Here is a 56,468-nt window from a genome sequence, read left to right as displayed (position 1 = left end):
TGCTGCTCATGGGGTATCGGTTTCCGACCGCCGGAACCGGCGGCCTGTGCGTCCGAGGTGCTGTGGGTGGGTGGACGTGTTACTGCGGATGCGGCTGCGGCGGGGTGCGCAGGGCGCCGCCGAGGAAGAGCTCGGCGAGCGAGAACGCCGCGTCGCGCGGGGCGAGCCGGCCGTCCTGGATGGCCCAGCCGATTCCGGCGACCAGGTCGAAGAAGGCCTCGCTGAGCCAGGCGGCGGAGAGCTCGACGCGGAAGACGCCCTGCTGCTGGCCGCGCAGGAACAGCGCGTGCATCCGGACGATCTGCGACTCCCAGAGCTCGTCGATGGCCTCGTCGTCGTAGAGCTGGTTCTCGCCGGCCAGGAAGGCGCAGAGCGCGGCGTCCGGGACGACCGCCTCGACGAGGCGGCGCAGCGCGGCGTGCGCGTCGCCCTCCTCGATGGCCGCGGTGTCCAGGGCGGCGCGGAACCGCTGGAGGCCGAGCAGGCCGACCTCGCGGATCAGGGCCTCCCGGCCGGGGAAGAGCCGGTGGAGGGTGGCGCGGCTGATGCCCGCCGCGCGGGCGATCTCGTCGAGGTGCGCGGTGGGGCGGCGGGAGAGCACGCCCACGGCGGCTTCGAGGACGGCATCGCGATCGGTGGCCATGATGCAAGCATACATCGATTGAGACATCAGTGTCTCAATCTGAGCCGAGGTGATGCAGATGAGTCGACAGTGAAGCGTTGTGGGCGGGTGGGCGACTCCGGGCGGACAGCAAAGAGACCGGGGACGGCGGTGGCCGTCCCCGGTCTCTCTCGTCGCGCGCCGGCTGCGCGCGGACGCTCAGCTCTGGTTGTAGAACCCGGTCTCGTCCAGCGGTCGGTCGATCACCATCACCTCGACGTCCGCCGGGGTGAGCAGGAACACCCGGCGGGCGATCCGCTCGATGCCGCCGCAGGTGCCGAAGACCAGCCCGGAGGCGAAGTCGACCATGCGCTTGGCCTCGGCCTCCTCCATCTCGGTGAGGTCCATGACCACCGGGGTGCTCGCCCGGATGTGCTCACCGACCGTCCGGGCGGCCTCGAAGCCGGTCGGCCGCAGGGAGACGATCTTCGTGGGCGCGGGGGAGGACGGTACCGTCTCCTGCTCGATCCACTCGTCGTCGTACACCGCGGCCGGGTAGTTCCCGGAGGGCATCAGCCACCCGTTGTGGTGCTCGTCGCGAAGTGCTCCCATGCCGCGCCTCCCTGCCTCGTTCCGTACAGGTCCCCCGGTGCGCGTGTCCTTTTGACACGTCATCCACTCGTCGGAACTGTCCGAGTATCGCACTGATCACCGGTCCCGTGCCCGCTCGCGACCCCCGTACGAGTCGTGCCGCGCCGGAAACCCGGGCGAACCCGGGCAACTGTTGCGACGCAACGGAACCGCGGACGGTTGCGCGCGTAGACCATATCGGTCGCGGTCACCGCTTATTTGACCCTTTGTCAACAATGCGGAAACGATTTCACTCGCCGGTGACGCCGTCCACCAGCTCCCGGAGCAGATCGGCGTGCCCGTTGTGCCGTGCGTACTCCTCGACCATGTGGACGAGGATCCAGCGGAGCGTCACCTGCTCGCCCCGGCGGTCGCGTTTGGCGACCGTCTCCAGCGGCAGGCCCTCGGACGCGGCCCGGGCGGCGGCCACCTCGGCCCGCCAGGCGGCGAAGTCCGCCGCGGCGTCGGCGCCGTCGACGTTGTCGAAGTCGCCGTCCGGGTCCTCGCGGGTCCAGTACAGGCCGTTGGGGCCGGTATCCTCGCCGGCCAGGACGGTCCGGAACCAGTACCGCTCGACCTCGGCCATGTGCCGGACCAGCCCGAGCAGCGAGAGCGTGGACGGCGGGACGGACCGCAGCTTCAGCTGCTCGTCGGTCAGCCCCTCGCACTTCAGCGCGAGGGTGGCGCGGTGGTAGTCGAGCCAGGCGGTCAGCATCGCGGGCTCGTCCGCCGTCATCGGGGGATCGATCCGGGTGGTGGTCGTCGTCATGGCGGCCATCGTGGCGCACCCGGCGGCGCGGACGCGAGCGAATAGTCGGCGGGGGCGGGGCGTGCCGCCGCCCGGGGGCGCTCAGGCCGCGCTCGAACGCCGCCGCGCGGCCGCCCGCCAGAGCCCCACCAGGCTCCCCACGACCAGCACGCCGATCGTGCCGGCCGAGAGCAGGAACGCGGCCGAGCCGGGCTGGTCCGCGCTGGCGGCCGCCGTCACGTAGACGGCCGTCGCCGGGGTCACGCCGATCGCGGTGGCGGTCAGGAACGGCACGAACCGCACGCCGGAGAAGGCCGCCCCGTAGTTGCCGGCCTGGAACGGCAGCCCGGGCAGCAGCCGCAGCAGCAGCACGCTGCGGAAGCCCTGCTCGGTGAACCGCTTGTCCAGGGCGAGCAGCAGCCGCCCCCGCAGGTAGGGGCGGAGCGCCTCGCGTCCGAGCAGCCGCCCGAGGGCGAAGGCCATCGCCGCGCCGAGCGTCGTGCCGAGCACGGCCATCGCCACGCCCTGCTGGATGCCGAGGAGCAGCCCGGCCGCCGCGTTGAGCGCCGGCCGGGGGACGAAGGCGAGCGTGCCCACCGCGTACACCGCGACGAAGACCGGTGTCAGCCAGTACCCGGGCACCCCGGCGGGCAGGCCGCCGGAGAGCAGCGCCGTCGGGCTCCAGAGCAGCAGCGAACCGGCCGCCGCGCCGAGGACCAGCACCAGCAGCGCGAACCGCAGCCGCGCCGAGCGTGCGGCCGGACCGGCCGGAGCTGCGGCCGGCCCGGTGGTCGGCGGTTCGCCGGCGGGCGGCTCGGCGGCGGGCGGCGCGGGCGGTGCGGGTGGTGCGAGCGGCATGGTGTCGGGCACCGAGCGAGCCTAACCGCTGCGCCCGCCCGCCCGGGCGCGCAGGCCCGGGCGGGCGCCCACGGCTACCGGCCCGAGGGCGCGGCCGCCGCTCCGGCCGCCGGCCGGGCACCGGCGTCCGGGCCGTCCGGGCCGTCCGGCTCGGCGCGGCGCAGTGCGCCCGCGCTCGGCAGCAGGGCGAACGCCAGGACGGTGACCACCCCGAAGGAGACGGTCAGCGAGGTGGCCTGGGCGAGCCCGCCGACGATGGCGGGGGCGACCAGCCCGGAGGTGTACGTCACGGTCGCGACGCCGGCGATGGCCTGGCTCGGGTTGCTGCCGATCCGGCCGGCCGCCGCGAAGGCCAGCGGGACGACCACCGCTATCCCGATCCCGATCAGGGCGAACCCGGGGATGGCCAGCAGCGGGCTGTCCGCACAGACCACCAGCACGCCGCCCGCGGCGGCGACCGCGCCGCTCAGCCTGGTCGCCCGGACGGCGCCGAGCCGGCGGATCACCGCGTCGCCGGCCAGTCGGCTGACCGCCATGGTCAGCGAGAACGCCGTGTACGAGGCCGCCGCGAGGGTGGCGGAGGCGCCGGTGACGTCCTTGAGGTAGACGCCGCTCCAGTCCATCGAGGCGCCCTCGGCGAACACCGCGCAGAAGCCGACCAGGCCGATCACCAGCGAGCTGCGCGGGGGCAGGGCGAACCGCGGCGGCGCCTCGGCCTCCTCGGGCGCCCGGAAGTCGGGCAGGCCGCGGCAGACCGGCTGGGCCAGGGCGCAGAGCACCAGGGCGGTGACGGCCAGCTGGAGGCGGGCGTCGAGGTCCTGGTGGGCGGCGAGGATGCCGAAGGCCGAGGCCAGCAGCCCGCCCGCGGACCACATCCCGTGCAGCCCGGACATGATCGAGCGCCCGAGCCGCCGCTCGATCTCCACGCCCTGCGCGTTCATCGCGACGTCCGCCATGCCGGCGGTCGCGCCGTACACCAGGAGGGCCGCGCAGAGGGTCGGCAGCGAGGGGGCGAGCGCGGGCAGGATGAGCGCCAGGCACCAGACCGAGAGCAGTCCGCGCACCGCCGCCCGTCCGCCGTGGCGGTGGACCACCCGGCCGGCCAGCGGCATCGCGACGAACGAGCCGATCGCCGGCATCACCAGGGCGAGGCCGAGCTGGCCGGGCGAGAGGTCCATCCGGTCCTGGATCCACGGGATGCGGGTGACGAAGGTGCCGCCCACCGCGCCGTGCACGGCGAACACCAGGGCGATGGCGGTCCGCGCCCGGCGCGGCCGCTCCAGCACCTCGTCGGCCGGCCCGGTCCCGGCGGGCGCCGCCCCTCTCGGCGCCGCCCCGTTCGGCGCCGTTCCCGCCGGCCCGGCGGCGAGCGGCCCCGCGGGGGGTCCTGCGGTCGGTGCGTCTGTCATCGGGTCTTCCCTCCCGGCCGCGCGGCGCGCGGCGATGCCCTGTGGGTGGTGGTTGCCGTAGGCGCTCCCACCGGGTGTGGGGGTTCCTACTGGCATCTGCCCCGGCGGACGGCCGTCCGTGCCCGGTGCGGTTCGATAAATTATCAGGAAGGGACCCTGATAGAAACACTCTGGAAGGATGCACTTCCATGACCACCGCGCGTACGGCCACGCCGAGCACCGCCCGGGCGATCAACGACCGGCTGGCGCTCAACCTGCTGCTCGAACAGGGACCACTGACCGCAACCGAGCTGCGCGACCTCACCGGCCTCTCCCGCCCCACCGTCGCCGACCTGCTGGAGCGCCTGCAGCGCACCGGCCTGGTCGCCGTGGTCGGCGAACGCGGCGAGCAGCGGCGCGGCCCCAACGCCCGGCTGTACGCGCTCGTCGCCTCGCGGGCCCACCTCGCCGCCGTCGACGTCCGCTCCGGGGGCGTCAGCCTGGTCGTCGCCGACCTCGCCGGACAGGCCCTGGCCACCGCCGAGCTGGCCGTCGAGGGCGACGGCGACGACGGGACCGCCGAGCGGATCGTCCGCACCCTGCACGACACCGCTCGGCGGGCCGGCGTGGAGCGCCTGCACACCGTCGCCGTCGGCGCCCCCGGCCTGGTCGACCCCGCCACCGGGCGCCTCCACAGCACCGGCGCGCTCCCCGGCTGGCACACCGAGCTCCTCGCCGCACTGCGCGAACTGCCCGGCACCGACGTGATCCTGGAGAACGAGGTCAACCTGGCCGGCCGCGCCGAGTACCGGATCGGCGCCGCCCAGGGCCGGGACACCTTCGTCCTGATCTGGCTCGGCCACAGCGTCGGCGCCGCCGTGGTCCTCGACGGCCGGCTGCGGCGCGGAGCCTCCGGCGGCACCGGCGAGATCTGCTTCCTGCCCGTGCCCGGCACCTCCGGCCTGCCCAGCGCGGTCGGCTGCGAGGAGGGCTTCCACGGCCTGGTCGGCAGCGCCGCCGTCTGCGCCCTCGCCCGCGCCCACGGCCTGCCCGCCGACGCCGCCGACGACGCGGCCGCCGCCGAGGCCGCCGTGCGCGGCGCAGTCGACGCGCTCGGCGGGGGCGAGCCGGGCGGCGCCTTCCTGGACGAACTCGCCGCACGGATCGCCGTCGGCGCGGCGGCCGTCTGCGTCGTGCTCGACCCGGGCTGCGTCGTGCTCGGCGGCGAGATCGGCCGGGCCGGCGGCGCCGAGCTGGCCGGCCGGGTCGAGCGCCGGCTGGCCGGCCTCTCGCCCCTGCGCACCGAGGTCCGGGCCGGGACGGCGGGCGGCGGTGCGGTGCTCGCCGGCGCCGTCCTCACCGCCGGCGACGCCGTCCGGCGGGACCTCTTCGGCGAGCCGTAGGCCCCGTCCGGCACGATCGGCCGGACCGGACCCGGGGCGCGCGGACGCGGCCGTCGGGCGCCGTCTGCCCTGCTCGCCGCCCGTTCGACCGGTGGCGGCCCGGTCCGCTTGGCCCCGGGGGCGCCCGGTACGGCAGGATGGCGGCGACGGTCGCGACCGCGGCCGCCGCGACCCCGCGGACGGCCCCGGCCCCTCCGGGGTCCCCGATCCGAACCACCGTCAGGAGTCACCCATGGGCCAGTCCGAGGCGCCGGTCAACCCGTACCGGATCGGCGAGGCGGCGGCGATGCTCGGCGTGAGCGCCGACACCATGCGGCGCTGGGTGGACGCGGGGCGGGTCGCCGCCGAGCGCGACGAGCACGGCCACCGGATCATCCCCGGAGCCCAGCTGGCCGCCTTCGCCCGGGAGCTCGCCCGCCCCGAGAACGCCGAGGCCGAGGGACGGCCCTCCTCGGCGCGCAACCGGTTCCCCGGCATCGTCACCGACGTGGTGCTCGGGGACGTCGCCGCGCAGGTGGAGATCCAGGCCGGACCGTTCCGGGTGGTCTCGCTGATCAGCCGGGAGTCGGCCGAGGAGCTCAAGCTGGTGCCCGGCACTCCGGCGACCGCGGTCATCAAGTCGACCAATGTGATGATCGAACGACGCTGACGCTCCGCTCCCGCCGACGAGAGGACCACCGCCCGATGCCCCACCCGCCGCTGCCGTCCACCCAGAGCGCCGTGTTCGCCGTCGAGGCGATGGCCGCCCGGCACGGCCGCGAGGTCCGCGCGAGCCACGACATCGGCCACGACCGGACCTTCGCCGGGCTGGTCGGCGCCGACGCGGCCGCCGGCGGCTCCGAACTCGACGCGATACCCCACGAGGCGCTGCTGGAGATCGCCGGACGGCCCGCGATCACCGTCCGCCTCTTCGTCCACGACGAGGCCGTGGTCACCGTCGACGACATCGCCTTCGACGTGCCGCGCGACAGCGTGCCCGCCTTCCTGCACTCGGTCTGGACCGGCCTGGTCCACGTCAAGCAGCGCGCCTTCCCGCCGTCCTGCACGCTGATCGTCACCGTCCCCGGCGAACCGAGCTACCGCGAGGCCGTCACCCACCTCCAGCTGTCCCCGTGGCTCGCCGGACTGATCCGCTGAGCGCCCACCGCCCGACCCGGCGCCGGCCGGCCCTTGTGACCCTAAGCGCGACCGACCCGAGGAACCCCACCGCCGCGATGAACGCCCGCCCGACCGCCGCCCGCCCGACCGCCGCCCGCGCCGCCGCCGACCTCCGACCGGTGCTCGCCGTCGCCCACCGCGGCGACCCCTACCGGTACCGCGAGAACACCCTGCCCTCCGTCGAGTCCGCGCTCGCCGCCGGCGCCGACGCCGTCGAGGTCGACGTCCGCCTCACCCGCGACGGCGTGCCCGTGCTGCTCCACGACGAGACCCTGGAACGCCTCTGGGGCGACCTGCGCCCGCTGCGCCGCGTCCCGCTCGACCAGTTGGACGAGCTGCGCGACGGCGACCTCACCGTCCCCACCCTCGCCGAGGCGCTCAAGACCGTGGCCGCGACCCCCGCCGCCCGGCTGCTGATCGACCTGGACGACCCGCACCCCGTCGCGGCCACCTGGGAGGTCGTCACCGGCCTCGGCCTCGAACACCGGGTGGCCTTCTGCGGCCCCGCCACCGCGATGCTCGCCGTCCGCGCCGCCGCCCCGCACGCCGAGATCGCGCTGACCTGGAAGCAGCCCCGGCTGCCCGTCCGCGCCCTGCTCGACGACCTGCGGCCGACCTACCTGAACCCGCCGTTCGGCCTGGCCACCGCCGAGTTCACCGCCGCCGCCCACGACGCCGGGCTCGCCGTCTCCACCTGGACCGCCGACCTGCGCCGCACCATGCGCCGGCTGTGCGCCGCCGGCGTCGACTCGATCACCACCAACCGGATCGACCTGCTGCGCTCCGTCCTGGACGGCCGGCGGTGAGCCGGACGCCCGCGGCCGGCCCGCCCGTCCTGGGCGCCCGGGCGCTCGGCCGCGCGCTGCTGGCCCGTCAGCACCTGCTCGCCCGCTCGACCATGACGGCCGGGGCGATGGTCCGCCACCTCGGCGGCCTCCAGGCCCAGGCGGCGCCGCAGCCGCCCTACCTCGGCCTGCTCAGCCGGCTTGATGGCTTCGCCCACGAGCAGCTGACCGCGTTGATCGAGGGCCGCGAGGTGGTCCGGATCGCCCTCCAGCGCGGCACCATCCACCTGGTCACCGCCGACGACTGCCTCACCCTGCGCCCGCTCGTCCAGCCCGTGCTCGACCAGGGCCTGCGCAGCGCCTACGGCAAGCGGCTGACCGGCCTGGACCTCGACGCGCTGGCCGCCGAGGCGCGGGTGCTGGTCGAGGAGGAGCCGCTCACCTTCCAGCGCCTCGGCGCGCTCCTCGCCGAAAGCCGCCCCGACCGCGACCCGGCCGCCCTCGCCCAGGCCGCGCGCTGCCGGCTCCCGCTCGTCCAGGTGCCGCCGCGCGGCATCTGGGGCCGGAGCGGCGGCGCCGCGCACACCACCGCCGAGCACTGGCTCGGCCGCCCGCTCGACCCGGCGCCCTCGCCGGACGACCTGGCGCTGCGCTACCTCGCCGCCTTCGGCCCCGCCACCACCGCGGACCTGCAGAAGTGGTGCGGCCTCAGCCGGCTCGGCCCGGTCCTGAAGCGGCTCGAACCGCAGCTGGTGACGTTCCGCGACGAGCAGGGCCGACTCCTGTACGACCTGCCCGACGCGCCCCGGCCGGACCCGTCCGTTCCGGCGCCGGTCCGGCTCGTCGCGCCCTTCGACAACCTGGTCCTCTCGCACGCGGACCGGACCAGGGTGCTGCCCGAGGAGTACCGGCCGCGGGTGATGACGCAGAACGGCATCGTGCTCGGGATCCTGCTGGTCGACGGCCTGGTCGCCGGCAACTGGGAGCTGACGGAGGACAGGGCCGGCGAGCGTGCCGTGGTGATCCGCCCGTTCGCGGCGCTGGGGCGGGCCGACCGGCAGGCGGCCGAGGCGGAGGCCGATCGGGTCCTCGCGTTCGCCGCCGGCGGCGGGGCGGTCCGCTTCGAGGAGGCGGAGTAGGCCGCAGACACCCCGTGCCGCTCCGGCCGGTCGTGCTCCTCCCGGCCTCCCGCCGCCGGAGCCCATGGAGTTCCGCATAACGGGCGATTCGTCACATCATCTGCTGAGATGGGGCGAGCAGGGTGCGATCGACCCAGGCGGAGGTGGAGATGTCGGGGGAGCCCCGGGGGCGCCCGTTCGGCGAGCCGTCCGGCGGCGTTCCCGCGGAACGCCGGGACGACCACCGGCGGCCGTACCTGATGCTCCCGCCCGCGATCCGGGCGGCCGCGGCCTGGTCGGCCGCGGTCGTCCTGCTCATCGCCGTCGCCTCCCTGGTGGGCTTCGCCCTGGTCGAGCTGCGCGCCGCCACCATTCCGGTGGCCCTCGCCCTGCTCGGCACCGCGCTGCTCTACCCCGTGATGCCGTGGATGGTCCGGCACGGGGTCGGCCGCGGCACGGCCGCCGGGCTCACCTGCGCCCTGCTGGTGGCCGCGGTCGGCGGCGTGGTCGCCCTGCTGGTCAACTCCCTGGTGCACAGCGCCCCGCAGATCGCCTCCGCACTCCAGGAGGCCGGTGACCGGATCGCCGAGTGGCTCGGACCGTTCGGCGAGAAGATCCGTCACGCGCTGGACAACGCCCAGGGCGAGAGCAGCGCGCTGGTCTCCACCGTCACCAACGGCGTGCTATCCGGCCTCGGCCTCGCCACCCAGGTCCTGACCGGCGCCGTGCTCGCCCTGGCGCTGGTCTTCTTCTTCCTCCGTGACGGCCACCGCACCGGCGACTCCATCCGCTCCAACCTCCCGCCCCGCACCGCCGAGGCCGTCGTCGCCTGCGCGGACCGGGCCTTCGAGGCGATGGCCGGCTTCATGCGCGGCACGACGCTGATCGCGCTGATCGACGCGTTCTTCATCACCGTCGGCCTGCTGCTGCTCGGCGTCCCCGGCGCGGCCGGACTCGGTGCCCTGGTCTTCATGGGCGCCTACATCCCGTTCGTCGGCGCCTTCCTCTCCGGGACGGTGGCGGTGCTGGTCGCGCTCGCCGAGGGCGGTATCGGCACGGCGCTCTGGACGCTCGGGATCGTCCTCGCGGTGCAGGCGGTGGAGGGCAACATCCTGCAGCCGCTGATCCAGAGCCGGACCGTCGAACTGCACCCGGCCACCATCATGATCGCGGTGGTGGCCGGCGCCGGCCTCGCCGGGATCCTGGGCGCCCTGCTCGCCGTGCCGCTCTGCGCCGCCGGGGTCGGCGTGATCTCGGTCCTGCGCGGCGACGCCGACCGCCCCCGACGCGGCGGCCGCTAGGTGTTCTGTCCCGTGAGGTCGGGGCCGCGACCGGAACGTGGTTGCCGTACGGACGGGGCGCGTGGCAGGATCGCTAATGCGACGTGGGTCGCGATAGTGAAGGGGCGGGTTGCGGGATGACGGTCGAGCGGTTCCAGGTGTCGGACGGTCAGGCCGGGCCGTACGGGGTGGCGGTGGGGCCGGACGGTGGCGTCTGGTTCACCCTGGTGCACTCCGGGGAGGTCGGGCGGCTGGCGGCCGACGGGTCGGTGCGGCGGTTCGGCCCGGCCGCGGCGGAGAGCGGGCCGGCGGTGATCACGGCGGGCCCGGACGGCGCGCTCTGGTTCACCCGGATGCGGGACCACCGGATCGGGCGGATCGGCACCGACGGCCGGGAACACTCGTTCGCGCTGCCGACCGAGGGCGCCGGGCCGTACGGGATCACCGCGGGCCCCGACGGAGCCCTCTGGTTCACCGAGCTGAACGCCGGCCGGATCGGGCGGATCACCGTGGACGGCGAGGTGACGGAGCATCCGCTGCCGGTCGACGGCGGCTTCCCGTCGATGATCACCGCCGGGCCCGACGGGGCGCTCTGGTTCACCCTCAACCAGGCCCACGCCGTCGGCCGGATCACCGTCGCCGGGGAGGTCACCGTGCACCCGCTGCCCACCGCGGGGGCGGCCCCGGTCGGGATCGCCCGCGGCGGCGACGGTGCGCTCTGGTGCGTCGAGATCGGCGCCGGGCAGGTCGCCCGGATCGCGGTGGACGGCACGGTCGTCGAGCACCCGCTGCCCGACCGGGCCGCCCGGCCGCACGCGATCGCGGCCGACCCGCAGGGCCGGCTCTGGTTCACCGAGTGGGCCGGCAACCGGATCGGCAGCCTCACCCCGGACGGTGCCTACCGCGGCTACGACCTGCCCGTCCCGGGCGCCGAGCCGCACGGCATCGCCGTCGGCCCGGACGGCGCGGTCCACGTGGCGCTGGAGATCGGCGAGATCGTCCGCCTGGTGCCCTGAGCCGCGGTCGGGCCGACGCCCGCGGCACTCCGGTCGGTGCCCGCGGGCCTAGGGTCTCTCGTTCGGATCTTGTCGGATGAGCGCGCGGCGTTGGAGTGCGTGCATCGGCGGTGCGGAGGAGGGAGTCCATGCGGAGCATCGGCGACCAACGACAAGCCGTCGAGGTGCGTGCTCCGGCGTCGCGCGCCCGGCAAGATCCGAACGAGAGACCCTACGTCAGCGGGCCGGCGGCGAGTTCGGCGGCGAGGTCGCAGAGCGCGGCGCGGTCCGGGCGGCCGGTCTTGGCGAGCAGGCCGGCGATGTGCTTCTCCACCGTGCGCGGGGAGATGGAGAGCCGACGGGCCAACTGCTGGTTGCCCGGGCGCTCCGCGAGCAGGACGAACACCTCGTACTCGCGCAGCGTCACGCCGCAGCCGCGCAGCTCCGCCGGGACGGCGTCGCGGCCGCCGCGGTGCTGCGCGACGCTGGCGCCGGCGCGGCGCAGCAGGGCGCGGCAGGCGGCCGCGACCGGCTGGATGCCGGTGGCGTGGAAGTACTCCTCGGCCGTGCGCAGCCAGGCCACCGGCTCGCCCCAGCCGTCGGCGAGCGCGCCCTCGGCGGCGAGCCGCAGCGCGAGGTGGTGGGCGAGCGGGAACGGCGCGGCGGTCGCGCGGGCCTCGGCGACGGCGCGGGCGGCCTCGTCCGGGCGGCCCTCGCGGCCGAGCAGGACGGCGTCGGCGAAGCCCAGGAACTGGCGGTTCCAGGCGAGTTCGGCGGCCGGGGCGGTGGCCGCCCGGGCCAGGTCGGCGCGGTGCCAGGTGCCGGACAGCACTTCCAGCAGCGGGTGCAGGCCGTGCCGGCCGGCCAGGTAGAAGACGCTGGGGTGCTCCTCCTCCCAGGCGATCCCGGCGGCCAGCTCGGCCCGGGCCCGGCCGGGGTCCTCGGCGAGCAGGGCGCCGACGGCCCGGCAGAGGCCGTGGCGCAGCGGCATCAGGAACGACTCCTCGCCGCCGGCCTGCCGGAACCGGGCCAGCTCGCGCTCCATCTCGCGGTCGCGGCCCAGGTGGGCGGCGAGCGTGGCGGAGCCGAGCAGCAGGTAGCGGTGGGTGCCGAGGTTGCGCAGCCGGGCGGTGGCGTCGAGGCGGCTGTCGATGACGGCGCGGGCGGTGTCCCACTCGCCGCGCAGCACGGCGTTCATGGCGAGCAGGCCGTCCAGGGTCTGGGTGAGCACGATCGCGCCGAGTGCGGCGGCGGCCTCCCGGGCGGCTTCGAGGCGGGTGCCGTCGCCGGTGCGCATGAAGGCGTTGGCGCCGAGCCGGAGCAGCGCCTCGACCCGCCAGACCGGGAGGGCGTGCGCCTCGGCGACGGCCAGCATCCGCTCCAGGCAGGCGTCGGCGTCGTCGAAGCCGCGCTCGCGGGCGAGCAGGGCGAGCAGCTGCCACGCCTGGCAGGCGACCACCGGCAGGCCGGCGGCCTCGGCCACCTCGGCGGCCCGGCGGGCGAGGCGCTCGGTCTCGGCGAGGCGGGCGCGGGCCGGCTGCGGGTCGGCCGCGCCGGTGTCCCCGGTGTCCCCGGCCTCTTTGGCCGCGCCGGTTCCGCCGGTCCCGTCGGCGTCCGCGGCCGGTTCCGACGGCTCGGCGCCGTCGGCGGTGGGGCCGTGGCCGGGCAGCAGCGCGAGGTGGCCCTCCACGACCACCAGGGCGGCGTCCTGTTCGGGGCGCGGCTCGCTGCCGGCCAGCGCCCGGGCGGCGGTGAGTTGGGCGGCGGCCTCGCCGGCGCGCTCGGCCATCACCGCGGCGAAGGCCAGCCGGGTGTGCAGGTCGATCCGGCGGTCGGCGGCGGGGCGGCCGTGGGTGGGCGGGCGCTCCGCGGGCGGGTGTCCGGCGGGCAATGGCGGCAGCGCGGTCGCCGGTGCGGCGGAGGGTATCGCGGGCAGTGCGCGGGCCAGTTCGAAGGCCCGGTCGAGTTGGCCGGCCTCGGCCAGCGCCAGCAACAACTGCTCGGCGACGGCGGCGCGGTCCGCCTCCCCGGCGTGCTCGTGGGCGCGCTCCAGCAGCACCACGGCCGAGCCGGAGGCGCCGGCCGCCAGGGTCCGCCGGCCGGCCTCGGCGAGGTGCGCGGCGGCGCCCGCCGCGTCGCCCCCGGCCAGCAGCAGCGAGGCCACCAGCTGGCGCCGCTCGTCGCCGAGTTCGGGGTCGGCCCGCAGGACCGCCCCGGCCGCGCGGCGGGCCAGGGCGGCGCGCTCGGCGGGGGCCAGGGTCGCGATGACGGCGTCGGCGGTGAGGGCGTGCCGGAAGGCGTAGCGGTCCGGGTCGGCGCCGTCCGGCACGATGACGTTGGCCTCGCAGGCGGAGCGCAGGTGGCTGAAGAGCGTCCGGTCGTCGTGACCGGTGATCAGCTGGACGGTGGCGACGGAGAAGCGGCTGCCCAGCGTGGCGGCGGTGAGCAGCAGGTCGCGCACCGGCGGGTCGAGCTGGTCGATCCGCCCGCCCCAGCTGCGGACGACGGTGGTGGGGACGGCGGTGCAGAGGTCGCCGGCCACCTCCCAGCGGTCCCCGGGCCGGCGCAGCGCGCCCGAGGCGAGCATGTCGGCGAGCAGTTCCTCGACCAGGTAGGGGCAGCCGTCGCCGCGCTCGGCGAGCCGCTCCAGCACCGGCGCGGGCACCTCGGCGGCCTCGCTCTCCAGGATGTCCGCGGCCATCGTCCGGACGTCGGCGGGCGGCAGCGGCCGCAGCTCGGTGACGGTGGCGGCGCGGCGGCGCTCGGCGGCGCGGACGAGGTCCAGGGCCGGTCCGGGCTCCCCCCGCAGCGTCCCGACCAGCAGGACCGGCAGGCCCTCCAGGTTGTCGACCAGGTACTCCAGCACGGCGACCGTCTCGGCGTCGGTGTCGTGCAGGTCCTCCAGCAGCAGGACGCAGCCGGCGTCGCGGCCGAGGACGGCGAGCAGGCGCAACAGCGCCTCGGCGAGTTCGACCACCGTCTCCGGGTAGGCGGGTGCGGTGCCGGCCGTTCCGCGCCACTCGGGCACCAGCCGGGCGAGGGCGGGCCGGTAGGGGTCGAGCTCGGCGTCGGTGGGGGTGCCGGCGGCCCGGAAACGCGAGGCGAGGGCTTCGATCAGCGGCCGGAACGGCGTCACGGTCAGCGTCGAGGAGCCCCGGCCGCGCAGCACCGGCAGGCCGAGCCCGTAGGCCTGGTAGGCGCACTCGCCGGCCAGCCGGGACTTGCCCATGCCGGCGTCGCCGAGCAGGAAGACCGCCCGGCCGGCCCGCTGGCGGGAGGCGGCCAGCGCGCTGCCGAGCAGGCTGATCTCGGCGTCCCGGCCGACGGTGATCGACGAAGTCGTGCGCATGGCCGCAGGCTACCGGGTCCAATTGCCGTGCATCGGGCTTTGGCCCGGTGGTGAAGCGATTCTGAGCCCTGTTCCGACTCTGTCGACCGCACTGTCCCGGACTGTTGAGGTCAGCTACGGCTGACGGTTGGACGGGCCGGTTCTGCTGCTCGATGTACTCGCGGACTATTGACAGCAGTGCAGCGCCTACCGATCCGGCGAAGCGTGCCGCCATAGTAGGTTGGTCGTCGTGCAGCTCAGGTACAGCTTCCGCCTGTATCCGAATGGGCCTCAGCGTGCTGCGCTGGCAAGGGCGTTCGGGTGTGCTCGCGTGGTGTTCAACGACGCCCTGCGCGCCCGGGAGGAGGCCCGCGCGGCCGGGTTGCCGTTCGTGGCGTCGGGGGTGTTGTCGAAGGCGCTGACGGAGGCGAAGAAGAGGCCGGAGCGGGCCTGGCTCGGTGAGGTGTCGGCCGTGGTGCTGCAGCAGTCGCTGCGAGACCTGGACACCGCGTACCGGAACTTCTTCGACGGGCTCAGAGACAAGCGCCCGCGCATGGGTGCGCCCCGGTTCAAGTCGCGCAAGGACAGCCGGCAGGCGATCCGGTTCACCGCGAACGCCCGTTGGTCGATCACGCCCGGTGGTGACCTCGCGCTGCCGAAGATCGGTGACGTGCGGGTGAAGTGGTCGCGCTCGCTGCCGTCGGTGCCGTCCACGGTGACCGTGATCAAGGACGCAGCCGGAAGGTACTTCGCCTCGTTCGTGGTGGCGACCGATCCGGCCGCCGACCTGACACGGATGCCGCAGACGGACACGGTGATCGGGATCGACCTCGGCCTGACCCACTTCGCGGTCCTCTCCGACGGCCGGAAGATCGACAGCCCCCGGTTCCTGCGCCGCGTGGAGAAGCGGTTGAAGAAGGCGCAGCGGGCGCTGAGCCGGAAGGTGAAGGGGTCGAGGAACCGGGAGAAGGCCCGTGTGAAGGTCGCCCGTGCCCATGGCCGGGTGGCGGATGCGCGGCGGGAGTTCCACCACCAGCTCTCCACGAGGGTGATCCGCGAGAATCAAGCGGTCGCCGTGGAGGACCTGGCGGTCAGGGCACTCGCGCGTACCCGCCTTGCGAAGTCGGTTCACGATGCCGGTTGGTCGCAGTTCGTGGCGATGCTGGAGTACAAGGCCGCACGGTACGGGCGTGCCTTCCATCGGATCGGCCGCTTCGAGCCGACGTCGCAGGTCTGCTCGGCCTGTGGCGTCCAGGACGGCCCCAAGCCCCTGGATGTCCGGGAGTGGATGTGTGGGGCGTGCGGGACGGTTCTGGACCGGGACATCAACGCGGCGGTCAACGTCGCCAGGGCCGCCGGACTGGCGGTGTCAGCCTGTCGAGCGCAGGTAGGACCGGTACTCGTACCGGCACAGCGTGAAGAAGCAGGAACCCACCGAGACGGTCAGTCGACCGTGGTAGGAATCCCCGGCCGCTATGCCGGGGAGCGGAAGTCAATTGACGGTTCGTCTGATCTGTAGTGCGGCTCATCGGCCACGAAGCGAACACGCTGCCATCACGGGATCGTTACCGTACGACCGCATGTACGGAAATCCGGTCCGGTTCGGCGGCGCCCGGTCGGCCCTGGCCGCGGGGCGCCGCCACCGGGGGCTGCCCGGGTCCCCGGTGGCGGCGGTGTGGCGGCCGGGCTCCTAGGCCGGGACCGTCATGGTCGGGAAGTCGAAGGCCGGTGCCGTGCCGCCGGAGGCGAGCAACTGCGAGCGCAGGCCCAGGCCGCCGCCGGCCCGCAGGCGGATGTCGCCGGCCGGGTGGTCGAAGGAGTCGTCGGGCCGGGTGTCCGGGTACTGCCGGGTCGGCGCCAGGTCGGTGTCGTTCACGGGTTCTCCCATTCGTCGTAGGGGTGGGTGGCGGTCGGAGCGGGCGGGCGGCTGCCCGCCCGTCGCACCGCCCGCCATCCTGGCGGACGGCGGGCGCGGCGCGTTCAGCGGGCCGGCGGACGGGCCGGCGGGTCGGCCGGTGCACCGGGGCGCAGCAGCAGCGCGGGCGGGACGCGCTCGGGATAGCCCAGCCGCAGCAGGCCGTGGCCGATCCCGGCGAGGCCGGTGAGCAGACCCGGGTGCGGCACGTGGTCGGGGCTGCCGCAGCGCGGGCCGTCCTGGTCGAGGCCGGCCAGCAGCGCGCCCGCCCGCCGTACCCAGGGAGTCCGACCGGGCACGGGGCCGCCGTGGCCGAGCAGTTCGAGGACGCCCAGCTCGCCGTGGCAGAGGCTGTGGTCGGGCAGGCCGGCGGCCCGGGCGGTGTTCCGGGCGGCGCGCTGCAGCCACTCGGCGAGCGGCCGGTCGGCCAGGGCGGTAGGGCTGTCGGCCACGGCGAGGGCGATGCCCGGCCGGCCGCGGCACCAGGAGGACTCCCGGGCCCGGACGGCGGTGGCGGCGCGCAGGGCGGCGAGCCCGGCCGCGCGGTGCGGGCCGTCGGAGGGCTCCCCGGCGGCCTCCGCGTACCGCAGCAGCGCCCAGCCGGTGCCGGCCGCGCCGTGCGCGAAGCCCGTCCCGGCGGGTGCCGGAGCGGCGGCCAGCAGCGCGGCGCAGTCGGCGGCGGCGCGCAGCGGCTCGGGCCGGCCGGTGGCGGCGTGGACGGCGAGCAGCGCGGCCAGGCCGCCGGCGGTGCCGCTGTGCACGCCGGTGTCGGTCTCGCGCGCGGCGGCCGCCGCGGTGAGCGCCACCGCGGGCTCGCACCACTGCCGGATCAGCGGGTCGTCCAGGGTGCGGGCGATCTCGGTGAGCGCGTAGGCGATGCCGCCCAGCCCGGCGAAGCCGCCGGAGCCGACGGCGGCGGGCCGGTCGGGGTGCGCGGCGAGCGTGTCCAGCAGCCCGGGGACGGGAGCGAGCGCCCGACGGGCCACCTCGGCGTAGCGGTCCGAGCCGGTCAGGGCGGCGAGTTGGGCGAGGAAGAGCGCGGTGCCGGTGTAGCCGCCGGCGAGGTCGGCGCCGAGCGGCCGGACCCGCCAGTACCGGTCGGCGAGCAGCTCCAGGCCCAGCCAGTTGGTCCGGGCACGCCCCCCGTACGCGGCCGCGACCAGCTGGTCGCCGACACCGCGGGCGGCGGCCAGCAGCCGCTCCGGTTCCGGGGCGGTGGCCCACAGGTTCTCCTGCGCGGGGCGGCCGGGGCGGTGCGCCGGCACGGCGGCGCCGCAGGCCATCGCGGCCCGGACGATCCACTCCTGGTCCTTGCGGTCCACCCCGCCGAGTGCGGCGAGCTTGGTCTCGGCGCGGGCCAGCCCGGTCTCGGCCAGCTCACCGGGCAACCGGCGGCCGTCGGCGGTCCAGAGGTCGCGGCCGCCGGGGCGGGCGGTGAAGAGCGGGACGTCGCCGGCCCACAGGTCGGCGAGTTCGTGGTCGGCCAGTCCGGGGCGGCCGGGGTCGTCCACGGCGTCGGTGCGCAGCAGGTCCAGCACGGCGCCGCGGTCCGCGGCGTCGCGCAGCAGGTCCGGGTGGGTCGACTCGTCCAGCAGCCGGGCGTAGACCCGGGTGGCCCGCGGCACCACCCGGACCTCGTCCTCGGCGAACGCGTGCAGCAGGCCGCGGGGACCGGTGAGGTCGTCCCGGCCGTCGGCGAGCGCCGTGTAGCCGGCCCGGAAGCCGGCCACCAGGGCCTCGGTGTGGTCGGCGGGGTCGACGGCGGCGCCGTCCAGCCGGGGGCGGTTGCGGGCCTCGCGGAACGGGCGGGCGCGCCGGACCAGCCGCATCTCGTCCGTTCCGGCGCCGGCCCAGTCGACGCCCTCCACGGGGGAGCTGGTGCGCAGGCCGCCGCCGATGCCGGAGACGTCCACCGCGCCGGCGTCGCCCAGCAGCAGCTGCGGCAGCAGGCCGACCCGGTGGACCGACTCCTCCAGCGCGCGGGCCGCCGGGTCCACCGCCGGGCCGGCCTGGGAGGGCGGGTGGAACAGCGTCTCCACGTCCACCAGCACCGGCTGGTCCGCGCAGGCGACCACGTTCTCGACGTGCATGTCGGTGCCGTCCAGCACGTGCAGCAGCGCCAGCAGCGCGCCCTGGCGCCGGTAGAACCGCTCGACCTCGAAACCGGTGCGGCAGGGCCGGAACTCGGCGAACTCCGTCCAGCCGTAGCCGCCCCGGTCGACCAGCCCGAGCGTGCGCAGCCGGGGCACCCCGGGCTGGGCGTTGTACCAGCCCAGCAGGGCGTTGAAGTGGCGGTGGGCCGCGGGCGGGCGCGGCCGGTGGACGACGGAGGCGCCGTCGGCGAAGTGCAGCACGGCGACGGCCCGGCCGTGGCGGTGGCGGTCGCCGGCCTCGGTGTCGACGGCCACCAGCGGCCCCGGGTCGGTGCCGCGCAGCAGGCCGGAGACCAGCAGCGGGCGGTCGGCGAGGAGCCGGTTGAGCAGTTCGGCGTGGGCGTCGGCGGCGTCCAGGCTGGTCCGGGCGAGCAGCCGGGCGAGCACCGGGTACGTACGGAGCAGGGCGGCGAGGCCGTCGCGGCGGGCGGTGAGGGCGACGAAGGAGCGGAACCGCTCCTGCGGGGTGCCGCCCCGGAGCCGGCCGGCGGCCCGGGCGGTGTGCAGTTCCAGCACCAGGGTGCGGGCGGCGATCCGGGCGAGCCGCTCGGTGAGCCCGGCGGTGAAGGCGGCGCGCAGGGCGGGCAGGTCGAGGAGGACGGCGAGGTCCGCCGGCGCGGTCCGGTCGCCGGGGGAGTCGTGGCCACCGGGGCCCCGGTCGGTGGTGCGCTGGTCGGTGGTGCTCCGGTCGGCGTGGGCGGCGGGTCCGGGCGGGGCCGCGGCGGGGCGGAGGGTGGCGGACATCCGGACGAGCGCGCGGTCGGCGAACGGCGCCAGGACCAGGCCGAAGCCGCTCAGGCCCGGGTACGCCGTCTTCGGGACGACCGCCCGGACCGGGGCCGCGGCGACCGCGGCCTCGGTGAAGGCGGCCCAGTCGGGGCGCCCCTCGGGACGGGCCTGGCCCGGCGTCAGGGCCGGCTCCCACCAGACGGACGGGGCCGGCCCGGCCACACACCGGGCCGAGCCCGTCCGCCCGGCGCCCCGCGCCGCGTCGGGGGTCGATACCGCGGCGGGGGCCGGGGCGGAAGCCCTGGTCGGGGCCGGAACGGTGGCCTGGACCTGGGCATCGCCGGGCATCGGAGGGTGCGGGGTCGCGGTGGCCGCGGTGGGAACCTGCGCGACCGGGCCCTGATCCGGTGCGCGGCCCCCGTCGGGGCGCGCGCTGCGCACGGCGCTCACCTCTGCCACCACCGCACCTCCGATGCCGGGAGAGGGCGGCGCTGCCGTCGAAGACGCTGCCCTCCGTGCTGAATCCTTGTCCTGCGGTGGCCGCCGGGGCATGGGGGACTCGCCCCCATCTTTGTGCCCTCCGGCCCGCATGATCCGCTCCCCTCGTTCCCCGCGACCTCCGGCGCGGCCCCCGTCGAGCCGGCTGAGTGCCGCGCTCGGCCTGGTTGTCGAGAGTGGGCATGTCCCGATCATTTCACGGAGTGGTGGACGGGTCGTGGTGGGTCGGCGCACGGGCTGACCGACGGGCCGGTGGGCGGGCGTCGATGGGGCCGAGGGGCAGGTGGGGTGGGGTCGTTCGGCCCTTGTCGGTGGTCGCGCAGCGGAGGGAGGGTGGGCGCCGAACAGGTGTGCGGCGCAGGCCCGGGGCGGGACCGGCGGCGTACGGAGGGACGGGAGAGGGTCCGAAGTGGGCGGGTTGGTCACGGTGCAGATGGACGAGCAGCTGGCACGGGGTGCGGCGGTCGAAGCGCGGGCCCGGGTCGCGGCCGTCGCGGGCGGGGCGGACGCCCTGGTCGAGGCGGTCCGGGTGCGGGTCGGCCGGATCGGCGACGGGACGGTGCTGGCGCAGGTGAACGCCGAGGTGAACGGCCGGCGGATCCGCGTCCAGGAGACCGCCGCGGACCTCGGTGAGGCGCTGGACCGGCTGGCCGACGGGCTGCGCGGCCGGATCGCCGCGGTGACGGCAGGCTGGTCGCCCCGCCCGTGGCCGCGGCGGGTGCGCGGCCGGGGCCTCGCCGCCACCGCCCCCGCGCCGCAGACGCCCCGACCGCTGGCGGAAGTGCCCTGCGACGGTGGGTCGTTGAGCATCGTCCGGCGCAAGCGGGTGGACCTGGTCCGGTGCTCGCCGGACGCGGCCGCCCGCACCATGGACGCGATGGACTTCGACATCCACCTGTTCACCGACCCGGTCACCGGGACCGACGCCGTCGTCTATCGGGTGGGCCCCACCGGGTACCGGCTGGCCCGGACGGCGGCCGCCGGGCCGCCGCTCCGGCCGGCCGTCCCGTTCACCCTCAGTCCCTGCGGCGCACCGGAGTTGACCGAGGAGCGGGCGGTCGGGCGGCTCTCCGCCGCCGAGTTGCCCTTCCTGTTCTTCGCCCACCCGGCGACCGGGCGCGGCCGGGTGCTCTACCGCCGGTTCGACGGCCGGCTCGGGCTGATCGTGGCAGCGTCGTGAGCGACGAGGCCGTGCGCAGCCGGCTCCGGGCGCGGCGCCGGCCGGCGGGGGCGTCGGGGGCGTCAGCGTCGCCGGGGTCTGCCGGGGCGGTCGCGCCGGCGGTGGAGCGCCCGGCCGCATCGTCCGCTTCGCCGGTGCCGGCGTTCGGGGGCGTTCCGGTGCCCGGAGCCGCGCCGCCGGCCGGTGGTGTCCGGCCGGGCGGGGACGTCCCGCCGCGGCACCTCGTACCGCTCGAACGGGCTGAGGCGCTAAGGCTGTTGGCCGGCGTCCCGTTCGGTCGGATCGTCTTCACCTCGCGGGCGCTGCCGGCCGTCCGTCCGGTCAACCACCTGCTGCTGGACGACACCGTGGTGATCCGCACCCATGACGGCGCCGCGCTCACCGCGGCGGCAGCCGGCGCGGAGGAGGGCGTCGTGGTCGCCTACGAGGCCGATGCCATCGATCCGGTGACCAGGCTGGGGTGGAGCGTGGTGGTCACCGGCTACGCCCGGCCGGTCACCGATCCGGAGCAACTGGCCCGCTACCGGGAGGTGTTGCGCCCCTGGGTGGCGGCGTCCATGGACCACACCGTAGCCATCCGGCCGGACCTCGTGACCGGGTTCCGGCTCGCCACGGAGGCCGGCGGGTAGCGCCGTCCGCCGCGGGCCCCGCCCGCGGCATCGCCGTGGCAACTCCCGTCCTTCGAGCGGCCGTTGGGTGGCCGTTGGGCGGGCCCTGGAGCGCGCCGGTACGGGCCGTCGGAGTTCGCCCCGACTCCACGCCCCGTACCGGCGCTTCGGCATGCCCGGAGCGCTTGGCGGAGCCGTCCGGCGGGGCGGTACGGGCAGGCGGTGCGGGCGGTGCGGGCGGTGCGGGCGGTACGGCGGGGCGGTGCGGGCGGTGCGGGCGGTACGGCGGTGCGGCGCGCCCGCGGTGTGCCGTGCGCCGGGCCGGTCGGCAGAGGTCCCGGTCGCGGGCCCGGAACGGAGGCCCACCGGCCCCGGGCCGCTGGGTCCAAGGGCCCTGGGGTGCAAGGCCGTCGAGTTCTGATCATGGATCGCCATCCATCCGCAGTAGTTCCGAAGGAGTGCGTCCTTGAGCGCCATCGAGGCACAGGGCGACAGCGCGCCGCCGCCGTCCGCCGTCCGGTCGGGGGAGGTCCGGGTCCGAAGGCCCGGCTCGGCCCTGGTCAGGCTGCTGACGACCACCGACCACAAGACGATCGGCTCCATGTACCTGGTGTCGGCGTTCGGGTTCTTCCTGATCGGCGGCATCCTCGCGCTGGTCATGCGCGCCGAGCTCGCCCGGCCGGGGACGCAGATCCTCTCCAACGAGCAGTTCAACCAGGCCTTCACCATGCACGGTTCGGTGATGCTCCTGCTGTTCGCCATGCCGCTGTTCACCGGCTTCGCCAACTGGATCATGCCGCTCCAGATCGGTGCCCCCGACGTGGCCTTCCCGCGGTTGAACATGCTGGCCTACTGGCTGTTCATGTTCGGCTCGCTGATCGCCGCCGGCGGATTCGCCACCCCGCAGGGCGCGGCCGACTTCGGCTGGTTCCTCTACGCCCCGCTGTCCGACGCGGTCCACTCGCCCGGCGTCGGCGCCGACATGTGGATCATGGGCGTCACGCTCTCCGGCTTCGGCAGCATCCTCGGCGCGGTCAACTTCATCACCACCATCATCTGCATGCGCGCCCCCGGTCTGACCATGTTCCGGATGTCGATCTTCTGCTGGAACGTGCTGCTCACCTCGGTCCTGGTGCTGATGGTCTTCCCGGTCCTGGCCGCGGCGCTGCTGGCGCTGGAGTGCGACCGCAAGTTCGGCTCGCACGTCTTCGACCCCGCCAACGGCGGTGCGATGCTCTGGCAGCACCTCTTCTGGTTCTTCGGCCATCCCGAGGTCTACATCCTCGCCCTGCCGTTCTTCGGGATCATCTCCGAGGTGATCCCGGTCTTCTCCCGCAAGCCGATGTTCGGCTACGCGGGCCTGATCGCAGCCACCGTCGCCATCGCCGGCCTCTCGGTGACGGTCTGGGCGCACCACATGTACGTCACCGGCCAAGTGCTGCTGCCCTTCTTCTCGTTCATGACCTTCCTGATCGCCGTGCCCACCGGGGTGAAGTTCTTCAACTGGGTCGGCACCATGTGGAAGGGCTCACTGAGCTTCGAGACCCCGATGCTCTGGACCGTCGGGTTCCTGGTGACCTTCCTCTTCGGCGGGCTCACCGGCGTGCTGCTCGCGGCCCCGCCGATCGACTTCCACGTCTCCGACTCGTACTTCGTGGTCGCGCACTTCCACTACACGCTGTTCGGCACCGTGGTCTACGCGATGATGGCGGGCTTCCACTTCTGGTGGCCGAAGATGACCGGCAAGATGCTCGACGAGCGGCTCGGCCGGATCAGCTTCTGGACGCTCACCATCGGCTTCCACGCCACCTTCCTGGTGCAGCACTGGCTCGGCGCGGAGGGCATGCCCCGCCGCTACGCCGACTACCTCGCCTCGGACGGCTTCACCACCCTGAACACCGTCTCGACCATCGGCTCGTTCCTGCTCGGCCTCTCGATCCTGCCGTTCCTCTACAACGTCTGGAAGACCGCCAAGTACGGCGAGAAGGTCACGGTCGACGACCCCTGGGGCTACGGCCGTTCGCTGGAGTGGGCCACCTCGTGCCCGCCGCCCCGGCACAACTTCACCACCCTGCCGAGGATCCGCTCCGAGTCCCCGGCGTTCGACCTGCACCACCCGGAGATCGCCGCCCTCGACCACCTGGAGAACACCGGCGAGCCGGCCAAGCACCTCGCCGGGGTCGTCCCCGCCGCGTACGGCACCCCCGTCCGGCGCGGCCCGGCCCGCTCGGCCGGGGCCGTGCCCGGCGGGCCCGATCGGTCCGGGCAGGCGGCGGCACCGCCGGAGCCGGCGGCGACGGCGAACCCGCCGGGGCCGGCGAACCCGCCTGAGCCGCCGGACTGCTGACCCGGTCGCCGGGGCACCGGCCCCGGCGGCCACCCGGGACGCCGTCCCCGCCCGCCCCTCCCCGCTGCCCCCGGCCGGGCGGGGACGGCCGCACCACCACCCCGGGCACCGACCCGCGTCGGCCCGCACCCGCACCCGCACCCGCACCCGCACCCGCACCCGCACACCACCGCTCGAACCCCATCGGCTGAGGAGCGCACGGCATGTCCCACACCGTTCTGGCCATCGGCACGGCCGCCATCACCGCCTCCGGCTGCGTCTGGTACCTGCCCGCCATCGCCGACCTCCAGGCGGGCGACGACCGCCCCCGGTCGGTCCGGACCGCGGCGGCAGCCTGCGTCCTCTGGTGGGCCGCGCTGGCGCTGGCCGGCGGACTGCTGCTGGCCGTGCCCGCCTGGCAGCCCGCGGCGCAGGTCGCCCTCGCCGGCCTGGTCGCCGGCGTCCTGCTGCGGATCCGGGCGTTCGCACAGAGCCGCGCCGAGCGGCGCGAGGACCGGCTGCGCTGGGCGATGCTCGACGCCGGGCCCGTGCCGCGCGGACCGCGCCCGGCGGCCGTGGCCCTGGTGGGCTGGCTGCTCGTCGGCCTGGCGGTCTCCTCGCTGGGCGCGCTCTCCATCCTGCTGGCCGGCGGCGGCGCGCTCGCCCCGCGCCTGGCCGCCGCGGCCGGCAGCGCGGTGGCGGTGTCGGGCGCGTTCCTCCTCGTCGGCCTGGGCAACGCCCGCCGCCACCGCCCCTGACCGGACGTCCGCGGGCCGGTGCGGGGTGCTCCGGCCCCGGCCCGGCCGGTCCGCCGGCGCGTCCGGCCCCCGCTCCTGCTCCTCGCGGCCGCCCCCCGTCCGGGCCGTGCGCTCCCGCCGCGCTGACAGAGCCGCGCTGACAGAGCCGCGCCAAAATGGGGCCGTTGGGCCCTGGGGAGCCGGCCGCCGACCAGGCATGATGCGAAGGACCCGCGGCAGCGTGCCGGGGCACGGGAAGGTGGAGCCGCGAGATGGCGAGCATGACGGGGGGCGTCGAGACGCCGGCGCCGGTGAGGGTGTTCCTGCTGGACGACCACGAAGTGGTGCGCCGCGGCGTCCATGACCTGCTGGACGGCGAGCCGGACCTGGAGGTGGTCGGCGAGGCCGCCACCGCCGAGCAGGCCCTCGTCCGGGTCCCCGCGCTGCGCCCCGACGTCGCCGTGCTGGACGTCCGCCTCGGTGACGGCGACGGTGTGGCGGTCTGCCGCGAACTCCGCTCCCGCATGCCCGACCTGGCCTGCCTGATGCTCACCTCCTTCGACGACGAGGAGGCGCTGCTGGACGCCGTGATGGCGGGCGCCGCCGGGTACGTCCTCAAGCAGATCAGCGGCACCGACCTGGTGGCCGCCGTGCGCACCGTCGCCTCCGGCCGCTCCATGCTGGACCCGGGTGCCGCCACCCGCCTGCTGAACCGCCTGCGCAGCGACGCCGAGCCGGCCCAGCCGGCCGCCACCGGGCCGGAGCTCACGGCGCGTGAGCAGGAGGTGCTGGACCTGATCGGCGAGGGCCTGACCAACCGCCAGATCGGCGAACGCCTCTACCTCGCCGAGAAGACGGTGAAGAACCACGTCTCCCGGTTGCTCGCCAAGCTGGGGGTCGAGCGCCGCGTCCAGGCCGCGCTGATCGCCACCGAGCGGCGCCAGTCGGCCGCCCCCGCGCACCCCGGCCACCACGCCAGACCGCGCGGCTGAACCCGCGCGGTCGGCCTCAGCCCCGCGGGCCGGCGCGCGTTCGGCGGGCGCGTTCGGCTGCCGCGCGTTCGGCGTCAGCCCCCGGGGTTCGACGGGCCGGAGCCGCCACCGTTCAGGAGCACCTCGCGATGGTGCCACGCGAGCTGCAGCAGTGCGGCGCCCGCCGGCTGCATCGGCTCGCGGTCGGCGAGGCGCTCCACGTGCTCGGCCGTGAAGGGGATGCCCGCGGCGTGCCCGGTGCCGTCATCCAGCCGGACGCGGTGCCCCTCGTCGTTGGTGGTGACCATCCGGGCGAAGAGCTCGTCGAACAGCTCGGCGTCGAACACGGCGACGGTGAGCAGGTCGGTCACGAAGGTGAGCGGGTCCGTGCCCAGGCCGAGCCAGTACATCCGCAGGGTTCCGGCCGCCCGGGCGGAGCTCAGAACCCGCTGGAACGGCCAGGCGTCGTAGTCGATCGGGGCGGTGTCGCTGCCGTAGTCCTCGCTGCTGCCGAGCAGTTCCTCGCTGAGCTCGCGGACGACGGCCCGCCAGAGGTCGAAGTCGTTGGCCTCGTTCCACGGCGCGTCGTGGGAGGGCTGGAACATGCCCACCGGCATCACCTGGAACAGTCCGCCGCCGCTGGCGACCTTGGCCGGGTCGCGCCAGTGCAGCACGAACTCGGCGGCGCCGGTCCGCCGGTCGAGGCGGACGGCCAGCGTGCTGACGGCGGCCAGGACCGGCCGCCGGGCGAGGTCGGTGGGATCGCCGACGGCGGCCCGGAACGGCGTGGCGTCCGCCTCGGGCCCCGGCCCGCCGGCTGCGGACAGGGCCGCGGCCGCGTACTCGTGAGCCGCCGCCTCGCAGATGTCGATGACGTCGAAGTAGCGGCCGCGGCCGAACGTCAGGGTCGGGACGGCAGCGTCCTCCGCCACCTCCAGGAGCCGGTAGCAACCCCGGTTCTCGAAGAGCCGCGGCCGGGCCAGATCGCCGACGGCGTCGGCGTAGGTGTCGTACCGGGTGCCGTCGGCCCGCCGGGGCAGGACGGCGTCCAGCTCGGGGCGGCGGCCGTCGACCGGAGCCGCCGGGGCCTGCTCCTGCCAGCGCAGCCGGACCTGTTCCAGGGGCACCGGTGCCGAGGGAATCCAGTGCCGGCGCGCCAGCACCCTGCCGCCGGGGGCGAACTCGTGCGGGGCGTGCCCGGCCGCGGCCGACCGGGTCAGCCCGAACCGGTTGCGGTTCAGGTGGTCACGCACCTGCCGCCACCGGGCCCGGCCCGCCTCCGGTGCGACGGGCTGCTCCGGCGGGGGAGTGGTGGACACGGTGCTCCTCGGGATCGTGGCGGGCTGCCGCCGAACAGCGTACGAGGCGGCGGCGGCCCGGCGCCGGTCCCCGGCGCAGGCCTGCGCCGGGGGACCGGCGCCCCCGCGGGCCCGCTGACCGGCCCGCTGACCGGCCCGCGCCGGGTACGCCCCACCGGGCGATCCGTACGCCGCCGGTCCGCCGGGGGCGGGGCCTCCCCCCCGGATCCGGCCCCGGCCGCCGGGACGGGACCCTCGGCGGGACCATCGGCCCTCGTCGCCCCGGGGCCCGGCGGGCGACCATCGCCGGCATGGATGCCGATCGTGAAGCGCAGTCGCCGCAGCAGGAGTCGCCCGGTCGGGCGCGGCCGTACGGTGCCCGCCGCCGGGAGCCCGCCGCAGGCCTCGTCGTGGACGTCGTCATGGACCGCACCGCGGACGTCGGTCCGGGCCCCGAGCTGGACGAGGCACGGGCGTTGGAGCTGCTGGCCGCAACGCCGGTCGGGCGGGTCGTCTACACCCTGGGTGCCCTGCCGGCGGTGCTGCCGGTGCCGTTCCGGGTCGACGAAGACGGCGGCGTGCTGTTCGCGGCCGACGCCGGGTCGGAGCTGGTCCGGGCGGTGGACGGCGCGGTGACCGCCTTCGAGGCCGACGACGTGGACGACGGCGCCGGCACCGGCTGGTACGTCACCGTCCTGGGCCGCGCCGAGGTGCGGCCGGCGGAGGGTGTCGAGGCCGCCGACGGCGCCGGGGGCGCCGCGTCGTCGGCCGCGCGGTCCGGCCCGGCCTGCGCCGGCTCGTCCGCGACCCGGCGGGAGGTGCTGATCCGGATCGGCCCCGAGCTGGTCGTCGGCCGGCGGCTGGCGGCCGGGCCCTGAGCGGGGGGCGAATCCGCCGCGCCGCCGCCCCGAGCGCCGCCGCTGCGCCGTCGCTGCCGCCGCTGCGCTCAGACCCCCAGCGGGGCGTCCCAGACCAGCCTCGTGCCGCCGCCCTCCGCCGGCTGCAGCTCGAAGCTGCCGCCGACCCGCTCGGCTCGCTCCGCGAGGTTGCGCAGCCCGCTGCGCCGCCCGCCGTCGGGCACCCCGACCCCGTCGTCCGTGACCGTCAACGTCACCCGCCCACCCAGCGCCCGCAGCCCGACCTCCACCCGGCTCGCCCGGGCGTGCCGGGCGGCGTTGCTGAGCGCCTCGCCGAGGACGGCCATCACGTGCTCGGCCAGCTCCTGCGGCACGTCCGTGTCGAGCAGTCCCTCCATGCTGAGCCGGGGCGGGAAGCCCAGCGTCGCCTGGGCCTCGCCGACCGTGCGGGTGGCGCGGGCGCGCAGGCCGCGGTCGGGCTCGCTGTGGGCGCGCAGGCCGAAGATCGTCGACCGGATGATCTTGATCGTCTCGTCCAGGTCGGCGACCGCCCGGCTGACCCGGTCGGAGGCGCTGCGGCTCTCGATCAGCCGGCCCGCGCTCTGCAGCGTCATCCCGGTGGCGAAGAGCCGCTGGATGGCCAGGTCGTGCAGGTCCCGGGCGATCCGGTCGCGGTCCTCCAGCAGCGTCAACTGCTCGGCGTCGCGCCGCCGTTCGGCCAGCTCCAGGGCGAGCGCGGCCTGGTCGGCGAAGCCCAGCAGCGGGCCCGTCTCCTCCGCGGTGAACGGCTCCCGCCCGCTCGCCCGGGCCAGCAGCAGGACGCCGCGCCCGAACCCCGCCCCGGTGCCCAGCGGCACCGCCACCGCCGGCCCGAGGCCGGCGAAACGGTTCGGCGGACCGGCCGGGAACCGGGCGTCGCCGGCCAGCTCGTCGCTGGTCACCGGCGAGCCCGAGGCGTACGCGGCCCCGGAGAGGGTGCCGTCCACCGGCACCGTCACCCCGATCCGGCCGCTCGGGTCGGCGCCCAGCGCCACCTCCACGGTGAGCTCCGCCGCCCGCTCCTCCGGCCCGGCCAGCGCCACCGAGACGTCCGCCAGCTCGGCGCCCGCGATCTCCCGCGCACGGCGGGCGATCAGCTCCACCACCTCCAGGCGGGGCGCGCCCGAGAGCAGGCTGCGGGTGATCTCGGCGCTGGCCTGCAGCCAGCGCTGGCGCCGCTGCGCCTCCTCGTAGAGCCGGGCGTTGTCGATGGCCACCCCGGCCGCGACCGCGAGGGTGGCGATCACCGCCTCGTCGTCGGCGTCGAAGTCCAGACCACCGCGCTTGTCGGTGAGGTACAGGTTGCCGAACACCTCGCCGCGCACCCGCACCGGCACCCCGAGGAAGGTGTGCATCGGCGGGTGGTTCGGCGGGAAGCCGACGGAGGCCGGGTGTTCGGACAGCACCGGGCAGCGCAGCGGCTGCGGGTGGCGGATCAGCTCGCCGAGGATGCCGCGCCCGGCCGGCAGCGGCCCGATCGCCGCGATCTCCTCCTCGGCCAGACCGACCGTCAGGAACTGCGAGAGGGTGTGCCCGTCCGGCCCGATCACGCCGAGCGCGCCGTAGCGGGCGTCGACCAGGTCGGCGGCGGCCTCGACGATCCGGTGCAGGGCCTGCGAGAGGTCCAGCTCGCGGCCGACCGCGAGCACCGCCTCCAGCAGGCTGTGCACCCGGTCACGGGTGCCGCGGGCCGCGTCGATCCGCCACTGGAGCTCCTCCAGCAGCTCGTCCAGGCGCAGCTGCGGCATCCGGGCCGGGGTGCCGCCACGGGCCCCCGGCGTGCCGGCCCGGGGCACGGGCGCGGCGGCAGGCGTGCCGGAGTCCTGGTTCCCTCCCGGGGTACCTCCACCGCCTGCGTCCGCCCCGCGGCGGGCTGCCGCCGGGCCGCCCGCCCCGGCGCCGGCCGGGCAGGTCGTCGTGTTGCCCGCAGGGTCGCCCGCAGGGCGGACAGGCCAGCCGTCCGCCGAACCGCCGGTGCCCGCCCGCGTACCGTCCGCGCCGCCCACCGGCGTCCTCCTCGTGGGTCTGTTCGTCTCGTCGTTCCGTCCGCCGGATCCGCAGGCACGCGAATCCACCCCCGGGTCTCCCGACCAGGAGGATTGTCGGATTCACGGTAGTGCCCGGGGAGGCCCGTCCGAAACGCCGGGGTCGGGCCGAACCGCTCCCGGGTGGGGGCCGGCGGGTGGGACCAAAGGCCCGGCGGCGCGGGCCCTGCGGCTCTGGGCGCCGGGCGTGCGCGGGGGGAAGGGTGGGGGTATCGGACGGCGCGTCAGGGCGTGCCGCCCGCCCGGCACCGGCCTGCAGACGGAAGGAAGTTCCCATGACCCCACCTGTTCTGGTCGGAGTCGACGGCTCGCCCGAGAGCACCGCCGCCGCCCACTGGGCCGCCGAGGAGGCCCTGCGCCGGGGCGCCCCGCTGCGCCTGGTGCACGTCTGGCCCTGGCTGACCGACGGCCGGGCCGCCTTCGCCGACGCCGACACGCCGCCCGTCGGTGCCCAGCGGATGCTCACCGAGATCGCCGACACCCTCCGGAACGGCCACCCCGGCCTGGACGTGCACACCGACGTGGTGCTCGACGCCGCCGTGGACGGCCTGGTGGCCGCGGCCGAGGACGCCGGTCTGCTGGTCCTCGGCTCGCGGGGCCTCGGCGGCTTCACCGGCCTGCTGCTCGGCTCGGTGAGCAGGGCGACCGTCGCGCGCAGCTCGGCCCCGGCCGTCGTGGTCCGGCCGGCCGGGGCGCGGGCCGGGGTGGCGATGGGTGCCGTCCCGGAGGTCCTGGTCGCGGTCGACGTCCAGGCGCCGAGCGAGTCGGTGCTCGCCTTCGCCTTCGAGGAGGCGGAGCTGCGCGGTGCCCGGGTCCGCGCCGTCCACGGCTGGGACCTGCCGCCGGCGTTCGCGACGGTGGGCTTCGTCCCGTCGCCGCCCGAGATGGCGGAGCTGCAGGGGCTTGAGGCCAAGGCGCTCACCGAGGCCCTGGCGGACTGGCGCGAGCGGTACCCCGGGACGGAGGTGGCCGAGGAGGTCCGGCTCGGCCCGGCCCGCGCGGTGGTCGAGGCCTCGGCGACGGCCGAGCTGGTGGTGATCGGACGACGACGGCGCCCGCACGACCTCGGCCCGCGCCTGGGCCGGGTGGCGCACGCGGTGCTCCACCACGCGCACGCACCGGTGGCGGTCGTGCCGCACGACTGACGGCGACGGGTGGCGGGTGGCGGCGGTCGGCGGCGACGGGCGGAGGTGCCGGGATGGCCGGCCCGGCGGGCGCCGGAACCCGGGCCGTTCGACCCTGCCGTCCGGCCGCCGCCCGGGGCACCCTCGGGAGTACCGGAGCCGTGGCCGCCGGCCCGCGGCCCCGCCCCGCCCCGTCCCGTCCGGCGCACGCGGAACGCCGCGCGACCGGTCGAACGGCTTCCTTCGGCGTCACCCGGCCCAACCGGCCGACACGGTTGAACCGGTCGAAGTGGCTCGACCGGCCGGCGGCCCGACGGCCAGAGGCAAGGAGAGGATCACCATGACCGAGCCCACCCTCACCCCGGCCGACCTGCGGCTGCTCGCCGCCGCCGGCGGCGCGGCGCCGTCCCTGCACAACAGCCAGCCCTGGCGGTTCCGCCCGACCGAGGACGGGCGCGGCATCGAGGTGCTCGCCGACGCCGCCCGTGCCGTGCCGCTCGCCGATCCCACCGGCGCCGCACTGCACATCGCGGCCGGTGCGGCCCTGTTCAACCTGAGGGTGGCCGCCGTCCGGCTCGGCCGGGAGCCGGTCGCCCAGCTGCTCCCGGACCCGGACGCCCCGGGGCTGCTCGCCCGGCTCGACCTCTCGGACGCCGTCCGCGACGCCGAACCGTTCGGCCGGGACCTCCACCCGGCGATCACCCGACGTCACTCCAGCCGCCAGCCGTTCAGCAACCGCGACGTGCCGGAGGCGGTGCTCGGCGAGCTCGTCGCCGCCGCCGGGGCCGAGGGTGCCGTGCTCGCCGCCCTGGAGGAGGGCGGCGTCCGGCGGGTGCTGGCGCTCACCGCCGAGGCGGTGGAGCGGACCTCCCAGGACCCGGACCGGCAGGCCGAGGCCCGCGCCTGGCTCCGCTCCGACGACGCGGTGGGCGACGCCGTCGACGGCATCCCGTTCGCGGCCCTCGGCTCGCGGGACCGCGACGCCCGCATCCCGATGCGCGAGTTCGCCGGCCGCCCGCCCTACCACGACGTGCCCGCACGGCCGGCCGAGCGGTTCGAGGCCCTGCCGCAGCTCTGCACGCTCGCCACCCGCACCGACCGCCCCGCCGACTGGCTGCGCACGGGGCAGGCGCTGGAGCGCGTCTGGCTGCTGGCGACCGTCCACGGCGTGCGCCTGACGGTCTGGCACCAGCCCATGGAGTGGCCCGACACCCGCTGGGGCCTGCGCGATCCGGCCGACGGCCCGGGCCACGTCCAACTGGTCCTCCGGATCGGTTACGGCCCGCCGGGCACCGCGACGCCGCGCCGCCCGATCGAGGAGACGCTCGACGCGCCCGTCGCGCGCTGACCGTCGCGCACTGCGTGGCGCGCGCTGACCGTCGCGCGCTGACCGTCGCGCACTGCGTGGCGCGCGCTGACCGTCGCGCGCTGACCGTCGCGCACTGCGTGGCGCGCGCTGACCGTCGCGCGCTGACCGTCGCGCACTGCGTGGCGCGCCTCGGGGCGCAGGCCGCGGGCTGCAGGCCACGGGTCCGGAGTGGGAAGTCGGCAGGTCCGACTTCCCACTCCGCGACCGTCACCAGCGCCCGTCACCCCGCCCCGTCACCCGCCTCCGTCGCCGCCGTCTGCCGCTCGCGCGGCGCGCCACCGGGTCAGCCGGTGCGCCGGCCGCCCGGTGGGACCACCTCGGCCCGCACGGTCAGGGCCGGGCTGTGCCGGAAGCGGAGCGTGAACTCCACCCACTGGCCGGCCCGGAGCGGTGGCGGGCCGGCGATCATCAGGTCGGCGTCCTCGGGCGACATCGCCAGCTCGCCGCGCGCCGGTACGGCCAGCCCCGCGACCGGTTCCCACCGGCCGGAGGCACCCTGGTGCAGGTGCCGCTTGAGGGTGACGCGGCCGCCGAGCTCCCAATCGGCACCCACGAGTTCGTCGGGCACGTCGCCGGGGTTGCGGACCGTGAAGAACGCCGTCGCCGCCGATGTCGCCGTCGACCCGCCGGAGGTGGGCAGCAGCACCCAGCCGGGCCCGGCCTCCACCGGGCGCTGCCGTCCGGCCCCGCCGACGGCCGTCCAGCCGGAGAGCAGGGCCAGGGCCACCACGGCCGCCGCCACCGGCGGCCCGACCGCCTTCACCCGCTCCACCGCCCGACCGGCCGGTGCCCTCACCGGGCACCCCCGGAGTTCACGGCACCCCAGGCGCTCCGGCCACCCCGGCCGCCCGAGCCACCCCGTCCGCCCGAACCACCCCGGCCGCCCGGCCGTCCGCCGCCCGAACCGCCACGCGCCGGCTGCCAGGTCCGCAGCCGCAGGCTGTTCCCCACCACCAGCAGCGAACTGAGCGACATCGCCACCGCCGCCAGCATCGGGTTGAGCACCCCGACCGCCGCCAACGGGATCAGCACCACGTTGTAGCCGAAGGCCCACCACAGGTTCGCCCGGATCGTGGCCAGCGTGCGCCGGGCCAGCCGGACGGCGTCCACCACCGCCTCGATGTCGCCGCGCACCAGCGTCAGCCCGGCCGCGCCGATCGCGGCGTCACTGCCCGAGGCCAGTGCCACCCCGAGGTCCGCCGCGGCCAGCGCGACGGCGTCGTTGACGCCGTCGCCGACCACGGCCGTGGTCCGCCCGGCCGCCTTCAGCTCGGCGACCACCTCCGCCTTGCGCTCGGGCGTCGCCGAGCTGTGCACCCTCGTGATGCCCAGCTCGCGGGCGACGGCCTGCGCCGCGCCGGGGCCGTCCCCGGTGAGCAGGACGGCCTCCAGGCCCATCCCGCGCAGCCGGTGGAGCGCCCGCCAGCTGCCGGCGCGCAGCGCGTCGCCCACCGCGAGGACGGCGACCGGACGCTCGTCCAGCTCCGCCACCACCGGCGTCCGCCCGGCCTCCCCGGCCCGGGCCACCGCGGCGGCCAGCCCGGCCGGCAGCGGGCCGGCGGCGTCGTCGGGCCGCACCACCCGGACCAGCCGTCCCTCGACCGTGCCGCTGACCCCGACTCCGGCGGTGGCCGTGAAGCCGGCCACCGCCGGAAGGGGCTCGGAGCCGCACCGGTCCCGGGCCGCCCCCACGACGGCTCTCCCGACGGGGTGCTCCGAACGGTGCTCGACGGCTCCCACCAGCCGCAGCACCTGGTCCTGGTCCACGCCCGGGGCGGTGGTCAGCTCGGCGAGCTCCATCCGCCCGGTGGTCAGCGTGCCGGTCTTGTCCAGCACCACGGTGTCGACCCGGCGCAGGCTCTCCAGCACCTCGGGGCCGCGCACCAGCACGCCCAGCTCCGCGCCGCGGCCGGTCGCGGCCAGCAGGGCGGTCGGCGTGGCCAGGCCGAGCGCGCACGGGCACGCCACCACCAGGACGGCGACCGCCGCCGTCACCGCCGCCTGCGGCTCGGCACCCGCTCCGAGCCAGAAGCCGAGCACGCACACCGCGACCGCCAGCACGCAGGGCACGAACACCCCGGCCACGGCGTCCGCCAGCCGCTGCGCCCGGGCCTTGCCGGCCTGGGCGTCCGCGACCAGCGCGCTGATCCGGGCGAGCTGGGTGTCGGCCCCGACCGCCGTCGCCCGGACCACCAGGGCGCCGCCGACGTTCACCGTCGCCCCGGCGACCCGGTCCCCGGGGCCGACCTCCACCGGCACGCTCTCGCCGGTGAGCAGACTGAGGTCCAGCGCCGAGCCGCCGTCCACCACCACGCCGTCGGTGGCCACCCGCTCGCCCGGCCGGACCACGAACTCCTGCCCCGGCAGCAGCTGGTCTATCGGCAGCAGCCGCTCCCGCCCGGACCCGGGCTCGCGGACGCAGACCTGCTTCGCTCCCAGCTCCGCCAGCGCCCGCAGCGCCGAGCCGCTGCGCCGCCGCACCCGGCCCTCCAGCAGCCGCCCGGCCAGGACGAACAGCGGTACCCCGACGGCCGCCTCCAGGTAGACGTGGGCCGCGCCGCCGCCGTCCGCGGTCAGCGAGAACGGCATCCGCATGCCTATCTCCCCGGCGCCGCCGAACACCAGCGCGTACGCGGACCAGCCGAAGGACGCCACCACTCCGAGGCTGACCAGCGTGTCCATCGTGGCGGCGGCGTGTTTGAGGCCCTGCCAGGCCCGCCGGTGGAAGGCGGCCGAGCCCCAGCTCACCACCGGCACCGCCAGCCCGAAGCAGACCCACTGCCAGGCCGGGAACTGCAGCGTCGGCACCATCGACAGCACCAGGACCGGCACCGCCAGCAGCGCCGTCACCAGCAGCCGCCGGCGTTCGCCGGGCTCCTCCGGCAGGTCCGCCGCGGGCGGCGTGCCGGCGGCCGCGGCGGCCGTGTACCCGGCCCGTTCGACCGCCGCGACCAGCTCGTCGACACCCACGCCGGGCGGGTGCAGGACGCGCGCCCGCCCGGTGGCCAGGTTGACGCCCGCGGTGACGCCCTCGATCCGGGCCAGCCGCTTCTCCACCCGGCTCACGCAGGCCGCGCAGGTCATCCCGCCGACGGCCAGGTCGGTGCTGACCAGCGCGCCGGCCTCCCGGTCCGCGACCGGACTCACCGGCCCGCCCCCATGTCGTGCCCGCTCATCCCGGGCGCGCCCCCGCCACCGCTGCCGGGCGTCAGCCCCGGCGCCACCGGCCCGGCCGCGCGCCCCACGGCGAAGGCCACTCCGAACACCACCACCAACAGCAGGGCGAACCCCGCCAACACACTGAACGGCCGGCCACCCGGCGACATCGCACTCACCCCCCAGCAGTCGGGCGGGCCCACCCGTTGGTTCCCGTACGGCCGACATGGCGCGGATCACACCGCCCGGGGCGGGCCGACCGGCTCAGTACCATCATGAGGATTCGGATGCGGACGCTGAGGGGGCGGCAGTATGGCGGAGGCGGGGATCAGAGGCGCGGGCAGCCGAACGGCGGACACGGTCGGGGCCTGGGTGTTCGGCGCCATGACGGCGGTGATCGACGGGCTCGCACTGGCAGCCCTGCTGCGGGCGGCGTCGGGGGCCCCCGAACGGCACCGGACCAGCATCAACCTGACGCTGGCCCTGCTGGCCGTCGTCCTGTTCGGCTCGCTGCTGGGCGCGGCCCTCGCCGGGAAGCGTTCGACCCCCCAACGCCGCTGGCGCTTCGCCATGACCGGCGCCCTGACCGCCCAACTGCTCATCCCGATGGTCCTGGCCATCGCCTTGATGATCCACCCCCCGACCTTCGTCTGGTGACGGCCCGTACGACGCCCTACCGCTCCGCACCCTTCGGCCACAGCACCTGCACCGGCACCCCGCAGCGCCTCGCGTAGTCGACCACGTCCGCCGTTCCCCCGTAGCCCCACGCGGGCTTCCCGTCCCACACGGCCAGGAGCACTTCGGAGTGGCCCACCAGGACTTCGCTGCCCGCCATGTGCGCGGCCGAGTCCGAGGCGGTCATCCCGGTGCGGTGGACCTCTGCCGCACGGCTCAGCAGCCGGTCATACAGCGGATGGTGGTCGGCGGGGAGCGACTCCCGGTATTCCTCGGCCAATACGGCAAGACCGTCCACGCCGATCTCCGAGCCGTTGATGGACGGCGCAACCCCGTGCGACTCCGGCCGCGGTGACCTCCGCCGGCATCCCGGGTGCACCGGCCCGCGGCGCACGTCTCCGCCTCCGTCTCCTTCGGGAGGGCGAACCTCCTCGGTCAAGACGAAGTAGACCAGCACACGACGCCGGGCCTGCGAGGATCTCGCGGGCCCGGCCCACACGTAGGAGACAGCCCCCGTTCGGGGGTCGGGGGCCCACTCGAACGGGGGAGCAGGGTTCGCGGTGGGGGGTGGTTGTTGCGAAGCATGGGGCGTGCGGGCCGTCGGGCCCGAGGCAGTGGAGTCGGGAGAGGGAACCTCGGTGCGCGAAGTTCAGGGACTGCCGCGTCGGTGCGGCGCGCGGGTACGAGTGGCGGCGTTCGCGGTGGCGTTGGGCGCGGTGGGAGTGCTGGCGGCGTGCAGCAGCTCGTCGACCAACCCGTCGATCGCGACGGCGCCGGCCACGACGCTGACCACGGCGCCCGAGCCGTCGCAGTTCTCGGGGGAGCCGCCGTCCCCGCTGGCCTCGGCCGCGGCTTCGGCGCTGGCGTCGGCTTCGGCCGCGTCCGCGTCCGCGGCGGCTGCGGCGGCCGCGTTCGAGGCGTCGGTGTCGGCGCAGGGCGAGGAGGCGCGGGCCCGGGCGTCGCAGGTGCTCGCCACGCTGGACACCGGCGGGAACGCGCTCGGGGACGTCGTGATCACCGGGGTGCCTCGGGCCCGGACCGGGGGCCTGCACGCGGTCGTGGTGACCATCACGAACACCGGCCTCGACACCGCCTCGTACGCGGTGCAGGTCGACTTCACCGACACCAGTGGCAAGACGGTGGACAGCGCGGTGGTCGGGGCCGAGCGCCTGCCGGCCGGCGAGCAGGCCCAACCGGTCGCGTTCAGCAGGGCCCCCGCGGACCAGACGCTGCTCCCGGTGGTGGTCAAGGCCGTGCGGTTCTGACCCCGGCGACCGGGCAAGGTCAGAACCGCACGGACCCGGAACCGCACGGACCCGGAACCGTACGGGGAGGGCGTTACGGCAGCGGGATGCGGACGATCTGGGGGTCGTGGTCGCTGAGCTGGGTGGCGAACTCGCTGTTGAGGTGGACGATGTCGTAGCCGTACGGCTTCGCCGCCAGGGCCGGGGAGATCAGGATGTGGTCCAGGACCTGGGAGTTGCCCTCGTAGACGTAGGTGTAGCGCTCGGCGAGCGGGAGGGTGCGCGGGAGGTCGACCAGGGAGCCGCCGGCGGTCAGCAGGTCGGCGGTCCGGGAGAACTCGAAGTCGTTGAGGTCGCCGAGGACGATGACCGAGGCGTTCGGGTCCACCGCGAGGATCTGGTCCGTGAAGCCCTTCACCGCCGCGGCCTGGGCGTGCCGCTGGGTCTCGGACGGGCGGGTGGGCTGCTGGTAGCGGCCGAAGAGGGGCTGGTCGCCGCCCTTGGAGTTGAAGTGGTTGGCGATGACGAAGACCGGGCGGCCGTTCCAGCGGAATTCGCCGGCCAGCGGCTTGCGGCTGGCGTTGAAGGCGGAGTTGGCGGGGTCGATCCGGCCGGGGGAGTACGCGAGGGCCGGGGTGCCGCCGTTGTCGACGACCGAGTCGGCGGTGGTGGAGCCGGCGCCGGGGCGGTCGGTGAAGGTCAGTCCGCGGTCGCTGCGGAAGAGGAAGACCTGGCGGATGTTGCCGCCGGGCTGGCCGCCGTCCTGGTCGTTGACCGGGTTGATCTGGCGGTAGGAGTAGGCGGGGCCGCCGGCCGCGGTGATGGCGGCGGTCAGCCTGGCGAGGGTCTGGTCGGCGGCGACGGTGCCGTCGTCGGTCGCGCCGCTGTTGTCCTGGATCTCCTCCAGCGCGACCAGGTCGGGCGAACGGAGGTTGGTGACGATGCCGGCCGCGAGGCCGTCGAACTTGCTCTGCGGGTCGCTCGGCGCCAGGTTCTCCACGTTGAACGTCGCGGTGGCGAGCTCGCCCGCGGCGGGCGCGGCGGTGGTCTCGGGCGCGATGCCGCCGGAGGCGACCGAGGGGGTCGCGGTGACCAGGAGCTTGAAGTTGCCGAAGGAGTAGTCGAGCACGCCGACGGTCGCGCCGCTGAGCGTGTCGCCGACGTCGGCGGTCGGGGTGGGCGCGAGCACGTCGTCGAGGAGCACCCGCTCCGGGTTGCCGTCGGCGGCCTGGAGCAGGATGCCGCCGCGGTTGGTGCGGGTGGTGCTGCCCTGCGGGACGACGGGGATCTCGCCGAACGTGGTGCGCGGGCCGACCACGGCCGCGTTGTCGAGCTCCACCCGCATGCCCTCCAGGGACTCCCAGAGGTCGAGGCCGTCGGTGGCGGGGCGGAAGCCGCCGGCCGTCTCGACGTCGCCCGAGGTGACGGAGGAGATCACCGAGGCCGGGGGCACCCGCCCGCCGGCGCCGACCACCGTCGCTGCCGGCAGCGCGGCGTTGTGGGCGAGGACGGTGACGGTGGGGGAGGTGAGCTCGGTGATGGTGAGGTTGGTCGTCCCGCCGGTGCCGCCGGGGCGGTACTCGGCCACGGTGGCTCCGACCTTCACCGAGTCGCCGACGGCGACGCCGGGGGCGCCGGCCGTGTAGACGTAGACGGCCTCGCTGGTGGCCGGGTCGGTGTCCGGGGCCGGGTCCTGGTACCAGAAGCCGCTCGCGCCGACGGCGGTGACCACGCCGGGCACGGCGCTGACCGACGACCCGGCCAGCGGGGAGGTGCGGGCCGCGCCCTGGATGTCGTGTATTCGGGTGCCCCCGCCCGAACCGCCGCCGCTGTAGGAGGAGTTGCGCGGGGTCGGCGCGCCGGTCGCGAAGTCGGCCGCGTTGTTGTCGGTGTCGGTCGCGCCGCTGCCCGCCCGCAGCGCGGCGGTGGTGTTGGACAGGTTGCCGGTCGGGGAGCCCTCGGCCGAGCTCGCGGAGGAGCCGTAGCCGACGAAGTCCTTCACACCGGGCTGGGTGGCGCAGCCCGAGGCGCAGGTCAGTGCGGTGCCGCTGGTCGCCAGGGCGACCTTGCCGGAGGTGGCGCTCAGGGCGAGGGTTCCGGTGGCGTCCGGGGTCGGCAGCGCCGTGCCCGAGCCGGTCCCGGCGGCCTCCTGGACCAGGTAGTACTTCCCGGGCGCGATGGTCCCGGTCAGGGTGGTCCGTGACCAGGAGGAGCCGCCGGCCGAGGCGTACTGCAGGGTCCAGCCGGTGACGTTCACCGCGGTGGTGCCGCGGTTGTACAGCTCGACGAAGTCGTTGGTGTACGGGGCGCCGGAGTTGCCGCCCCCGCCGTACACCTGGCTGATCACGACGTCCGGCGACACCGCCTGTGCGGTGGCGGCCGGGAGGGCCAGGAGCGCTCCCACCACGGCGGCGGCTGACGCCACCGCCGTCGTGCGGAGCCGGACTCGATCGGTGCGCCGCATGGGCTCTCCTTCTGACGGCCGGACGGGCGGGTGGCCCACCGGTCCTGGAGGTCTGTGGATCTGACGATCTGGCGATCTAGCGAGCTGAGGAGCTGAGGAGCTGAGGAGCTGAGGAGCTGGCGAGCTGACGATCTGACGATCTGGCGAGCTGAGGAGCCCGGGACCCGACCAGTCGGTGGAACTTCGGGCGCTGAGGTTTGTAGCAGCGCCACCCGCTCCGTACCGCGGGCGCCGGCCGACGACAAGACGTACAGCGGGAGAACAGTTCGTCGTCATGTACGCACCAGAACGGTTCGCCCGCGCAGGTGTCCCGCACCGGCGCCGGAGTCGCCGCGCAACCGCCTGCACCGCCGGCCTGCGCAACCGCCCGGCGCAGGAGTCTTGTGGCGCGGGCTACCGGCCGGTAATTCTTGTTGACTCCAGATCTCACAGAGGAGTCGCATGCCCGCCGACGTGACCTTCCCGCTGCCCGCCCCATACGGCCCGGGCGCGGTGACCGCGCGCTACCAGCGGCTCGGTGCCGGCAGTCCGCTCCTCCTGCTGCACGGCATCGGCCACCACTGGCAGGCCTGGGAGCCGGTGCTGCCCGCCCTCGCCGAGCGGCACGAGGTGATCGCCGTGGACCTGCCGGGGTTCGGCGCCTCGCCCGCCCTGCCACCGGGCGTGCCCTACGGGCTGGACACGGTGGTCCCGCTGCTCGGCCGGCTCTGCGCGGCGCTGGGGATCGAGCGCCCGCACGTCGCCGGGAACTCGCTCGGGGGGCTGCTGGCGCTCGGGCTCGGCAAGGCCGGGCTGGCCGCGTCGGTGACGGCGCTGGCCCCGGCCGGCTTCTGGACGGAGGCCGAGCGCCGCTACGCGTACGCCGTCCTCGGCGGGATGCGGGTCGGCGCGCGGCTGCTGCCGCAGCCCGCCGTCGAACGGCTGGCCCGCACCCGGATCGGCCGGGCGGGGCTGGTCTCCACCATCTACGCGCGCCCGGGGCGGCGCGATGCCGCCGCGGCGGCCGCCGAGACCAGGGCGCTGCGGGAGGCGACGGGCTTCGAGCCCACCCTGTCGGCCGGCCGCGGCCTGCGCTTCAGCGGGGACCTCGCCGCGCTGCCGGTCACCGTCGCCTGGGGCTCCCGGGACCGCATCCTGCTGCGGCGTCAGGGCGTCCGCGCGCTGCACGAACTGCCGGACGCCCGGCTGGTGCGGCTGCCCGGCTGCGGGCACGTGCCGATGAGTGACGACCCCGGGCTGGTCTCCCGGGTGATCCTGGAAACCTGCGAGCGCGCCGAGCGCTGGGACGCCCCGGCCGGGCGGGCCGCTGAGCACGGCCCCGCCACGTTCTGACGGGGCCGCCGCGGGTGCGCCGGGCCGGTGCGCCGGCCGGGAGCCGTCGGCGCAGGCTCGGGCCGTCGGCGCAGGCCCGGAGCCGTCCGCGCGGGCGCGCCGCCGGAGGGTGTCAGTCGGTCAGCGTGATCCGGATGCCGACGGTGCCGCGCTCACCGCGCCGCAGCCGGCTGCCGAGCAGGGTGAGCACACCCAGGAAGCCGTACTTCTGCCGCAGCAGCGTCCGGTAGGCGGCGGTCCGCTCGGGCCCGAGGATCTCGGCCGTGGCCGGGTACGGCTCGCCGGTCGGCCGGCCCTTGACGTCGCAGGGCCCGACCATGACGTCGGCGCGGTTGCGGATCCGCTTGACCTTCCAGGAGTCCGCGACCGTCCAGATGCCCAGCGCCTCGCCGTCACGGACCACCCAGACCGGGGTCGGCACGCCGGTGCCGTCCTTCTTGTAGGTGGTCACCAGCAGGTAGCTCCCGGAGGCGAGGCGGACCAGGCGTGCGAGCCGCTCCTGCTGGGCGGGGTCGGGCGTTGCGGCGTTCATGGCGGGAAGTCTAGGGCGTGTCCGGTGCGCCAGTGCGCCGGTGCGCCGGTGCGCCGGTATGCCGGTGCCCTCGGCTGTCACGGCCGGTGCAGCCGCCGGCGGGCCGAGTCGACCGTCCGCCGGACGGCACGGGCCGCGCGGACGGACCTGCGCCGGCGGCGCCCGCCCACGGCGGTCGAGCCGCCGAGCGCCGTGGCGCCCGTCCGGGTGAACGCGAGCGCCACCGGGAGGGCTTCGGCGACCGCCACCGGGAGGGCCTCGACGACCGCCGCCGGGCCGGGGCGCCGGCGGATCAGCGACCGGCCGGCTGCCAGCAGCACCAACGCGCCGCCCAGCGCGACGGCCGTCCAGCCGCCCGGGCCCAGCGCGCGGTCGGCCTGCCGGATCGCGTGCGGCAGCACACCCGGGCCGGGCTCGGCGGACGCGGCTGCGGCCGGATCGGCCAGCTCCTCCGCCAGGTGCCCGACCGGCTCGACCTTGCCGACCGCCGCGAAGCCCCAGTCCAGCAGGCTCGCCGCCTCGTCGTACACCGTGGCCTGCGCCTCCGGGTGCATCACCGTCACCAGCAGCGTGCGGCCGTTGCGTTCGGCCGCCCCGGTGAAGGTGGACCCGGCATTGGTGGTGTAGCCGTTCTTCACCCCGATCAGCCCGGGGTACTTGCCGAGCAGCCGGTCGGTGTTGGCGATGTCGAAGGAGGTCCGCTGCCCGGTCGTCTTGTCGACCCCGCCCGGGAAGCGGGCGGTCCGGGTGGAGCAGTAGGTGCGGAAGTCCTGGTTGCGCAGCCCGGCCCGGGCGAACAGCGTCAGGTCGTACGCCGAGGAGACCTGGCCGTCCATGTCGTAGCCGTCCGGCGAGATCACGTGGGTGTCCCGGGCCTGCAGGGAGACCGCGCGGGCCTGCATCTGGGTCACGGTCTGGGCGAGGCCGCCGTTCATGTGGGCCAGCACGTGGACGGCGTCGTTGCCGGAGCTGAGGAAGACGCCCCGCCAGAGGTCCTCCACCCGGTACGGCAGGTTCTCCTTGATGCCGACCAGGCTGCTGCCCGCGCCCAGGTTGGCCAGCTCGGCCGGCGCCACCCGGTGCTCCAGCGAGCGGTCGAACTTGGGCAGCACGGTGTCCGCGAACAGCATCTTCAGCGTGCTGGCCGGCGGCAGCGCCAGATGGGCGTTCTGCGCCGCCAGCACCTCGCCGGTGGCCGCGTCCGCGACCAGCCAGGAGCGCCCGGTCAGCGCCGGCGGCAGTGCGGGCGCGCCGGCCAGCGGCGCCACCTGGACGGCGGAGCGGCCCAGCCGCTCCCCGCCGACCACGCCGACCGCGTCCTGCGCGGCGGCCGTCGGCGCTCCGGAAACGAGGACCAGCTCGGCGGCTGTCGGCGCTCCGGAGACGAGGACCAGCGCGGCGACGGCCGAGGCCGCCGCGGGCCTCCTGACGTGGTGTGACCTCTGCTGCACACCGCGAACGTACCCGCACGGCAGCCGCCACGCCCCGCCCGCTGCTCCGTCCGGGCGCCGCGGCCGCGGACTGCTGTGGCGGAGCCGCGACTTTGGTCGGGGCGGGCCGAGCCGAAAGTCGGACGCCGGGGCCGAGTCGCGTTCGTAGGGTCCTTCGTATGAAGAATCTGCTCGGCTTCGTCAGCTTCGCCCTCGTCGTCGGCGGCATCAGCGGCCTGCTCTCCGACCACCTCTGGGGCCTGCACGTCTTCGGCTTCGTCAAGTACCTCGTGCCCGACGGTCACCGCACCGCCGGGTACCTCGTCCTGATCGTGCTGGGCGTCGCCCTGGCGGTCGGCACGGACCGGATCGGCCGCCGGCCCCAGGGCTGACCGGCCGCCGGCGGCCCAGGGTGGCCCGCCGGTCGGCGCCGGGCCGGCGGGCGCCGTCGAGGCCGCGCAGGGCGGCCGCAGGCGTTGGTCCGGGAAGTCCGATCGCGGTTCGGTCGCCAGCCGGCCGGCGCGCTCGGTGCCGAACCAGTGCGGGCGCGCCGTCAGCTCCTCGTACGACGACCTGAGCGCGTTACCCCGCGGACCTGCCGGTCGGCCGGCGTGCCGGTGGACCGCATCGGTGCGCGAGGTGCTGAGCCTTCGCCGACACGGCGAAGGCCAGGTCCGAGTGACCGCGGTGTGAGGACGGGAGGCGGTATGCAGGAGGAATGGAATCTCGGTGGCATCTGGATCTGCGGTGGCCGCGACAACGGAGCCGCCCGCTGATCCTCATTCCGCTCGTGCTGGTCGTGGTCATCTCCGTCGTGGACATGCTGGCACCCCCGGAGGTGCACCTCGGGCCGCTCCTGGTCGCCGCCCCCGCGATCACGGCCTCGTTCGCCGGCCCGTGGACGACCGCCGCCGTGGGTGCGGCGGCCGTCCTGGCCCAGGGAATCGTCGCGGCCGTGCGGACCACCCTGGTCGACCTCAACCACGCGGTCCAGATCGTCGCCCTGGCGCTGATCTCCTTGCTCGTGGCCCTCTTCGCCCACCTGCGCGAGCAGCACGAGAAGGAGATGAGGCAGCTGCGTTCGGTGGCCGAGGCGGCTCAGGCAGTGCTCCAGCGGCCCATTCCGGCTCGGATGGGCCCGCTGCGGATCGCGTCGGTCTACCTCGCGGCGGAGGCCGAGGCCCTGATCGGCGGCGACCTGTACGCGGCCGTGCGCACCCGGCACGGAAGCCGGTTCGTGATCGGCGACGTCCGTGGCAAGGGCCTCGAAGCGATCGGCGAGGCGTCCTTGGTGCTCGGCGCCTTCCGGACCGCGGCCTACCGGCAGGTCGACCTGCCCCGCCTGGTCACCCACCTCGAGGGAGCGGTCTTCGGAGGCATGGGGGACACCGGTGACCCGGCGGACGACACCATGGGCGCCGACGGCAGCGAGTCGTTCATCACGGCGGCCGTGCTCGACGTTCCCGACACGGAGCCGGTGATCCACCTGGCGGACTGCGGGCACCCGCCCCCGCTGCTGCTCCGCGGCGGACGAGTCACACCGCTCGACACCAGCCGGCCCGCTCCTCCTCTGGGCCTCAGCGAGTTGGCCGGATCGTCCGGTGTCGAGGTCGAGACCTTCGCCTTCGAGGAGGGCGACATCGCGCTGCTGTACACGGACGGTGTCATCGAGGCGCGGGACGGATCGGGGGCCTTCTATCCGCTCGCCGAGCGGCTGGCCTCGTGGCCGCCCGGCGATCCCCACACTCTCCTGCGCCGACTGTGCGAGGACCTCCTCGCCCACGCGGGCGGGCGGCTGGGCGACGATGCGGCGATGGTCGCCATCAAGCGCGACACCACGGCCGCGGGGGACGGGTAGTCGTCGTGGGCGGTCGTCGGCTTTCGATTCTCACGTCGAGGTTCGCGCCCGCGATGACTTTGACCTCGGCGCGCCTGGCCTTGACCGCCGGTCGAGGGGCGCCCGCCTCTGCCGTTCGCCCCGGCCTCACGGGGCGCGCCTGACCGTGGCAGGCGGTCGGGCCGCGACCCCGACCGGTCCGTCACCTGCGACAACCTGCTCGAACTCCGCGTCGGCCCACCCGTTGAGGTGTGAGATCACCCCTGCTCAGGAGACCTTCGGGTGCGGTGAGATGGATCACACGTTGGCCGTGGTCGGCCGGAGGCCGGTGGACATCGCCAGGTGAAAGCTCCCAGGTTGGGGGCGGTGTTCCCAGGGATCTTCCAGTGTTACGTCCGTTCAGTTGGCCGGCTGATGGAAATCTGTGAACTTCCACAGAATTGGTATGCGTTGACGTGCATTCATATGTCGGAGCACGCTTCGGCGCTATGAAGAGATCCCTTCTCAACGGCTCGCTCACCCTCGCGGTCAGCAGCCTCGTGATAGTCGGCGCGGGCGTCACCGCGTCCGCCGCACCCGCCACCAGCCCCGAGCCCAAGGCCCCCAGCAGCAGGGCCCTGCAGGACGCCGCCGACCAGATCGCCGCCAACCCCCACGCGGTCAGGGCCGGCGCCCAGGACGAGTTCCAGGCCGCCAACGTCCAGGTGGACCCCGACGGCACCCGACACGTCCACTTCAACCGCACCTACCAGGGCCTGCCGGTCCGGGGTGGCGACGTCATCGTCCACTCCACCCCCGGGGGCCGGCTGGACTCCACCACCCTCACCCTGGAAGCGCCGCTCACCCTCTCGGTGACCCCCTCAGTCACCGATCGGCAGGCGATCGCCAAGGGCGTCAAGCTCTTCCGCGGCACCAAGGGCGACACCACGGCCACCCTGAAGGTCGACGCCACCGGGTCCACCCCGAAGCTGGTCTGGGAGGTCACGGTCAACGGCGTCGGCCCCGACCAGTCGCCCAGTCACTTCCACGTCCTGGTGGACGCGCAGACCGGTGACACCGGTGCGAGCTGGGACACCTTCTCGGCGTTCCTGCACGAGCGCGCGCAGCGCAAGACCGCCGCCCCCGCGGCCGCCTCGGCCGCTGCCCAGCCGGGCGCCGCGCTCGCCGCCGCGACCGCCAGTGGCACCGGCAAGGGCTACCAGGTCGGCAACGTCACCGTCAGCACGACCCAGAACTCCACCACCAGCTACACCCTCAAGGACCCCGCCCGGGGCAACGGCGAGACGCGGGACGCGCAGAACAAGACCGTCGCCAACGACTCCCCGCCCGCCGGCTGGGGCGTGGCCCTCAACGACACGGACAACGTCTGGGGCAACAACGCCCTGACCGACCGCGCCACGGTCGCCGTGGACGCCCACTACGGCATCCAGGCCACCTGGGACTTCTACAAGAACGTCCTCGGTCGCAACGGCATCAAGAACGACGGCGTCGGCGCCCGCTCCTTCGTCCACTACGGCACAAACTACGAGAACGCCGGCTGGGACGACGACAGCTTCTCGATGATCTACGGCGACGGCGCGGTCGGCTCCAAGCCGTTCACCGAGATCGACGTCGCGGGCCACGAGATGAGCCACGGCGTCACCGCCGCCACGGCCGGCCTGGTCTACAGCGGCGACGCGGGCGGCCTCAACGAGGCCACGTCCGACATCATGGGCACGATGGTCGAGTTCAACGCCAACAACCCGGTGGACGCACCCGACTACCTCATCGGCGAGAAGATCGACATCAACGGCAACGGCACGCCGCTGCGCTGGATGGACGACCCCAGCAAGGACGGTTCCTCGGCCAAGTGCTGGTCGACCGGCACCGCCGGCCTGGACCCGCACTTCTCCTCGGGAGTCGGCAACCACTTCTTCTACCTGCTCGCCGCCGGCTCCGGCCAGTCGCAGTGGGGCAACAGCCCGACCTGCAACAGCTCCACCGTCACCGGTATAGGCAACGACGCGTCCGCCAAGATCTGGTACCGCGCCCTGTCGACCTACATGACCTCCAACACCAACTACCCGGGTGCCCGCACCGCCACCATCAAGGCCGCCAAGGACCTGTACGGCGCGAGCAGCACCCAGTGCGCCACGGTCGAGAAGGCCTGGAGCGCCGTCTCCGTCGCCCCGACCGCCACCACCTGCGGCGGCTCCACCGAGCCCCCGACTCCGAGCGGCAACCTGCTGCTCAACCCCGGCTTCGAGTCCGGCGCGACCTCCTGGGCCTCGACCTCCGGAGTGGTCACCAAGGACGCGGGCCAGCTGCCGCGCACCGGCTCGTACTACGCCTGGCTGAACGGTTACGGCTCCGCCCACACCGATACGCTCGCGCAGACGGTGACCGTCCCGGCGACCGCCACCGCGCCGAAGCTCTCCTTCTGGATCAAGATCGTCACTGGGGAGACCGGCACCACGGCGTACGACACCCTCAAGGTCCAGGTCGTCGACGGAACCACGGCGACCAACCTGGCCACGTACTCCAACGCGGACGCCACGTCCGGCTACGTCCAGCGCACGCTGGACCTGTCGGCCTTCCAGGGCAAGACCGTCACGATCAAGTTCACCGGCACCGAGGACTCCTCCCTCAAGACCAGCTTCGTGATCGACGACACCGCGGTCACCGCCGGCTGATCCCCGGCACCCGAACGGACCCGGGCGGCACGGCGCGCAACGCCACCGCCCGGGTCCCTGCGGGCCGTGCTCGCCGGCACCGTGCCACCACCGGCCGGCCCGCGCGATCGAATCTGCCGAACGTGGTTTCACTGCTACCCTTCTGACGCCTGATCAGATGTGACGTCAGAGCGGTAGCAGCCGGGCGATCAGCTCGCCGAGGCGGCGGGCGTTGCGGCAGGAGTGCATCTCCACCACCTCCGCGTAGACGGGCGCCGCCGAGTCCCCGGTGCCCCAGAGGGCGGGCTGCTCCGGGTTGAGCCAGTACACCCGCCGCGCCCGGGCGGCGATCCGGCGCAGCGCGTCCGGCCGCGGGTCGCGCTGGTTGTTCCGCGCGTCCCCGAGGATCAGCACGCTGGTGCGCGGCCCGACCGCGTCCAGGTGGTGCTCGGCGAACTCGGCCAGCGCCGAGCCGTAGTCGCTGTTGCCGTGGTAGCCCATCACCTTGGCCTCGGTGAGGATCCGCCGGGCCAGCGCGGCCGGGTCGGTGCCGCCCGCGGTCAGCAGGCCGGTCACCTCGGCGGTGCGGTTGACGAAGGCGAAGACCCGGACCTTGCTGAACTGGTCCCGCATCGCCTGGACCAGCAGCATGGTGAAGTCGGCGAACCCGGCCACCGAGCCGGAGACGTCGCAGAGCAGCACGATCTCCGGCCGGGCGGGCCGCCGGACCCGGTAGGCCGGGCGCAGCGGCACCCCACCGGTGGAGAGCGAGCGCCGCAGCGTCCGGCGCAGGTCGATCTTCCCGCGGGCCGCCCGGCGCCGCTGCGCGGCCAGCCGGGTGGCCAGCTTCCGGGCCAACGGGTGGACGGTGCGCCGGAGTTCGGCGAGCTGGTCGCGGCCGGCGGTCAGGAAGTCGATCCGGTCGGCGGTGGGTGCGACCGCCCGCTCGGCGATCCGCTCCGGGCCGCGCAGTTCGGCCACCCGGCGGCGGGCCTCGGTGCCGACCATGTCCCGGAAGCCCTGGATCCGGCGGCGGATCTCGTCGGCGAGGACGCGGTCGGCCACGTCGGTCGCGTCGGCCACCGCGCTCGGGACGTCCGCGGCCGGCCCGGCGCGCAGCGCCGCCAGTACGCGGGCCAGCAGGGTCTCGGGCGCGAGCCGGCCGAGCGTCTGGTAGGCGGACCAGCCGTCCGAGGCCGGCGTGGCACCGCCGCCGTAGCGGCCCAACGCGGCCACGGCCTCCCCCGCCAGCCGGGCCTGCGCGGCCCGGTCGTCGGCGGCCAGCGCGGCGACGAGGCGCTCGCGGAGCAGCTCGCGCAGCCCCTCGGGGCCGGCCTCGCCGAGGGGGCCGCCCGGGGCGGCGGGGTCCGACTGCTCCGGGTCGGTCGCGCCGGCGGCCCGGGCGGCCTCCGGTACGCCGACGCCGAGCGGGAAGAAGAGGTCGAAGGTGGCGTCGTAGGCGCCGCGCTGGCCCTCGGAGCGCAGCAGCGCGGCGGCCAGGCCGGCCCGCAGCTGCTCCCGGTCGGCCAGGCCGAGGACGTCGACCACGGCGGCCGCGTCCACCGTCTCGGCCGGTCCGATCCGCAGGCCGTGGCCGCGCAGCGCCCGGACCAGCCCGGTCAGCCGGGCGGCGGTGTCGGTGCCGTCGGTGCTGTCGACCGCGGCCGTGCTGTCGGCGGTGTCGGCGCTGCCGGCGGTGTCGGCGGGGGCGGTGGGGGCCTTGTGGCGGGCGGGGGCCGCCTGGGCGGGTGCGCCGGTGCCGCCGGGGCGGCGCGGGGCTGGGGTGGTCATGCCACGGTCAGCTTCTGGGCGGCCTTCACCACGTCGTCCTGGTGCTTGAGGATCACGCCGAGGGTGTCGCGGACCACCGCCTCGTCCAGGGTGTCCGCGCCCAGCGCGAGCAGGGTGCGCGCCCAGTCGATGGTCTCCGCCACCGACGGCGCCTTGCGCAGTTCCATCGCCCGCAGTGCCCCGACCACCCGGACCAGCGACTCGGCCAGCACCGCGTCCAGGCCGGGGACCTTCAGCCGGACGATGCGGCGCTCCAACTCGGCGTCCGGGTAGTCGAGGTGGAGGAAGAGGCAGCGGCGCCGGAGCGCCTCGGAGAGCTCGCGGGTGGCGTTGGAGGTGAGCAGGACGAAGGGCCGCCGAGTCGCCGTGATGGTGCCCAGCTCCGGGACGGTGATCTGGAAGTCGCTGAGCACCTCCAGCAGCAGCGCCTCCACCTCGACGTCGGCCTTGTCCATCTCGTCGATCAGCAGCACGGTCGGCTCGTCGCCGCGGATGGCGGTCAGCAGCGGCCGGGTGAGCAGGAACTCCTCGCCGAAGATGTCGGTGCGGGCGCTGTCCCAGCCCTCGTCCCGTCCGGCGGTGATGCGCAGCAGCTGCTTGGCGTGGTTCCACTCGTAGAGCGCGCGGGCCTCGTCGATGCCCTCGTAGCACTGCAGGCGCACCAGCCGGGCCCGGCCGATCTCGGCCAGGGCCTTCGCCAGCTCGGTCTTGCCGACCCCGGCCGGGCCCTCGACCAGCAGCGGCTTGCCCAGCCGGTCGGCGAGGAAGACGGTGGTGGCCACCGCGGTGGAGGCCAGGTAGCCGGTCTCGGCCAGCTTTGCGGCGGCGTCCGCCGCCGACTCGAAGAACCCCGTGCCCTCGCCGCGCATGCGTTCCACTCCCGTCGGTGTGCCCTGAGCCCGTGGCCGGGCACCCGGGCCCACGCACCCCGGGCCCCGCGCCGGGTGACCTGTGACCCGCACCTTACCGGCCGGTCACTTCGCTGTCCCGGGTCGTCCGGGTCGTCCGGCCGGACACACCGAGCGGCGTGCGGCGACCGGGGTCGCCGCACGCCACCTGCCGCCTGTCGTCCGCTGCCCGCCGTCCGGACCGCCGCCCCGCCGCGCTTCCGCGGCGGGGCGGCGGTCGGCCGTTCGGGCCTCGGCCGAACTCAGTTGATGTACACGTGCGGGCTGCCGGCGACCGAGCTGTCGACGACCGGCCCGTACGTCGCGGAGAAGTAGCCCGCCGCGAAGCAGAGGCTCGGGCCGGCGACCTTGGTGAAGGCCTGGGAGGCGAAGCCGATGGTCTGGCCGGTGTTGGAGGTTGTGCCGGAGATGCTGCCGGGCGCGCGGTAGACGCAGGTGATGGTGCCGAGGATGGTCTTCAGCACCACCGTGGTCTGCAGCGGACCGGCGGCCGTCGGGGCGAGCGTGACCGGGTTGCCGGCGGCGTCGCTGACCGAGTTGGTGTACGGCAGGTTGTTGACCGTGATGCTCTGCACCGAGGTGACGCCGACGACGTTGATGGTGCAGGAGCCGAAGGTCTGGGTGTTCAGCTGCTCGGTCGCCACGCCCGGCGCGGCCGGGTTGCCGGTGACGGTGGCGGAGAAGGAGGAGGTGGCGCACTTGATGCCGCTCGTCCCGGTCGCGCTGGAGTAGAAGGTGGCGTAGGAGCCGGGGACCAGGTCGGCGGTCAGGACGTCCCCGACGGCGATGTCGGGCCCGCCGACGGCGGTGTGGGTCAGCACGGCCGAGCCGGCGGCCTGGGCCGGGGTGATCGCGGCGCTGGTCAGGGCGACGGCGGCCAGGGCCGCGGCGCCGAGGGTACGGCGGATGCGCATGAGGGTGCCTCTCTCCGTGCGGAGTCGGTGGGGGAGCCCGCGGGCCGCGCGGCGGTGCACGCGGCGGTGTGGTGCGCGGGACGGTGCTGCGGGATGGTGCCGAGCCGTGGTGCGGCGCGCGACGGCGCATGTGGGGGAAGGCGCGTCCGCTGCTGCGGCGGACCCGGCGCCACGGGCCCGCCCGTACGGCGAGTTGGTGCAGGGATTGCGAGGGTGCACGTCGACGGCTGCCACCGCCGGGCATGCGTTCGCCATACTGAACAGTCGGAACGCGTGAAGGCCTCCGGCGGCTCGCCGCCGCCCGATTGGAAACCTGCGAGTGTTGTAAACCCGTCCTTGCGCCAATGTCAAGACAGAGCACGGGAGTTGGCGATGAACTCGGATGCCTTCCCAGCCGCCGAGGCGCTATTGCTGCCGGGCGCGCGCACCGGCCGCGACCCGGCCCGCTCGATCAAGCGCGGCCCGAGCCGGCTGCCGCCCGACGTGGTCGCCGCCACCCAGCGGGAGCGGCTGCTCGACGGGCTGGTCCACACCGTGGCCCAACAGGGCTACCAGCACGCCACGGTGAGCGACATCTGCCGCGCGGCCGGCGTGACCAGGCCGGTCTTCTACGAGCTGTTCAGCGGGAAGGAGGACGCCTTCCTGGCCGCCCACCGGCACGGTACGGGGGTGGTGATCCGGCGGATGGCGGCCGCGTTCGCCGCGGCGCCGGACTGGTGCACCGGCATCCGGGAGTCGCTGCGCGCGCTGCTCAACCTGCTCGCGGGCGTCCCGGCGTTCGCCACCATGGCGGTGATCGAGATCGAGGCGGTCGGCCCGGCCGGGCGCCGTGAGATCGCCCAACTCCTCACCCGCTTCCGGGCGTTCTTCGCCGAGGTGCCCGAACCGCCGGGCGGGGTGGGGGTGGAGGCGTTGGTGGACGCGGTTGTCGGCGGCGTCTACCGCACCCTGCACCGTGCGATCGACGCCGGCCGGACGGATCAACTACCGGATCTGCTCCCGGCGTTGAGCCTGTTCTGCCTGGCGCCCTTTCTCGGGCCGGACGAGGCCCACCGGCGGCTCGTGGCAGTGCCCACCGTGCCTGCGGCGCCGGCGACTTCGGCGAGCTCGGCCGCTCCGCCGCAGGTCACGGCGGCCGGTCCGGATGCGGACGGTGATCCTTCGTGCACCCGTATTGACCCGCCGGATACCGGGCAGTAGCTTCCCAGTGACCCACTGCGGTCCGACCGGCCCGCCCCGCTGCCGAGAGGCGGGCCACCGGTCGGGCCGCAGAACGCTGTCCGCGCCAGGGCAACGTGCCAGTGCCTGCACTTCCCACCACCCGAGGGAGCACACATGGCCACGTCCGAGGACGCCGCCCCCACGCCCGAGAGCACCGACGCACCCGTCGCGAGAAGAGGCCGGGTCCGGCTGAAGCGCACCGCGCTGATGGCCGTCCCCGCCGTCGCCGCCGCGGCGGTCCTGATGACCCTCACCGCTCAGGGCGTGCTCGCCGCCCAGTTCGCCATCTCCGGCATGCCGTTCACCGTCACCGCCGACAATCTGGAGGGCGTCGGCTTCGAGCAGTTCGGCAGCCTGGACCACATGATCGAGGACAGCCCGAACCAGGGCGACACCGGCGGGCAGGTCCTGGTCGCCGTCTCCGCGATCAAGCAGGCCTCGCTCACCAAGCTGTGCCAGAGCGTCGACCTCGGCGGCATCAACCTGCTGATCAAGGCGGGCGACGCGGGGACCCCCGTCACCGCCACCGACCTCACCACCGACTCGGACCTGCTCTCCGGCGACGCGTCGTTCACCAACCTGGAGATCGGCGGCGACGCCAGCACGTTCACCAAGGCCGGCGTGAAGGGCCTGCCGGGCGTGTTCGGGCAGCAGGCCGACACCGTCAACATCCGCAACCTGCGCCAGCACAACTACGCCACCACCGCGGGGGCGTTCAAGCTGCCCAACCTGCGGCTGAGCTTCAGCTCGGAGGGCTGCTGACGGTGGCCGACCCCGTACCCGACGCCGCCGGCCCGGCCGGGCGAGCCACCACCGCGGACGGTGTCACGGCGGAGAGCACTGCCGCGGAGGCCGCCGAGGCCGCGACCGCGGAGGTCTCCGCGGCCGCCGAGCCCGCGCCGACCGGGGAGCCCGAGGCTGCGCCGGCGGCCCGGACCCGCCCCGGCTGGCGCGGCTGGCGGGGCCGGCGCCCGTTCTGGGGCGGCCTGCTGGTGCTGCTCGGCGGCGTGGAGATCCTCTTCACCCTGCGGGCCCCGCTGCCCGTCGTCCTGCACATCGGGATGCAGGGGCTGGCCGGCTACCTGGTCCCGGTCGTGATGATGGTCTGCGGTGTGCTGATCCTGGTCAACCCCACCCAGCGGCTCTTCTACTCGGTCCTCGCCGTGCTCAGCTCGCTGGCCAGCTGGATCACCTCCAACCTGGGCGGCTTCCTGGTCGGCATGATCGTCGGAGTTCTGGGCGCCTGCCTCACCTTCGGCTGGCTCCCCGACCAGCCCGCACGCCGCCGCCGATTCCGCCGCAAGACCCCCGGACCGGCCCAAGCCTGACCCCGGTCCGGCCCCACCCACGACGCCCCGCCCCCGGTGATAGGAGAGCACCGGAGGCGGGGCGTCGTGGCCACCCGGGCGCCGGGGTGACTCCGTTGCCGGGGAGGGTCAGATGGTGGCGGTGTCGATGACGAAGCGGTAGCGGACGTCGCTGGCGAGGACGCGGGCGTAGGCGTCGTTGATCTGGTCGGCGCGGATGAGTTCGATCTCGGCGCCGATTCCGTGGGCCGCGCAGAAGTCCAGCATCTCCTGGGTCTCCGGCAGGCCGCCGATCATCGAGCCGGAGACGGACTTGCGGCCGATGAGCAGGGTGTGGGCGTTGATGATGACCGGCTTCTCCGGCGCGCCCACCTGGACCAGGGTGCCGTCGGTCTTCAGCAGGCCGAGGTAGGCGCTCAGGTCGAGGTCGGCGGAGACGGTGTTGACGATCAGATCGAAGGTGCCGGCCAGCTCGGTGAAGGTGGCCGGGTCGGAGGTGGCGCGGTAGTGGTCCGCACCGAGCTTCAGGCCGTCCTCGCGCTTGCGCAGGGACTGGCTGAGCACGGTGACCTCGGCGCCCATGGCGTGCGCGATCTTCACGCCCATGTGCCCGAGCCCGCCGAGGCCGACGACGGCGACCTTCTTGCCCGGCCCGGCGCCCCAGTGGTTGAGCGGCGAGTAGAGGGTGATGCCGGCGCACAGCAGCGGCGCGGCGGCGTCCAGCGGCAGGGCGTCGGGGATGCGCAGCGCGTACCCCTCGTCCACGACCAGCTGGGTGGAGTAGCCGCCGTAGGTGGGCTCGCCGTCGTAGCCGACGCCGTTGTAGGTGTACACCGCGCCCGGGTTGCCGGTGCAGTACTGCTGCAGGCCGGCCCGGCAGTTGTCGCACTCGCGGCAGGAGTCGACGAAGCAGCCGACCCCGACCCGGTCGCCGACGGTCCAGCGGGTCACGCCGGGGCCGACCTCGGCGACCACGCCGGCGATCTCGTGGCCCGGGACCATCGGGAAGATGCCGTCGCCCCAGTCCTCGCCGACCTGGTGGATGTCGGAGTGGCAGATGCCGGCGAAGCGGATGTCGATCAGGATGTCGTGCTCGCCCAGTGCCCGACGCGGGACGGTGGTCCGCTCCAGCGGGGCCTTCGGGGCCGGCGCGGCGTACGCGGCGACGGTGCGCGGCCGGGCCCCGGCCGCCGGGTCGGCGGTGGTCGCGGCGCTGGTGGTGTTCGCGGTGTCGATCGTGTTCGTCATGTGTCTCAGCCTGCGCCGATGTGACGGGGGCAACCAGGTCAACGGTTGTCGTACGACGGCCCCGCGTACGACCGCGGAACCTACGCCCGGCCGACGTACGACCGGCCAACGTACGACTGGCAGACTCACCCTCATACTGGGCCGCATGGACCCGCGCACCGAACTCAGCGAATTCCTCCGCTCCCGCCGGGCCCGGCTGCGGCCGGAGGACGTCGGCCTACCGGACTACGGCACCCGCCGGCGGGTGCCCGGGCTGCGTCGCGAGGAGCTGGCGCAGCTGGCGGGTGTGAGCACCGCGTACTACATCCGGCTCGAACAGGGCCACGGCGAGAACGTCTCCACCGCCGTGCTGGACTCGATCGCGCGAGCCCTGCGGCTCACCTCCGCCGAGCGCGAGCACCTGCAGCGGCTCACCAAGCCGCCCCGCCGCCGCAGCGGGCGCGCGGCGGCGGCCCGCCCCCAGCAGGTGCGGCCCGCCCTGCAGCAGCTGCTCGACGCGATGGAGGGCGTCCCCGCGTACGTGCTCGGACGGCGGCTGGACATCGTCGCCTGGAACCGGCTCGGCAACGCGCTGACCGGCGACTTCTCCGCGATGCCGCCGGAGCAGCGGAACATGGCCTGGCACGTCTTCCTCGACCCGGCGGCGCGCGAGCTGTACGACGACTGGGAGGGCAAGGCCACGGACGTGGTCGGCATCCTGCGGCTGGAGGCCGGACGGGACCTCGACGATCCCCGGCTGGCCTCGTTGATCGGCGAACTCTCCCTGAAGAGCGACGACTTCCGCCGGCTCTGGGCCGCGCACGACATCCGGGACAAGGGCCACGGCACCAAGGTCCTGCACCACCCCGTGGTCGGCCGGCTGACCCTGCGCTACGAGACGCTGCGTCCGGCCGGCGATCCGGACCAGGTGTTGGTCACCTACCACGCCGAGCCCGGCTCGCCCTCGGCCGAGTCGCTCCGGCTGCTCGCCAGTTGGGCCGCGACCGGGCCGGCCGAGGGTGTGGGATCCGCCACTCCGACCGCCGCCACCGAGGGCCGGGAGTCCCCGGCGGAGCAGCCCCGTTAGTCCGGTGGTCCCGGACCGGTCGGGACCACCGGCCCTGTCCGGGACCGGCCGCCCGGACGTTCACTGGAACTGCGCACCGTCCGGGCCCCGCCCTGCCCGAAACCGGCCCGGAACGCCGACCGGGCCGGTTCGGAAGGTGAACTGGGCGTGTCCGCAACGCATCTGACGGGTGATTAGGCTGCCGGTCATGGAGATCAGCAGCAGCGCCGCGTCCACCGAGTACGACCGGTTGATCGCGCGCCACCACGCCATGCGCCTTCGCCGGCAGATCCTCGCGCCGGCCCCCGCGTTCCAGGCGCCCGCCGTCCGGGGGGCCGCCGTCCGGGGGTCCGCCGTCCCGGGGGCGGCGAGCGGGCCGGGCGGCGTGCCGTCCGACGGTGGCGCGTCCCGCGGCGGCGCGCTCTACGACGGTGCGTCCTGCGACGGTGCGGCCGACCAGCGGCTGATCCTGAGCACCCTCGGCCTGGTCACCCCGTTCGCGGACCTGATCGACCACCTCTACCGGTTCATGTTCCTGCGCCGGCCTTACCTGCGCTCGCTCTTCCCGGCCT

48 protein-coding genes and 1 pseudogene (2 of these 49 running past the window's edge) are annotated in these 56,468 nt (G+C 75.4%); 27 read left to right on the top strand and 22 right to left on the bottom strand.

The window, feature by feature from the left end:
• From RMN57_RS05575 to RMN57_RS05550, 6 genes are all read right to left on the bottom strand, one after another.
• On the bottom strand, positions 1 to 10 hold the 5' end (the start) of the coding sequence (locus RMN57_RS05575) for an MFS transporter (RefSeq protein WP_313762248.1). It extends 1,604 nt beyond the left edge of the window; only the first 10 of its 1,614 coding nucleotides appear in the window; its start codon is at positions 8 to 10; its stop codon lies beyond the left edge, outside the window.
• Positions 11 to 79: 69 nt separating this feature from the next.
• Positions 80 to 643 (bottom strand): helix-turn-helix domain-containing protein, encoded by a 564-nt coding sequence (locus tag RMN57_RS05570; RefSeq protein ID WP_313762247.1) that lies wholly within the window; start codon positions 641 to 643, stop codon positions 80 to 82.
• 177 nt (positions 644 to 820) lie between these two features.
• Entirely contained in the window at positions 821 to 1,213 is a 393-nt protein-coding gene (locus RMN57_RS05565; RefSeq protein ID WP_313762246.1) for a cell division protein SepF, read from the bottom strand.
• Positions 1,214 to 1,481: 268 nt separating this feature from the next.
• Entirely contained in the window at positions 1,482 to 2,009 is a 528-nt protein-coding gene (locus RMN57_RS05560; RefSeq protein ID WP_313762245.1) for a DinB family protein, read from the bottom strand.
• Positions 2,010 to 2,081: 72 nt separating this feature from the next.
• Positions 2,082 to 2,849: a VTT domain-containing protein gene (locus RMN57_RS05555; protein ID WP_313762244.1), complete on the bottom strand. Its 768-nt coding sequence runs from the start codon at positions 2,847 to 2,849 to the stop codon at positions 2,082 to 2,084.
• Between the two features lie 62 nt (positions 2,850 to 2,911).
• Positions 2,912 to 4,246 (bottom strand): MFS transporter, encoded by a 1,335-nt coding sequence (locus RMN57_RS05550; protein WP_313762243.1) that lies wholly within the window; start codon positions 4,244 to 4,246, stop codon positions 2,912 to 2,914.
• Positions 4,247 to 4,434: 188 nt separating this feature from the next.
• On the opposite strand from RMN57_RS05550, the gene RMN57_RS05545 reads away from it, so the two are divergent.
• The 7 genes from RMN57_RS05545 to RMN57_RS05515 all read left to right on the top strand — a co-directional run bounded on the left by RMN57_RS05545 (position 4,435) and on the right by RMN57_RS05515 (position 10,985).
• Positions 4,435 to 5,628 (top strand): ROK family transcriptional regulator, encoded by a 1,194-nt coding sequence (locus RMN57_RS05545; RefSeq protein ID WP_313762242.1) that lies wholly within the window; start codon positions 4,435 to 4,437, stop codon positions 5,626 to 5,628.
• A 232-nt stretch (positions 5,629 to 5,860) separates the two neighbouring features.
• Positions 5,861 to 6,277: a TOBE domain-containing protein gene (locus RMN57_RS05540; RefSeq protein WP_313762241.1), complete on the top strand. Its 417-nt coding sequence runs from the start codon at positions 5,861 to 5,863 to the stop codon at positions 6,275 to 6,277.
• Between the two features lie 35 nt (positions 6,278 to 6,312).
• Positions 6,313 to 6,765, top strand: a complete 453-nt coding sequence (locus tag RMN57_RS05535; protein WP_313762240.1) for a hypothetical protein — start codon at positions 6,313 to 6,315, stop codon at positions 6,763 to 6,765.
• Positions 6,766 to 6,842: 77 nt separating this feature from the next.
• Entirely contained in the window at positions 6,843 to 7,592 is a 750-nt protein-coding gene (locus RMN57_RS05530; protein WP_313762239.1) for a glycerophosphodiester phosphodiesterase, read from the top strand.
• A complete protein-coding gene (locus RMN57_RS05525; protein ID WP_313762238.1) occupies positions 7,589 to 8,710 on the top strand; it encodes a winged helix DNA-binding domain-containing protein in 1,122 nt (373 codons plus the stop codon). Before RMN57_RS05530 ends, RMN57_RS05525 begins: the two co-directional genes overlap by 4 nt.
• A 122-nt stretch (positions 8,711 to 8,832) precedes the next feature.
• The gene (locus tag RMN57_RS05520) at positions 8,833 to 9,990 is read left to right on the top strand and encodes an AI-2E family transporter (protein WP_313762237.1); all 1,158 of its coding nucleotides are present in this window, start codon (positions 8,833 to 8,835) and stop codon (positions 9,988 to 9,990) included.
• A gap of 116 nt (positions 9,991 to 10,106) precedes the next feature.
• The gene (locus tag RMN57_RS05515) at positions 10,107 to 10,985 is read left to right on the top strand and encodes a virginiamycin B lyase (protein WP_313762236.1); all 879 of its coding nucleotides are present in this window, start codon (positions 10,107 to 10,109) and stop codon (positions 10,983 to 10,985) included.
• A 211-nt stretch (positions 10,986 to 11,196) separates the two neighbouring features.
• Here RMN57_RS05515 and RMN57_RS05510 read toward each other — a convergent pair whose 3' ends face one another.
• Positions 11,197 to 14,313: an AAA family ATPase gene (locus tag RMN57_RS05510; protein ID WP_313762235.1), complete on the bottom strand. Its 3,117-nt coding sequence runs from the start codon at positions 14,311 to 14,313 to the stop codon at positions 11,197 to 11,199.
• Between the two features lie 229 nt (positions 14,314 to 14,542).
• On the opposite strand from RMN57_RS05510, the gene RMN57_RS05505 reads away from it, so the two are divergent.
• The gene (locus tag RMN57_RS05505) at positions 14,543 to 15,811 is read left to right on the top strand and encodes an RNA-guided endonuclease TnpB family protein (protein ID WP_313762234.1); all 1,269 of its coding nucleotides are present in this window, start codon (positions 14,543 to 14,545) and stop codon (positions 15,809 to 15,811) included.
• Between the two features lie 171 nt (positions 15,812 to 15,982).
• Here RMN57_RS05505 and RMN57_RS05500 read toward each other — a convergent pair whose 3' ends face one another.
• Positions 15,983 to 16,168, bottom strand: coding sequence for a hypothetical protein (locus RMN57_RS05500; RefSeq protein WP_313762233.1), 186 nt, complete (start codon positions 16,166 to 16,168; stop codon positions 15,983 to 15,985).
• 104 nt (positions 16,169 to 16,272) lie between these two features.
• Positions 16,273 to 19,548, bottom strand: coding sequence for a type 2 lanthipeptide synthetase LanM family protein (locus tag RMN57_RS05495; protein ID WP_313762232.1), 3,276 nt, complete (start codon positions 19,546 to 19,548; stop codon positions 16,273 to 16,275).
• 448 nt (positions 19,549 to 19,996) lie between these two features.
• On the opposite strand from RMN57_RS05495, the gene RMN57_RS05490 reads away from it, so the two are divergent.
• The 5 genes from RMN57_RS05490 to RMN57_RS05470 all read left to right on the top strand — a co-directional run bounded on the left by RMN57_RS05490 (position 19,997) and on the right by RMN57_RS05470 (position 25,430).
• Positions 19,997 to 20,767: a sigma 54 modulation/S30EA ribosomal C-terminal domain-containing protein gene (locus RMN57_RS05490; protein WP_313762231.1), complete on the top strand. Its 771-nt coding sequence runs from the start codon at positions 19,997 to 19,999 to the stop codon at positions 20,765 to 20,767.
• Between the two features lie 158 nt (positions 20,768 to 20,925).
• Positions 20,926 to 21,396 carry a pyridoxamine 5'-phosphate oxidase family protein gene (locus RMN57_RS05485; protein WP_313762230.1) on the top strand — a complete coding sequence of 157 codons (471 nt, stop codon included), beginning with the start codon at positions 20,926 to 20,928 and terminating at the stop codon, positions 21,394 to 21,396.
• 580 nt (positions 21,397 to 21,976) lie between these two features.
• A complete protein-coding gene (gene ctaD, locus RMN57_RS05480) occupies positions 21,977 to 23,722 on the top strand; it encodes a cytochrome c oxidase subunit I (RefSeq protein WP_380236620.1) in 1,746 nt (581 codons plus the stop codon).
• A 203-nt stretch (positions 23,723 to 23,925) separates the two neighbouring features.
• Entirely contained in the window at positions 23,926 to 24,459 is a 534-nt protein-coding gene (locus RMN57_RS05475) for a hypothetical protein (RefSeq protein WP_313762229.1), read from the top strand.
• A gap of 251 nt (positions 24,460 to 24,710) precedes the next feature.
• Positions 24,711 to 25,430, top strand: coding sequence for a response regulator transcription factor (locus RMN57_RS05470; protein WP_313762228.1), 720 nt, complete (start codon positions 24,711 to 24,713; stop codon positions 25,428 to 25,430).
• A gap of 74 nt (positions 25,431 to 25,504) precedes the next feature.
• Here the strand turns inward: RMN57_RS05470 and RMN57_RS05465 are convergent, their stop codons facing one another.
• Positions 25,505 to 26,728 carry a hypothetical protein gene (locus tag RMN57_RS05465; protein WP_313762227.1) on the bottom strand — a complete coding sequence of 408 codons (1,224 nt, stop codon included), beginning with the start codon at positions 26,726 to 26,728 and terminating at the stop codon, positions 25,505 to 25,507.
• 290 nt (positions 26,729 to 27,018) lie between these two features.
• On the opposite strand from RMN57_RS05465, the gene RMN57_RS05460 reads away from it, so the two are divergent.
• On the top strand, positions 27,019 to 27,585 hold the full coding sequence (locus tag RMN57_RS05460; RefSeq protein WP_313762226.1) for a pyridoxamine 5'-phosphate oxidase family protein: 567 nt from the start codon (positions 27,019 to 27,021) through the stop codon (positions 27,583 to 27,585).
• Between the two features lie 68 nt (positions 27,586 to 27,653).
• Here the strand turns inward: RMN57_RS05460 and RMN57_RS05455 are convergent, their stop codons facing one another.
• A complete protein-coding gene (locus RMN57_RS05455) occupies positions 27,654 to 29,351 on the bottom strand; it encodes a GAF domain-containing sensor histidine kinase (protein ID WP_313762225.1) in 1,698 nt (565 codons plus the stop codon).
• Positions 29,352 to 29,923: 572 nt separating this feature from the next.
• Here RMN57_RS05455 and RMN57_RS05450 point away from each other — a divergent pair.
• Complete coding sequence (locus RMN57_RS05450; RefSeq protein ID WP_313762224.1) at positions 29,924 to 30,793, top strand: universal stress protein; 870 nt, start codon at positions 29,924 to 29,926, stop codon at positions 30,791 to 30,793.
• A 319-nt stretch (positions 30,794 to 31,112) separates the two neighbouring features.
• Positions 31,113 to 32,120, top strand: a complete 1,008-nt coding sequence (locus RMN57_RS05445; protein ID WP_313762223.1) for an Acg family FMN-binding oxidoreductase — start codon at positions 31,113 to 31,115, stop codon at positions 32,118 to 32,120.
• Between the two features lie 304 nt (positions 32,121 to 32,424).
• On the opposite strand, the gene RMN57_RS05440 is transcribed toward RMN57_RS05445, so the two are convergent.
• Both RMN57_RS05440 and RMN57_RS05435 read right to left on the bottom strand, forming a co-directional pair.
• Positions 32,425 to 32,937 carry a copper chaperone PCu(A)C gene (locus tag RMN57_RS05440; protein WP_313762222.1) on the bottom strand — a complete coding sequence of 171 codons (513 nt, stop codon included), beginning with the start codon at positions 32,935 to 32,937 and terminating at the stop codon, positions 32,425 to 32,427.
• The gene (locus RMN57_RS05435) at positions 32,934 to 35,288 is read right to left on the bottom strand and encodes a heavy metal translocating P-type ATPase (RefSeq protein ID WP_345327560.1); all 2,355 of its coding nucleotides are present in this window, start codon (positions 35,286 to 35,288) and stop codon (positions 32,934 to 32,936) included. Before RMN57_RS05435 ends, RMN57_RS05440 begins: the two co-directional genes overlap by 4 nt.
• Before the next feature lie 393 nt (positions 35,289 to 35,681).
• Between RMN57_RS05435 and RMN57_RS05430 the strand changes: the two genes are divergently transcribed.
• Positions 35,682 to 35,954, top strand: a complete 273-nt coding sequence (locus RMN57_RS05430) for a hypothetical protein (protein ID WP_313762221.1) — start codon at positions 35,682 to 35,684, stop codon at positions 35,952 to 35,954.
• A gap of 16 nt (positions 35,955 to 35,970) precedes the next feature.
• Here the strand turns inward: RMN57_RS05430 and RMN57_RS05425 are convergent.
• Both RMN57_RS05425 and RMN57_RS05420 read right to left on the bottom strand, forming a co-directional pair.
• Positions 35,971 to 36,249: pseudogene (locus RMN57_RS05425) on the bottom strand (hypothetical protein); the annotation flags it as partial.
• Between the two features lie 372 nt (positions 36,250 to 36,621).
• A complete protein-coding gene (locus RMN57_RS05420; RefSeq protein ID WP_313762220.1) occupies positions 36,622 to 36,948 on the bottom strand; it encodes a hypothetical protein in 327 nt (108 codons plus the stop codon).
• On the opposite strand from RMN57_RS05420, the gene RMN57_RS05415 reads away from it, so the two are divergent.
• Complete coding sequence (locus RMN57_RS05415) at positions 36,938 to 37,237, top strand: hypothetical protein (protein ID WP_313762219.1); 300 nt, start codon at positions 36,938 to 36,940, stop codon at positions 37,235 to 37,237. The genes RMN57_RS05420 and RMN57_RS05415 overlap by 11 nt on opposite strands.
• A 73-nt stretch (positions 37,238 to 37,310) precedes the next feature.
• Here RMN57_RS05415 and RMN57_RS05410 read toward each other — a convergent pair whose 3' ends face one another.
• Positions 37,311 to 39,680, bottom strand: coding sequence for a lamin tail domain-containing protein (locus RMN57_RS05410; RefSeq protein ID WP_313762218.1), 2,370 nt, complete (start codon positions 39,678 to 39,680; stop codon positions 37,311 to 37,313).
• A gap of 441 nt (positions 39,681 to 40,121) precedes the next feature.
• On the opposite strand from RMN57_RS05410, the gene RMN57_RS05405 reads away from it, so the two are divergent.
• The gene (locus tag RMN57_RS05405; RefSeq protein WP_313762217.1) at positions 40,122 to 41,012 is read left to right on the top strand and encodes an alpha/beta fold hydrolase; all 891 of its coding nucleotides are present in this window, start codon (positions 40,122 to 40,124) and stop codon (positions 41,010 to 41,012) included.
• Positions 41,013 to 41,124: 112 nt separating this feature from the next.
• Here RMN57_RS05405 and RMN57_RS05400 read toward each other — a convergent pair whose 3' ends face one another.
• Positions 41,125 to 41,544 (bottom strand): PPOX class F420-dependent oxidoreductase, encoded by a 420-nt coding sequence (locus RMN57_RS05400; protein WP_313762216.1) that lies wholly within the window; start codon positions 41,542 to 41,544, stop codon positions 41,125 to 41,127.
• A gap of 77 nt (positions 41,545 to 41,621) precedes the next feature.
• Positions 41,622 to 42,995: a D-alanyl-D-alanine carboxypeptidase family protein gene (locus RMN57_RS05395; protein ID WP_380236607.1), complete on the bottom strand. Its 1,374-nt coding sequence runs from the start codon at positions 42,993 to 42,995 to the stop codon at positions 41,622 to 41,624.
• Between the two features lie 158 nt (positions 42,996 to 43,153).
• Between RMN57_RS05395 and RMN57_RS05390 the strand changes: the two genes are divergently transcribed.
• The 3 genes from RMN57_RS05390 (at position 43,154) to RMN57_RS05380 (ending at position 47,483) form a co-directional block, all read left to right on the top strand.
• Positions 43,154 to 43,366 carry a hypothetical protein gene (locus RMN57_RS05390; protein ID WP_313762215.1) on the top strand — a complete coding sequence of 71 codons (213 nt, stop codon included), beginning with the start codon at positions 43,154 to 43,156 and terminating at the stop codon, positions 43,364 to 43,366.
• Between the two features lie 326 nt (positions 43,367 to 43,692).
• A complete protein-coding gene (locus RMN57_RS05385; protein ID WP_380236610.1) occupies positions 43,693 to 44,832 on the top strand; it encodes a PP2C family protein-serine/threonine phosphatase in 1,140 nt (379 codons plus the stop codon).
• A gap of 467 nt (positions 44,833 to 45,299) precedes the next feature.
• Positions 45,300 to 47,483 carry a M4 family metallopeptidase gene (locus tag RMN57_RS05380; RefSeq protein WP_313762213.1) on the top strand — a complete coding sequence of 728 codons (2,184 nt, stop codon included), beginning with the start codon at positions 45,300 to 45,302 and terminating at the stop codon, positions 47,481 to 47,483.
• Between the two features lie 165 nt (positions 47,484 to 47,648).
• Here the strand turns inward: RMN57_RS05380 and RMN57_RS05375 are convergent, their stop codons facing one another.
• From RMN57_RS05375 to RMN57_RS05365, 3 genes are all read right to left on the bottom strand, one after another.
• Positions 47,649 to 49,253 carry a VWA domain-containing protein gene (locus tag RMN57_RS05375; protein WP_313762212.1) on the bottom strand — a complete coding sequence of 535 codons (1,605 nt, stop codon included), beginning with the start codon at positions 49,251 to 49,253 and terminating at the stop codon, positions 47,649 to 47,651.
• Positions 49,250 to 50,122: a MoxR family ATPase gene (locus tag RMN57_RS05370; RefSeq protein ID WP_313767718.1), complete on the bottom strand. Its 873-nt coding sequence runs from the start codon at positions 50,120 to 50,122 to the stop codon at positions 49,250 to 49,252. The genes RMN57_RS05375 and RMN57_RS05370 overlap by 4 nt, the downstream gene beginning before the upstream one ends.
• Before the next feature lie 281 nt (positions 50,123 to 50,403).
• Entirely contained in the window at positions 50,404 to 51,075 is a 672-nt protein-coding gene (locus tag RMN57_RS05365) for a Tat pathway signal sequence domain protein (RefSeq protein WP_313762211.1), read from the bottom strand.
• A 372-nt stretch (positions 51,076 to 51,447) separates the two neighbouring features.
• On the opposite strand from RMN57_RS05365, the gene RMN57_RS05360 reads away from it, so the two are divergent.
• The 3 genes from RMN57_RS05360 to RMN57_RS05350 all read left to right on the top strand — a co-directional run bounded on the left by RMN57_RS05360 (position 51,448) and on the right by RMN57_RS05350 (position 53,624).
• Positions 51,448 to 52,275, top strand: a complete 828-nt coding sequence (locus RMN57_RS05360; protein WP_313762210.1) for a TetR/AcrR family transcriptional regulator — start codon at positions 51,448 to 51,450, stop codon at positions 52,273 to 52,275.
• Between the two features lie 135 nt (positions 52,276 to 52,410).
• Entirely contained in the window at positions 52,411 to 53,058 is a 648-nt protein-coding gene (locus RMN57_RS05355; RefSeq protein WP_313762209.1) for a DUF6230 family protein, read from the top strand.
• Between the two features lie 2 nt (positions 53,059 to 53,060).
• The gene (locus RMN57_RS05350) at positions 53,061 to 53,624 is read left to right on the top strand and encodes a DUF6114 domain-containing protein (protein WP_380236615.1); all 564 of its coding nucleotides are present in this window, start codon (positions 53,061 to 53,063) and stop codon (positions 53,622 to 53,624) included.
• A 108-nt stretch (positions 53,625 to 53,732) separates the two neighbouring features.
• Here the strand turns inward: RMN57_RS05350 and RMN57_RS05345 are convergent, their stop codons facing one another.
• Entirely contained in the window at positions 53,733 to 54,851 is a 1,119-nt protein-coding gene (locus RMN57_RS05345; RefSeq protein ID WP_313762208.1) for an NAD(P)-dependent alcohol dehydrogenase, read from the bottom strand.
• A gap of 145 nt (positions 54,852 to 54,996) precedes the next feature.
• Here RMN57_RS05345 and RMN57_RS05340 point away from each other — a divergent pair, with 145 nt between their 5' ends.
• Both RMN57_RS05340 and RMN57_RS05335 read left to right on the top strand, forming a co-directional pair.
• On the top strand, positions 54,997 to 55,917 hold the full coding sequence (locus tag RMN57_RS05340) for a helix-turn-helix transcriptional regulator (protein WP_313762207.1): 921 nt from the start codon (positions 54,997 to 54,999) through the stop codon (positions 55,915 to 55,917).
• Positions 55,918 to 56,104: 187 nt separating this feature from the next.
• Positions 56,105 to 56,468 carry the beginning of a globin domain-containing protein gene (locus RMN57_RS05335; protein ID WP_313762206.1) on the top strand. Its footprint extends 1,034 nt past the window's final position, so only the first 364 of its 1,398 coding nucleotides appear in the window; the start codon lies at positions 56,105 to 56,107; the stop codon falls past the right edge of the window.

It is taken from the genome of Kitasatospora sp. CM 4170, assembly GCF_032110285.1.
GTDB classification, from domain to species: domain Bacteria; phylum Actinomycetota; class Actinomycetes; order Streptomycetales; family Streptomycetaceae; genus Kitasatospora; species Kitasatospora aburaviensis.
Note: the sequence above shows the minus strand (reverse complement) of the source record. Positions and strands in the feature narration are given on the sequence as shown.

Bases quoted from the DNA above. Each gene is read 5' to 3' on its own strand.
- RMN57_RS05430 (WP_313762221.1), top strand. From the start codon at position 35,682: ATGACGGCGGTGATCGACGGGCTCGCACTGGCAGCCCTGCTGCGGGCG.
- RMN57_RS05355 (WP_313762209.1), top strand. From the start codon at position 52,411: ATGGCCACGTCCGAGGACGCCGCCCCCACGCCCGAGAGCACCGACGCA.
- RMN57_RS05345 (WP_313762208.1), bottom strand. From the start codon at position 54,851: ATGACGAACACGATCGACACCGCGAACACCACCAGCGCCGCGACCACC.
- RMN57_RS05455 (WP_313762225.1), bottom strand. From the start codon at position 29,351: ATGCCGCAGCTGCGCCTGGACGAGCTGCTGGAGGAGCTCCAGTGGCGG.
- RMN57_RS05360 (WP_313762210.1), top strand. From the start codon at position 51,448: ATGAACTCGGATGCCTTCCCAGCCGCCGAGGCGCTATTGCTGCCGGGC.
- RMN57_RS05340 (WP_313762207.1), top strand. From the start codon at position 54,997: ATGGACCCGCGCACCGAACTCAGCGAATTCCTCCGCTCCCGCCGGGCC.
- RMN57_RS05400 (WP_313762216.1), bottom strand. From the start codon at position 41,544: ATGAACGCCGCAACGCCCGACCCCGCCCAGCAGGAGCGGCTCGCACGC.
- RMN57_RS05470 (WP_313762228.1), top strand. From the start codon at position 24,711: ATGGCGAGCATGACGGGGGGCGTCGAGACGCCGGCGCCGGTGAGGGTG.
- RMN57_RS05380 (WP_313762213.1), top strand. From the start codon at position 45,300: ATGAAGAGATCCCTTCTCAACGGCTCGCTCACCCTCGCGGTCAGCAGC.
- RMN57_RS05535 (WP_313762240.1), top strand. From the start codon at position 6,313: ATGCCCCACCCGCCGCTGCCGTCCACCCAGAGCGCCGTGTTCGCCGTC.
- ctaD (WP_380236620.1), top strand. From the start codon at position 21,977: ATGTACCTGGTGTCGGCGTTCGGGTTCTTCCTGATCGGCGGCATCCTC.
- RMN57_RS05545 (WP_313762242.1), top strand. From the start codon at position 4,435: ATGACCACCGCGCGTACGGCCACGCCGAGCACCGCCCGGGCGATCAAC.
- RMN57_RS05565 (WP_313762246.1), bottom strand. From the start codon at position 1,213: ATGGGAGCACTTCGCGACGAGCACCACAACGGGTGGCTGATGCCCTCC.
- RMN57_RS05515 (WP_313762236.1), top strand. From the start codon at position 10,107: ATGACGGTCGAGCGGTTCCAGGTGTCGGACGGTCAGGCCGGGCCGTAC.
- RMN57_RS05475 (WP_313762229.1), top strand. From the start codon at position 23,926: ATGTCCCACACCGTTCTGGCCATCGGCACGGCCGCCATCACCGCCTCC.
- RMN57_RS05530 (WP_313762239.1), top strand. From the start codon at position 6,843: ATGAACGCCCGCCCGACCGCCGCCCGCCCGACCGCCGCCCGCGCCGCC.
- RMN57_RS05405 (WP_313762217.1), top strand. From the start codon at position 40,122: ATGCCCGCCGACGTGACCTTCCCGCTGCCCGCCCCATACGGCCCGGGC.
- RMN57_RS05570 (WP_313762247.1), bottom strand. From the start codon at position 643: ATGGCCACCGATCGCGATGCCGTCCTCGAAGCCGCCGTGGGCGTGCTC.
- RMN57_RS05550 (WP_313762243.1), bottom strand. From the start codon at position 4,246: ATGACAGACGCACCGACCGCAGGACCCCCCGCGGGGCCGCTCGCCGCC.
- RMN57_RS05540 (WP_313762241.1), top strand. From the start codon at position 5,861: ATGGGCCAGTCCGAGGCGCCGGTCAACCCGTACCGGATCGGCGAGGCG.
- RMN57_RS05375 (WP_313762212.1), bottom strand. From the start codon at position 49,253: ATGACCACCCCAGCCCCGCGCCGCCCCGGCGGCACCGGCGCACCCGCC.
- RMN57_RS05390 (WP_313762215.1), top strand. From the start codon at position 43,154: ATGAAGAATCTGCTCGGCTTCGTCAGCTTCGCCCTCGTCGTCGGCGGC.
- RMN57_RS05410 (WP_313762218.1), bottom strand. From the start codon at position 39,680: ATGCGGCGCACCGATCGAGTCCGGCTCCGCACGACGGCGGTGGCGTCA.
- RMN57_RS05370 (WP_313767718.1), bottom strand. From the start codon at position 50,122: ATGCGCGGCGAGGGCACGGGGTTCTTCGAGTCGGCGGCGGACGCCGCC.
- RMN57_RS05450 (WP_313762224.1), top strand. From the start codon at position 29,924: ATGACCCCACCTGTTCTGGTCGGAGTCGACGGCTCGCCCGAGAGCACC.
- RMN57_RS05365 (WP_313762211.1), bottom strand. From the start codon at position 51,075: ATGCGCATCCGCCGTACCCTCGGCGCCGCGGCCCTGGCCGCCGTCGCC.
- RMN57_RS05560 (WP_313762245.1), bottom strand. From the start codon at position 2,009: ATGGCCGCCATGACGACGACCACCACCCGGATCGATCCCCCGATGACG.
- RMN57_RS05460 (WP_313762226.1), top strand. From the start codon at position 27,019: ATGGATGCCGATCGTGAAGCGCAGTCGCCGCAGCAGGAGTCGCCCGGT.
- RMN57_RS05445 (WP_313762223.1), top strand. From the start codon at position 31,113: ATGACCGAGCCCACCCTCACCCCGGCCGACCTGCGGCTGCTCGCCGCC.
- RMN57_RS05385 (WP_380236610.1), top strand. From the start codon at position 43,693: ATGGAATCTCGGTGGCATCTGGATCTGCGGTGGCCGCGACAACGGAGC.
- RMN57_RS05510 (WP_313762235.1), bottom strand. From the start codon at position 14,313: ATGCGCACGACTTCGTCGATCACCGTCGGCCGGGACGCCGAGATCAGC.